This is a genomic window from Streptomyces sp. NPDC085944, from assembly GCF_040686295.1.
GTDB lineage: Bacteria > Actinomycetota > Actinomycetes > Streptomycetales > Streptomycetaceae > Streptomyces > Streptomyces salinarius.
The window spans coordinates 199,154-256,703 of record NZ_JBFBJX010000004.1; the positions used below are offsets into that span (position 1 = coordinate 199,154).

47 protein-coding genes and 3 pseudogenes (1 of these 50 only partly in view) are annotated in these 57,550 nt (G+C 72.0%); 29 read left to right on the forward strand and 21 right to left on the reverse strand.

The features are described from left to right. Positions 1-397: 397 nt before the first annotated feature. Together AB0P07_RS09550 and AB0P07_RS09555 are read left to right on the forward strand one after the other, a co-directional pair. A pseudogene (locus AB0P07_RS09550) lies at positions 398-1,945 on the forward strand (glycoside hydrolase family 3 C-terminal domain-containing protein); the annotation flags it as partial. A gap of 66 nt (positions 1,946-2,011) precedes the next feature. Beyond that, positions 2,012-3,052: a LacI family DNA-binding transcriptional regulator gene (locus AB0P07_RS09555; protein WP_365547480.1), complete on the forward strand. Its 1,041-nt coding sequence runs from the start codon at positions 2,012-2,014 to the stop codon at positions 3,050-3,052. Between the two features lie 16 nt (positions 3,053-3,068). Here the strand turns inward: AB0P07_RS09555 and AB0P07_RS09560 are convergent, their stop codons facing one another. Continuing rightward, positions 3,069-3,734: a TetR/AcrR family transcriptional regulator gene (locus tag AB0P07_RS09560; RefSeq protein WP_365547483.1), complete on the reverse strand. Its 666-nt coding sequence runs from the start codon at positions 3,732-3,734 to the stop codon at positions 3,069-3,071. 253 nt (positions 3,735-3,987) lie between these two features. Continuing rightward, positions 3,988-5,304, reverse strand: coding sequence for an ROK family protein (locus AB0P07_RS09565; protein ID WP_365547486.1), 1,317 nt, complete (start codon positions 5,302-5,304; stop codon positions 3,988-3,990). 178 nt (positions 5,305-5,482) lie between these two features. Between AB0P07_RS09565 and AB0P07_RS09570 the strand changes: the two genes are divergently transcribed. Genes AB0P07_RS09570 through AB0P07_RS09585 form a run of 4 tightly spaced genes read left to right on the forward strand, consistent with a single transcriptional unit; the run spans position 5,483 to position 10,124 of the window. Next, positions 5,483-6,799 (forward strand): sugar ABC transporter substrate-binding protein, encoded by a 1,317-nt coding sequence (locus AB0P07_RS09570; RefSeq protein WP_365547489.1) that lies wholly within the window; start codon positions 5,483-5,485, stop codon positions 6,797-6,799. A gap of 49 nt (positions 6,800-6,848) precedes the next feature. Then, a complete protein-coding gene (locus AB0P07_RS09575) occupies positions 6,849-7,874 on the forward strand; it encodes a sugar ABC transporter permease (protein ID WP_365547492.1) in 1,026 nt (341 codons plus the stop codon). Between the two features lie 7 nt (positions 7,875-7,881). Further along, complete coding sequence (locus AB0P07_RS09580; RefSeq protein WP_365548122.1) at positions 7,882-8,721, forward strand: carbohydrate ABC transporter permease; 840 nt, start codon at positions 7,882-7,884, stop codon at positions 8,719-8,721. A 44-nt stretch (positions 8,722-8,765) separates the two neighbouring features. Beyond that, on the forward strand, positions 8,766-10,124 hold the full coding sequence (locus AB0P07_RS09585) for a GH1 family beta-glucosidase (RefSeq protein WP_365547495.1): 1,359 nt from the start codon (positions 8,766-8,768) through the stop codon (positions 10,122-10,124). Between the two features lie 129 nt (positions 10,125-10,253). Here AB0P07_RS09585 and AB0P07_RS09590 read toward each other — a convergent pair whose 3' ends face one another. After that, positions 10,254-11,072: an SAM-dependent methyltransferase gene (locus tag AB0P07_RS09590; RefSeq protein WP_365547498.1), complete on the reverse strand. Its 819-nt coding sequence runs from the start codon at positions 11,070-11,072 to the stop codon at positions 10,254-10,256. 225 nt (positions 11,073-11,297) lie between these two features. On the opposite strand from AB0P07_RS09590, the gene AB0P07_RS09595 reads away from it, so the two are divergent. The 3 genes from AB0P07_RS09595 to AB0P07_RS09605 all read left to right on the forward strand — a co-directional run bounded on the left by AB0P07_RS09595 (position 11,298) and on the right by AB0P07_RS09605 (position 14,850). Beyond that, positions 11,298-12,083: an SAM-dependent methyltransferase gene (locus AB0P07_RS09595; RefSeq protein WP_365547501.1), complete on the forward strand. Its 786-nt coding sequence runs from the start codon at positions 11,298-11,300 to the stop codon at positions 12,081-12,083. A 235-nt stretch (positions 12,084-12,318) separates the two neighbouring features. Continuing rightward, the gene (locus AB0P07_RS09600) at positions 12,319-13,347 is read left to right on the forward strand and encodes an alpha/beta hydrolase family protein (protein ID WP_365547504.1); all 1,029 of its coding nucleotides are present in this window, start codon (positions 12,319-12,321) and stop codon (positions 13,345-13,347) included. Positions 13,348-13,476: 129 nt separating this feature from the next. Next, positions 13,477-14,850, forward strand: a complete 1,374-nt coding sequence (locus AB0P07_RS09605) for a M64 family metallopeptidase (protein WP_365547507.1) — start codon at positions 13,477-13,479, stop codon at positions 14,848-14,850. 18 nt (positions 14,851-14,868) lie between these two features. Here the strand turns inward: AB0P07_RS09605 and AB0P07_RS09610 are convergent, their stop codons facing one another. Beyond that, positions 14,869-15,429 (reverse strand): pyridoxamine 5'-phosphate oxidase family protein, encoded by a 561-nt coding sequence (locus tag AB0P07_RS09610; RefSeq protein ID WP_365547510.1) that lies wholly within the window; start codon positions 15,427-15,429, stop codon positions 14,869-14,871. A gap of 24 nt (positions 15,430-15,453) precedes the next feature. Next, positions 15,454-16,383: an alpha/beta hydrolase gene (locus tag AB0P07_RS09615; protein ID WP_365547512.1), complete on the reverse strand. Its 930-nt coding sequence runs from the start codon at positions 16,381-16,383 to the stop codon at positions 15,454-15,456. A gap of 124 nt (positions 16,384-16,507) precedes the next feature. Here AB0P07_RS09615 and AB0P07_RS09620 point away from each other — a divergent pair, with 124 nt between their 5' ends. From AB0P07_RS09620 to AB0P07_RS09630, 3 genes are all read left to right on the forward strand, one after another. Further along, on the forward strand, positions 16,508-16,915 hold the full coding sequence (locus tag AB0P07_RS09620; RefSeq protein ID WP_365547515.1) for a helix-turn-helix domain-containing protein: 408 nt from the start codon (positions 16,508-16,510) through the stop codon (positions 16,913-16,915). Positions 16,916-17,167: 252 nt separating this feature from the next. Next, a complete protein-coding gene (locus tag AB0P07_RS09625; RefSeq protein ID WP_365547518.1) occupies positions 17,168-18,277 on the forward strand; it encodes a hypothetical protein in 1,110 nt (369 codons plus the stop codon). Next, positions 18,262-19,491 (forward strand): hypothetical protein, encoded by a 1,230-nt coding sequence (locus tag AB0P07_RS09630; RefSeq protein WP_365547521.1) that lies wholly within the window; start codon positions 18,262-18,264, stop codon positions 19,489-19,491. The genes AB0P07_RS09625 and AB0P07_RS09630 overlap by 16 nt, the downstream gene beginning before the upstream one ends. Before the next feature lie 13 nt (positions 19,492-19,504). On the opposite strand, the pseudogene AB0P07_RS09635 reads toward AB0P07_RS09630, so the two are convergent. The 3 genes and pseudogenes from AB0P07_RS09635 to AB0P07_RS09645 all read right to left on the reverse strand — a co-directional run. Beyond that, a pseudogene (locus AB0P07_RS09635) lies at positions 19,505-19,911 on the reverse strand (pyridine nucleotide-disulfide oxidoreductase); the annotation flags it as partial. A 560-nt stretch (positions 19,912-20,471) separates the two neighbouring features. Further along, complete coding sequence (locus AB0P07_RS09640; protein WP_365547523.1) at positions 20,472-21,134, reverse strand: hypothetical protein; 663 nt, start codon at positions 21,132-21,134, stop codon at positions 20,472-20,474. Between the two features lie 52 nt (positions 21,135-21,186). Next, positions 21,187-22,017, reverse strand: coding sequence for an SDR family oxidoreductase (locus AB0P07_RS09645; protein ID WP_365547526.1), 831 nt, complete (start codon positions 22,015-22,017; stop codon positions 21,187-21,189). Between the two features lie 131 nt (positions 22,018-22,148). Here AB0P07_RS09645 and AB0P07_RS09650 point away from each other — a divergent pair, with 131 nt between their 5' ends. From AB0P07_RS09650 to AB0P07_RS09670, 5 genes are all read left to right on the forward strand, one after another. After that, entirely contained in the window at positions 22,149-22,580 is a 432-nt protein-coding gene (locus tag AB0P07_RS09650; RefSeq protein WP_365547529.1) for a MarR family winged helix-turn-helix transcriptional regulator, read from the forward strand. A gap of 238 nt (positions 22,581-22,818) precedes the next feature. Next, positions 22,819-24,093 (forward strand): PQQ-binding-like beta-propeller repeat protein, encoded by a 1,275-nt coding sequence (locus tag AB0P07_RS09655; protein WP_365547532.1) that lies wholly within the window; start codon positions 22,819-22,821, stop codon positions 24,091-24,093. A gap of 556 nt (positions 24,094-24,649) precedes the next feature. Further along, positions 24,650-26,347, forward strand: a complete 1,698-nt coding sequence (locus AB0P07_RS09660; RefSeq protein WP_365548125.1) for a hypothetical protein — start codon at positions 24,650-24,652, stop codon at positions 26,345-26,347. Positions 26,348-26,396: 49 nt separating this feature from the next. After that, the gene (locus AB0P07_RS09665; RefSeq protein WP_365547534.1) at positions 26,397-27,119 is read left to right on the forward strand and encodes a hypothetical protein; all 723 of its coding nucleotides are present in this window, start codon (positions 26,397-26,399) and stop codon (positions 27,117-27,119) included. Beyond that, positions 27,116-29,203 carry an Hsp70 family protein gene (locus AB0P07_RS09670; protein WP_365547537.1) on the forward strand — a complete coding sequence of 696 codons (2,088 nt, stop codon included), beginning with the start codon at positions 27,116-27,118 and terminating at the stop codon, positions 29,201-29,203. Before AB0P07_RS09665 ends, AB0P07_RS09670 begins: the two co-directional genes overlap by 4 nt. A gap of 34 nt (positions 29,204-29,237) precedes the next feature. Here the strand turns inward: AB0P07_RS09670 and AB0P07_RS09675 are convergent, their stop codons facing one another. Next, complete coding sequence (locus AB0P07_RS09675; RefSeq protein ID WP_365547540.1) at positions 29,238-29,459, reverse strand: hypothetical protein; 222 nt, start codon at positions 29,457-29,459, stop codon at positions 29,238-29,240. Next, positions 29,456-29,794 (reverse strand): hypothetical protein, encoded by a 339-nt coding sequence (locus AB0P07_RS09680; RefSeq protein WP_365547543.1) that lies wholly within the window; start codon positions 29,792-29,794, stop codon positions 29,456-29,458. Before AB0P07_RS09680 ends, AB0P07_RS09675 begins: the two co-directional genes overlap by 4 nt. Positions 29,795-30,048: 254 nt before the next feature. On the opposite strand from AB0P07_RS09680, the gene AB0P07_RS09685 reads away from it, so the two are divergent. The 4 genes from AB0P07_RS09685 (at position 30,049) to AB0P07_RS09700 (ending at position 35,361) form a co-directional block, all read left to right on the forward strand. After that, complete coding sequence (locus AB0P07_RS09685; RefSeq protein ID WP_365548128.1) at positions 30,049-30,546, forward strand: GNAT family N-acetyltransferase; 498 nt, start codon at positions 30,049-30,051, stop codon at positions 30,544-30,546. 89 nt (positions 30,547-30,635) lie between these two features. After that, on the forward strand, positions 30,636-32,147 hold the full coding sequence (locus AB0P07_RS09690; protein ID WP_365547546.1) for an ABC transporter substrate-binding protein: 1,512 nt from the start codon (positions 30,636-30,638) through the stop codon (positions 32,145-32,147). A gap of 3 nt (positions 32,148-32,150) precedes the next feature. After that, complete coding sequence (locus AB0P07_RS09695) at positions 32,151-33,959, forward strand: ABC transporter permease subunit (RefSeq protein WP_365547549.1); 1,809 nt, start codon at positions 32,151-32,153, stop codon at positions 33,957-33,959. Between the two features lies 1 nt (position 33,960). Beyond that, positions 33,961-35,361 (forward strand): MFS transporter, encoded by a 1,401-nt coding sequence (locus AB0P07_RS09700; RefSeq protein ID WP_365547551.1) that lies wholly within the window; start codon positions 33,961-33,963, stop codon positions 35,359-35,361. Positions 35,362-35,489: 128 nt separating this feature from the next. Here the strand turns inward: AB0P07_RS09700 and AB0P07_RS09705 are convergent, their stop codons facing one another. Next, complete coding sequence (locus tag AB0P07_RS09705) at positions 35,490-36,266, reverse strand: CDP-alcohol phosphatidyltransferase family protein (RefSeq protein ID WP_365547554.1); 777 nt, start codon at positions 36,264-36,266, stop codon at positions 35,490-35,492. 109 nt (positions 36,267-36,375) lie between these two features. Between AB0P07_RS09705 and AB0P07_RS09710 the strand changes: the two genes are divergently transcribed. The 5 genes and pseudogenes from AB0P07_RS09710 to AB0P07_RS09730 all read left to right on the forward strand — a co-directional run. Then, positions 36,376-37,386: a zinc-binding alcohol dehydrogenase gene (locus AB0P07_RS09710; RefSeq protein WP_365547556.1), complete on the forward strand. Its 1,011-nt coding sequence runs from the start codon at positions 36,376-36,378 to the stop codon at positions 37,384-37,386. 115 nt (positions 37,387-37,501) lie between these two features. After that, entirely contained in the window at positions 37,502-37,900 is a 399-nt protein-coding gene (locus tag AB0P07_RS09715; RefSeq protein WP_365547559.1) for a 6-carboxytetrahydropterin synthase, read from the forward strand. Positions 37,901-37,920: 20 nt separating this feature from the next. Beyond that, on the forward strand, positions 37,921-39,105 hold the full coding sequence (locus tag AB0P07_RS09720) for a glycosyltransferase family 4 protein (RefSeq protein WP_365548130.1): 1,185 nt from the start codon (positions 37,921-37,923) through the stop codon (positions 39,103-39,105). 272 nt (positions 39,106-39,377) lie between these two features. Further along, positions 39,378-40,382, forward strand: coding sequence for a class I SAM-dependent methyltransferase (locus AB0P07_RS09725; RefSeq protein WP_365547562.1), 1,005 nt, complete (start codon positions 39,378-39,380; stop codon positions 40,380-40,382). 35 nt (positions 40,383-40,417) lie between these two features. Then, positions 40,418-41,299, forward strand: a pseudogene (locus AB0P07_RS09730) (lysylphosphatidylglycerol synthase transmembrane domain-containing protein); the annotation flags it as partial. Between the two features lie 215 nt (positions 41,300-41,514). On the opposite strand, the gene AB0P07_RS09735 reads toward AB0P07_RS09730, so the two are convergent. After that, entirely contained in the window at positions 41,515-42,273 is a 759-nt protein-coding gene (locus tag AB0P07_RS09735) for a creatininase family protein (protein WP_365548133.1), read from the reverse strand. 82 nt (positions 42,274-42,355) lie between these two features. Here AB0P07_RS09735 and ribA point away from each other — a divergent pair, with 82 nt between their 5' ends. Beyond that, positions 42,356-43,018: a GTP cyclohydrolase II gene (ribA, locus tag AB0P07_RS09740; RefSeq protein WP_102929520.1), complete on the forward strand. Its 663-nt coding sequence runs from the start codon at positions 42,356-42,358 to the stop codon at positions 43,016-43,018. A 19-nt stretch (positions 43,019-43,037) separates the two neighbouring features. Here ribA and AB0P07_RS09745 read toward each other — a convergent pair whose 3' ends face one another. The 8 genes from AB0P07_RS09745 to tkt form a co-directional block, all read right to left on the reverse strand. Continuing rightward, on the reverse strand, positions 43,038-44,270 hold the full coding sequence (locus AB0P07_RS09745) for a serine hydrolase domain-containing protein (protein ID WP_365548136.1): 1,233 nt from the start codon (positions 44,268-44,270) through the stop codon (positions 43,038-43,040). Between the two features lie 108 nt (positions 44,271-44,378). Further along, complete coding sequence (locus tag AB0P07_RS09750; protein WP_365547565.1) at positions 44,379-45,857, reverse strand: membrane-associated oxidoreductase; 1,479 nt, start codon at positions 45,855-45,857, stop codon at positions 44,379-44,381. Positions 45,858-45,913: 56 nt separating this feature from the next. Continuing rightward, complete coding sequence (gnd, locus tag AB0P07_RS09755; RefSeq protein ID WP_061441303.1) at positions 45,914-46,795, reverse strand: phosphogluconate dehydrogenase (NAD(+)-dependent, decarboxylating); 882 nt, start codon at positions 46,793-46,795, stop codon at positions 45,914-45,916. Between the two features lies 1 nt (position 46,796). Beyond that, the gene (pgi, locus tag AB0P07_RS09760; protein WP_365547568.1) at positions 46,797-48,449 is read right to left on the reverse strand and encodes a glucose-6-phosphate isomerase; all 1,653 of its coding nucleotides are present in this window, start codon (positions 48,447-48,449) and stop codon (positions 46,797-46,799) included. Next, positions 48,442-49,377 carry a glucose-6-phosphate dehydrogenase assembly protein OpcA gene (gene opcA / locus AB0P07_RS09765; RefSeq protein ID WP_365547571.1) on the reverse strand — a complete coding sequence of 312 codons (936 nt, stop codon included), beginning with the start codon at positions 49,375-49,377 and terminating at the stop codon, positions 48,442-48,444. Before opcA ends, pgi begins: the two co-directional genes overlap by 8 nt. Beyond that, positions 49,374-51,152: a glucose-6-phosphate dehydrogenase gene (gene zwf / locus AB0P07_RS09770; RefSeq protein ID WP_365547574.1), complete on the reverse strand. Its 1,779-nt coding sequence runs from the start codon at positions 51,150-51,152 to the stop codon at positions 49,374-49,376. Before zwf ends, opcA begins: the two co-directional genes overlap by 4 nt. After that, positions 51,149-52,294, reverse strand: coding sequence for a transaldolase (gene tal, locus AB0P07_RS09775; RefSeq protein ID WP_365547576.1), 1,146 nt, complete (start codon positions 52,292-52,294; stop codon positions 51,149-51,151). The genes zwf and tal overlap by 4 nt, the downstream gene beginning before the upstream one ends. 41 nt (positions 52,295-52,335) lie before the next feature. Continuing rightward, a complete protein-coding gene (gene tkt / locus AB0P07_RS09780) occupies positions 52,336-54,420 on the reverse strand; it encodes a transketolase (RefSeq protein WP_365547579.1) in 2,085 nt (694 codons plus the stop codon). A 157-nt stretch (positions 54,421-54,577) separates the two neighbouring features. On the opposite strand from tkt, the gene AB0P07_RS09785 reads away from it, so the two are divergent. Further along, positions 54,578-55,507, forward strand: coding sequence for an AraC family transcriptional regulator (locus AB0P07_RS09785; RefSeq protein ID WP_365547582.1), 930 nt, complete (start codon positions 54,578-54,580; stop codon positions 55,505-55,507). Between the two features lie 78 nt (positions 55,508-55,585). Here AB0P07_RS09785 and AB0P07_RS09790 read toward each other — a convergent pair whose 3' ends face one another. Continuing rightward, complete coding sequence (locus tag AB0P07_RS09790; RefSeq protein WP_365547585.1) at positions 55,586-56,986, reverse strand: glycoside hydrolase family 16 protein; 1,401 nt, start codon at positions 56,984-56,986, stop codon at positions 55,586-55,588. A 329-nt stretch (positions 56,987-57,315) separates the two neighbouring features. On the opposite strand from AB0P07_RS09790, the gene AB0P07_RS09795 reads away from it, so the two are divergent. Next, on the forward strand, positions 57,316-57,550 hold the 5' portion of the coding sequence (locus AB0P07_RS09795; protein ID WP_365547588.1) for a 6-phospho-beta-glucosidase. It continues 1,103 nt past the right edge of the window; the window shows 235 of its 1,338 coding nt (coding positions 1-235); the start codon lies at positions 57,316-57,318; the stop codon falls past the right edge of the window.

Below are 57,550 nucleotides of genomic sequence, written 5' to 3' on the forward strand. Positions count from 1 at the left end.
CGACGATCCGCGTGGTGCAGAGCACCTGCCGGACCGCGTGCCCTCGTCCGGCCGTGGCTCCTCCCGGCCGGTGCCGACGGGGGAGTCGCGTGGTGGGGAGCGCTCGGCGGCGGTGCCTGCGTCGTCAGCAGCCCGTGAAACGTGCCTGCCGGTGTCGGTGGACGATCCGCGTGGTGCAGAGCACCTGCCGGACCGCGTGCCCTCGTCCGGCCGTGGCTCCTCCCGGCCGGTGCCGACGGGGGAGTCGCGTGGTGGGCAGCGCTCGGCGGTCCAAGCCTCGTCAGCCGCCCCTGGTACGCCCCGACGGCCGGTGCCGACGGACACCGCGCGCGGCACGGAGCGCCCTTCGACGCCCGCGCCGTCGCCCACCCGTGACGACCGGACCGGTGCCCGCGTCCGGACCCTGGCCCGCCGGGCCGTCGCCGCCGGGGCCGTTCTGCTGGCCAACAGGGACGTGCTCCCCCTCGACCCCGAGCGTCTCGCAACGGTCGCCGTGATCGGCGCGCACGCCGCGCGGACCCGTACCCAGGGCGGCGGCAGCGCGGGTGTCTTCCCGGGGGAAGAGGTGTCCGTCCTCGACGGCATCCGGGCCGAACTCCGCGACCGGGCAGCCCGCGTCGTCCACGTTCCCGGGCCCCGGCCGGACGGCCCCGCGCCTCCACTGGCCCCGGACGACTGCGCCGACCCGCGCTCCGGCCTGCCCGGCGTCCTGCTGCGGATGCTCGACGCGGACGGTCGCGAGCTGTACGCCGAGCGGCGGCTGGGCGGGCGGCTGCTCGAACCGGGCCTGGTGCCGGGCGCGCACACCGTCGAGATCGGTGCCCGGCTGCGTCCCCGCACCGCCGGCCGCTGGACCCTGGGCGTGGCCGGCTTCGGCCGGATGAGCCTGACCCTGGACGGGCACACCCTCCTGGCGGGCGACTTCCCGCCCCGCACCGACGACCCGGCGGTGGTGCACGTCAACCCGCCCGCCCAATACGCCACCGCGGACCTCGCGGTGGGCCGGGACGCCCTGCTGGTGGCCCGCCGCGAACTGGCGCCCGGCACCGGCCGGGCGAGCGTCCTCGTCGCGGCCCCGCCGGCTCCGGACGTCGCCGCGGCGCTCTCCGAGGCCGCCCGCGCGGCCGCCGGGGCGGACGCGGCGATCGTGGTCGTCGGCACCACCGAGCACGGGGAGTCGGAGGGCCACGACCGCACGGACCTGGCGCTCGGCGCCACCCAGGACGCGCTGGTCCGCACCGTCACGGCCGCCAACCCGCGCACCGTCGCCGTCGTCAACAGCGGCGGCCCGGTGGAACTGCCCTGGCGGGAGCAGGCGGGCGCGGTCCTGCTGGCCTGGTTCCCCGGCCAGGAGGGCGGCGCCGGACTCGCCGACGTGATCTTCGGGCGCGCCGAGCCCGGCGGACGGCTGCCCACCACCTGGCCGGCCGCCCTCGCCGACGCCCCGGTCCCCCGCACCCGCCCGGACGGCGCAGGCCGCCTCGACTACGACGAGGGCCTGCACGTCGGCCACCGCGGCTGGCTGCGCCACCACCGCACGCCCGCCTACTGGTTCGGCCACGGACTCGGCTACACCACCTGGTCCTACGACGAGCTGACCGTCCCCACCGCGGCCCGGGCGAGCGATGACCTCACCGTGCGCGTAGGGGTGCGCAACACCGGTGTGCGGGAGGGCCGGGAGGTCGTGCAGGTGTACCTCGCGCGGCCCGGGTCGGCGCTCGACCGTCCCGTACGGTGGCTCGCCGGGTACGCGGCGGTGCGGGCGCGCCCGGGGGAGACGGCGACGGTGACGGTGCGGGTCCCGGCGCGGGCGCTGCGCCACTGGTCGGTGGCGGAGCACGCCTGGCGCACGGAGACGGGGACCTGGCGGGTGCTGGCCGGGAGATCGGCGGGGGACGTGCCGCTGGCCGCGGACGTGGAGGTCGTACCCGTTCCCGGCGAGTGAGGCGGGGGAACGCACACGGGGAGAGCGCTCTACCACGCGTCGGACCCCGCCGGTTAGGGTGCGGGCATGAGCAGACAGGCCCCGACCCTCGAGGACGTGGCCCGGGAGGCCGGCGTCTCCCGGGCCACCGTCTCCCGGGTGGTCAACGGCGTCCGCAACGTCGACCCGGCCATCCAGGACCTGGTCCGCCGGGCCATCGAACGCACCGGGTACGCGCCCAACCAGGCCGCCAGGCAACTGGTCACCCGGCGCACCACTACCGTCGCCCTCGTCGTCTCGGGCGCGGGCGACGCCTCGGACACGGAACAGAACGCGTTCGCCACACGGGTGTTCGCCGACCCGTTCTTCGGCCGTGTCGTCGGCGGCGTGGTCGGTCACCTCCGGCCGCGCGGGATGCACCCGGTGCTGATGTTCGCCGAGACCCCCGAGGCCCGGCAGGAGGTCGTGGCCTACCTCAGGCAGGGCGGCGCGGACGGTGCCCTGGTGGTGTCCACCCACCCCGACGACCCGCTGCCCGCGCTGCTCGCCGGTGCCGGACTGCCGGCGGTGCTGTTTGCCCGTCCGGGCCGCCCGGTGCCGCTCAGCTACGTCGACCTCGCCCACCGCGACGGCGGCCGGCTCGCCGCCGAGCACCTGCTGGAACGGGGTTGCCGCCGGATAGCCACCGTCACGGGGCCGCTGGCGGTCGCGGCCAGCCAGGAGCGCCTGGCCGGGTTCCGGGACACCCTGGCCCGGCACGGGCACCCCTACGTGCCGGTGGCCGAGGGCGGTTTCACGGTGGACAGCGGCATGGCCGCGACGGCCGCCCTGCTCGCCGAACACCCCCACACCGACGGTGTGTTCACCGCCAACGACCTGATGGCCCAGGGCGCCGTCCAGGTGCTGCGCGACCACGGGCGCCGGGTGCCGCAGGACGTCGCGGTCGTCGGCTTCGACGACTCCAGCGTGGCCGTCACCTGCCGGCCCCGGCTGACCACGGTCCGCCAGCCGGTCGAGGAGATGGCGGCCACGATGACCCGCCTCCTCGACGACCACATCAGGGGCGCGCGCACCGAACCGACGTCGGTGATCTTCGACCCGGAACTGGTCGTTCGGGACTCGGCGTAACGGTCCGGGGCTTGCCTCAGGGCCGCGGTCGGGGGATCGCGGCCTCGATGTGGACCAGGTGGGCCGCGAGGATCTCCTCGAAGGCGGCGCGGCGGTCCGCACCCAGGGGACGGATCTCACGGGCGAAGTGGGCCAGGGTGGGGAAGCGGTCCGGATCGGCGCCCAGCACCGCGACCCGGAACTGCTCCATGCCCTGCTCGTGCTCCTCGGCGCCGACGGCACCGAACCCGCCCTCGGCGGTGATCAGTGAGGCGATCAGGACGACGAGCCGGTGGTAGCACGCCGGGATCTCCTCGTCGGGCAGGCCCGAGGCGCGCAGGGCCCGCAGCACCTCCTCCATCACCAGCCGGGAACCGGCACCGCCCGAGCCGTGACGCCCCCAGACGGCGGCGAGCTGCGGCTGCTGCCCGAAGGCGGCGCGCAGCCGCAGGGCCAGGGCGGTGAGGCGCTGCTTCCAGTCGCCCTCGGGCCGGTAGCCGTCCATGGCGGACACCAGGATCCGGTCGGCGACCGCGCGCAGCAGCTCGGTCTTGTTGCGGAAGTGCCGGTAGAGGCTGGAGGAGTCGGTCCCCAGTGCCGCCGCGAGCCGGCGCACGCTGAACGTCTCGGCGTCGCCCGACGTCAGCAGTTCCGCCGCCGCGTCAAGGATCTGCTCGGTCGACCAACGCCTTCGGCCCGCCATCTCGTCGTTCTCCCTCTCGCTCCCGGCCGCCCCGCCCCGCTCCGCCGGCCTGTTCCGCTCAGGGCTTGCTCGGCCCGGCCCGCCCGGCCCCCATCCTCGCACCTGTCGCCGCACGCTCCGCGCACGCGCCGTCATGCTCGCTCCCGATGCCCGATGCCCGATGCCCGATGCCCGATGCCCGATGCCCGATGCCCGATGCCCGATGTCTGACGCCCGATGTCTGACGCCTGATGCCCATTCCACCTCCCCCGGGTCACCCTCCAGCCCGTTGCCCCGCCAGCCGTCCCCCGAGCGCCGCCCGCCAGGCCGGCACCGGCGCGGGCGAGTCGACCGGCACCCGCCGGCCGCCGCGGGCGAAGAAGGCCGCCAGGGGCAGGATCGCGGCGCCCACCGTCACCGCGTCGGGGCCGAGCCGGCCCAGCGCGATGCCCACCCGTCCGGCGGGGTGGCGCAGGGCGTGGGCCAGGGTGTGGTCCCGCACGGACTCCAGGAAGGCCGGGCCGAGCTGGAGCCCGGCCCAGCCGCCCACCAGGATCCGCTCGGGCTGGAAGAGGTTGACGAGGTCGGCCAGCCCCGCACCCAGGTACTCGGCGGTCTCCGCGAGGACCCGCGCCGCCACCGGATCGGCCTCGCCCCCGTCGCCGGGCCGGGCGGCGGACAGCAGGGCGGTGAGCGCCGCCTCTTCGTCGGCGCCGGGCGGCGGCTCACCGCCCGCCTCCCGCCATCGCGCCAGCAGCGCCTCCGCACCGGCGTACGCCTCCAGGCATCCCCGTGCCCCGCACCGGCACCGGCGCCCCCGCACCTGCACGGTCAGGTGGCCCCATTCCACCGCGCGTCCCTGCTCCACCTCGTCGGTGACGACGCACGCGCCGACGCCGGAGCCGAAGAGTACGACCACGGCGTTGCGGGCGCCGCGTCCGCCGCCGAACCACATCTCGGCCTGCCCCAGCGTTCTGGCACCGTTCTCGATGAACAGCGGCATGTGCGCGGGCAGCCGGCCCGAGCCGCGCAGCAGGGCCTCCAGCGGTACCGCGTCCCAACCGACGGTCTGCCCGTGCACCACGGTGCCCGCGGCGGTGCGCTCGACGATGCCGGGCACTCCGATGCCGACGCCCAGCAGCTCACCGGGGTCCCGTGCGCTGCCGTCGGCGCCGAGCACCTCCGCGACGCCGTCGAGGATGTGCCCGGCGACCAACTCGACGTCGTACGAACGCGATCCGTGCCCGGGAAGCACGCGCTCGGTCCGGGCCAGTTCGGCCATCGACAGGTCGAACAGCTCGACCCGTACGCGGGTCTCGCCGACGTCCACGCCGACGAGGCGCCCCCGGCCGGCCGCGACGCGGACGAGGGTGCGCGGACGGCCGCCGTCCGTGCCTAGACTGCCCGCCTCCTCCACCAGCCCGTCGGCCATCAGCTCGGCGACCACGTTGCTGACGGACCCCGAACTCAGGCCCGCCGCCGAGCCCAGTGCGAGCCGGCTCATCGGCCCGTCGAAATACAACCGTTGCAGAACGGCGCTGCGGCTCTCCCGTCGCAGGTCACGGACCGTGCGCTTGCCCTGCATGGCCATCGGGCCCCTTCCTTTCCCGCCCCCGCGCGCCCCTCGAACGTGCGCGAGACCTTGACGAGTCGTTCTCTCGGAGATTAACTCACGCCCTAAATTAAGCCATGAGGGGCTTCGGGAAGGAAACAACCGAGGCCGCCGTCGGGGAACGTCCCGACCGACTCCCGGAAGGAACCCAGGAGCCATGCGCAGCATCCGAGCCGCGGCCGTAGGCGCCGTCACCCTGTCTCTCGCACTCGCCGCCACGGCCTGCGGAGGAGGCTCCTCCTCGGGCGGCGGATCCAACGACTCGCCGAAGGAACTCACCTACTGGGCCTCCAACCAGGGCGCCAGCGTCGAGGTGGACAAGAAGGTCCTCCAGCCCGAACTCGACAAGTTCGAGAAGGAGACCGGCATCAAGGTGAAGCTGGAGGTCGTGCCCTGGTCCGACCTGCTGAACCGGATCCTGACCGCCACCACCTCGGGACAGGGCCCCGACGTCCTGAACATCGGCAACACCTGGAGCGCCTCCCTCCAGGCAACCGGCGCCCTGCTGCCCTGGGACGCGAAGAACTTCGAGAAGATCGGCGGCAAGGACCGCTTCGTCGACTCGGCGCTGGGCTCGACCGGCGTCGAGGGGCAGGACCCGGCCGCCGTCCCGCTGTACTCGATGGCCTACGCGCTCTACTACAACAAGCAGATGTTCGCCGACGCCGGCATCACCAAGCCCCCGGCCACCTGGGACGAGCTGGTGGAGGTGGGCAAGAAGATCTCCAAGGACGGCAAGTGGGGCCTGGGCGCCGAGGGATCCAACCTGTCCAACAACATCCACCAGGTCTTCGTCCTCGCCAAGCAGCACGGCGCCGACTTCTTCACCGCCGACGGCAAGCCCGACTTCACCTCCGACGCCGCCGTCGCCGCCGTCAAGCAGTACGTCGACCTGATGGCGAAGGACAAGGTCGTCGCGCCCGGCAACGCCGAGTACGCGCAGAACCAGTCCCTCAGCGACTTCGCCAAGGGCAAGACCGCGATGGTGCTCTGGCAGACCGCCTCCGCCACCTTCAAGACCATGGGCATGAAGGACGAAGAGTGGGGCGTCGCCCCCGCCCCCGTCCCGTCCGGCACCCCCGGCGCGGGCAAGGCCACCAACTCCATGGTCGCCGGCATCAACATGGCCGTCTTCAAGAACAGCGACAACCTCGACGGCGCCACGAAGTTCGTGGAGTTCATGACCAGCGACGCCGAGCAGAAGCTCCTCAACAAGGCCTACGGCTCGATCCCGCCGGTCAAGGCCGCGCAGTCCGACCCGGCGTTCAACACCCAGGCCACCGCCGTCCTGCGCGAGACCCTCGCCACCAGCGCCGCGGCCCTGCCCCAGGTGCCCGACGAGTCGCAGTTCGAGACCGCGGTCGGCACCGCCGTCAAGGAACTGTTCGCCGACGCCGCGAACGGCCGCGAGGTGACCGCCGAGTCCGTCAGGGAGAAGCTCGCCAAGGCACAGCAGCAGATGCCGAACAAGTGAGCATCCCGACCCGGAACCCAGCCCCACCGACACGGACACGGACCTCGCCATGACCACCACGACCGCCTCGGCGCAGCCCGGCGAGCGGACGGTCGGCAAGAGCTCCCCCGGGACGGCGCGCGGACGCCGCCGTCCCGGGCGGATCCGCCGCATCGGCCTGCCCTACCTGCTGCTCCTGCCGGCCCTGCTCCTCGAACTCCTCGTCCACCTGGTGCCGATGGTCATCGGCATCGTGATGAGCTTCAAGGAACTCACCCAGTTCTACATCCGCGACTGGACCACCGCACCGTGGACCGGCCTCGACAACTTCACCATGTCGGTGGACTTCGACGCCCCCGTCGGCGAGGCGCTGCTCCACTCCTTCCTCGTCACCTGCGCCTTCACGATCCTCTCCGTCGGCCTGTGCTGGCTGATCGGCACCGCCGCCGCGATCTGCATGCAGGACGCCTTCCGCGGCCGGGGCCTGCTCCGCGCGATCTTCCTGGTGCCGTACGCCCTGCCGGTCTACGCGGCCGTCATCACCTGGGCGTTCATGTTCCAGCACGACAACGGCCTGGTGAACCACGTCCTGCACGACCAGCTCGGCCTCACCGACAAGCCCTCCTTCTGGCTGATCGGCGACAACAGCTTCGTCGCGCTGCTCGTCGTCTCGGTGTGGAAGGGCTGGCCGTTCGCCTTCCTCATCGTCATGGCGGGCCTGCAGAACATCCCCAGGGAGCTGTACGAGGCGGCCGCCCTCGACGGCGCCGGCGTCCGGCAGCAGATCCGCCGCATCACCCTGCCGTCGCTGCGCCCCGTCAACCAGGTCCTCGTCCTGGTGCTGTTCCTGTGGACGTTCAACGACTTCAACACGCCGTTCGTCCTGTTCGGCAAGGCGGCGCCGGAGGCCGCGGACCTCATCTCCATCCACATCTACCAGTCGTCGTTCGTCACCTGGAACTTCGGCACCGGCTCCGCCATGTCGGTCCTGCTGCTGCTCTTCCTGCTGCTGGTGACGGGCGTGTACCTGTTCCTGACCTCCAGGACCGCGCGGGCTCCCCGCAACACCCAGGAGAGGAAGACGGCCGATGCCTAGGTCCCCGATGGCGGCGCCGCGCTCCTTCACCTGGACCCGCCGCGTCTTCCTCACCCTGCTGACCGGCTTCGTCCTGCTGCCGGTGTACGTCATGGTCTCCAGCTCGCTCAAGCCGCTCGAGGACGTCTCCAGTCAGTTCCACTGGCTGCCGGGCAACCTGACCGTCCGTCCGTACGTGGACATCTGGTCGACGGTCCCGCTGGCGAAGTACTTCATGAACTCGCTGATCGTGGCCGGCGCGGCGACCGTCTGCTCCGTGGTCATCGCCGTGTTCGCCGCCTACGCCGTCAGCCGCTACGAGTTCCGCGGCAAGCGCGTCTTCTCGGTGACCGTCCTGTCCACGCAGATGTTCCCGGGCATCCTCTTCCTGCTGCCCCTGTTCCTCATCTACGTGAACATCGGCAACGCCACCGGCATCGCCCTGTTCGGCTCCCGCGGCGGTCTCATCCTCACCTACCTGACCTTCTCCCTGCCGTTCTCGATCTGGATGCTGATCGGGTACTTCGACTCGGTCCCCCGCGACCTGGACGAGGCGGCCCTCGTGGACGGCTGCGGGCCGCTGCGCGCCCTGTTCAAGGTCGTGGTGCCCGCCGCGATCCCGGGCATCGTCGCGGTCGCCGTCTACGCCTTCATGACCGCCTGGGGCGAAGTCCTGTTCGCCTCCGTCATGACCAACGACGCCACCCGCACCCTCGCCGTCGGGCTCCAGGGCTACTCCACGCAGAACGACGTGTACTGGAACCAGATCATGGCCGCCTCACTGGTCGTGAGCGTGCCCGTGGTCGCGGGCTTCCTGCTCCTCCAGCGCTACCTGGTGGCGGGCCTGACGGCCGGAGCCGTCAAGTGACCGGCACGCCCCAGCACTCCCACCCCCGACCCGAAAGGACCTTCGTGACCATCGACTTCGCCGCACTCCCGGACGACTTCCTGTGGGGCACGGCCACATCGGCGTACCAGATCGAGGGAGCCGTGGCGGAGGACGGACGTGCGCCGTCGATCTGGGACACCTTCTCGCACACCCCCGGGAAGATCGACAACAACGACCACGGCGACGTCGCCTGCGACCACTACCACCGCACGCACGAGGACATCGAGCTGATGCGGCGCCTCGGCACCAACGCCTACCGCCTCTCCGTCGCCTGGCCGCGCGTCGTGCCCGGCGGCGACGGCCCGGTCAACGCCAAGGGCCTGGCCTTCTACGACCGGCTCGTCGACGACCTGCTGGCCGCCGGCATCACCCCGTCCGTCACCCTCTACCACTGGGACCTGCCCCAGGCGCTCCAGGACCGCGGCGGCTGGCCGGAGCGCGCCACCGCCGAGCACTTCGCGTCGTACGCCTCCGTGGTCGCCGAACGCCTCGGTGACCGCGTGAGCCACTGGGCCACCCTCAACGAGCCGCTGTGCTCAGCCTGGATCGGCCACCTGGAGGGCAAGATGGCCCCCGGCTGGACCGACCTGACCGCGGCGGTCCGCGCCTCCTACCACCTGCTCCTCGGTCACGGACTGGCAATGCGGGCCATCCGCGCGGCGGCCCCGGACGCCCAGGTGGGCATCGTCAACAACCTCTCCACCATCCACGCCGCCACCGACCGCGACGAGGACCTGGCCGCCGCCCGCCGCATGGACGGCCACACCAACCGCTGGTGGCTGGACCCCGTCCACGGCCGCGGTTTCCCCGAGGACATGCGCGAGCTCTACGGCGTCGGACTTCCCGAACAACCCGGCGACATGGAGCTCATCGGTGCCCCCCTCGACTGGCTGGGCCTGAACTACTACTTCCCCCAGACCGTCGCCGACGACCCCACCGGGCCCGCCCCGCACGTGCGCACCGTCCGCCGTGTCGGCGTCCCGCGCACCGGCATGGACTGGGAGATCGACGCCGGAGGCATCGAGGACCTGTTGCTGCGCCTGACCGAGGAGTACGGGGCACGCAAGCTGTACGTCACCGAGAACGGCTCCGCCTTCCCGGACGTGATCCGCCCCGACGGCACGATCGACGACCCCGAGCGCCAGGAGTACCTGACGGCCCATCTCGCGGCCTGCGCCTCCGCGGCCCGCAGGGGAGCCCCGCTGGCCGGCTACTTCGCCTGGTCGCTGCTGGACAACTTCGAGTGGGCGTACGGCTACGACAAGCGCTTCGGCCTGGTCCACGTCGACTACGCCACCCAGGTCCGCACCATCAAGGGCAGCGGACACCACTACGCGAACCTCATCGGGCGGGCGCGGGGGAGGGAGCGCGAGGCCGCCTGAGAACCGGCCACGGACCCCGTGGTGGGTGCGGATGCGGGAGTCCGCGCCCACCACGGGTGCGGGTGGAGCAGAAGGGGTAGCCGGCCCCCACCGGGCGGGGCGGGGCGAGGCCCGGGCCGCCGCCGTGTGTCAGGCCCCCTTCCGTGCCACTCCGCCGTAGATGCCGATCGGCGGGGCGTCGGGGCGCCGTGCCTCCTCGGGACGCCAGTCGGTGACACGGACCAGCCCCGGCTCCACCATCGCGAAGTCCCCGAAGAAGTCGAGGACCTGCGGGTGCGAACGCAGGTTGAGGGACGCGGTGGCCTTGTTGTAGACGGCCGCCGCGTCCTCACGCCGGTCCTCGTGGACGTCACCCGTCGCGTGCGACAGAACGAGGTAGGAACCGGCGGGCAGCGCGTCGCGCAGTGTGGCGACGATGCCCGCCGGATCCTGCGTGTCGGCCACGAAGTGCACGACGGCGACCAGCAGCAGCGCCACCGGCCGGTCGAAGTCGATGACCTCACGCACCTCGGGGTGGTCCAGGATCGCGCGGGGATCGCGCAGGTCGGCCAGGACCACGGCGGTGTCCGGGTCGTCCGACAGAGCCCTTGAGTGAGTGGCGACGATGGGGTCGTTGTCGACGTACGCGACCCGGGTCCCGGGCGCGACGGACCGCGCGATCTGATGCACGTTGGGTTCGGTGGGCAGGCCGGTGCCCACGTCGAGTATCTGGCGGACGCCGCCCTCGGCCACCACGTGCCGCACCGCCCGGTGCATGAAGTGCCGGTTGGCGAGCACTCCCTCACGCACCTCGGGCGCCGCCTTCATGAACTGCTCGGCGGCCCGCTGGTCGACCTCGTAGTTGTCCTTCCCGCCGAGGAAGTAGTCGTACATCCGCGCGGGATGGGGTCGGCTCGTGTCGATCCGGTCGGGGTGGGCGGCGCTCTCGCCACTGCTCAGGGAGGTCATGCGGTCTGACTCCGTCCTCAACTCGTGGGCCACCCAAGGCGCCGGAGTGACGAGCACCTGGGCGAGCGCCGGTCGGAACATCATCTTGGCACGAGAGCACGCGCCGGTGAGCGCGGCGCAGTGCCTCCGCCCGCGTGGGCCGCGGACGGCGCAGACCGCCGCCTGGGGACGGTCCCGCTACGCTGACGACCCCGCGATGCCGTTCCGCGTACGGAGGAGTCTCCTGTGACCGCCGGTACACCCAGACCCCACATCGACACCAGCAAGCCCCACCCGGCCCGTGTCTACGACTGGCTGCTGGGCGGAAAGGACAACTACCCAGTCGACCAGCGGGTCGGCGAGACGCTCCCCGCCGAGGCACGCGGCAACGCGGCCCGGAACCGGGCGTTCATGCACCGCGCGGCGGCCTGGCTGGCGAAGAACGGCGTCGACCAGTTCCTGGACATAGGCACCGGCATCCCCACCGAACCCAACCTGCACCAGATCGTGCAGGCGATCAGGCCGGACGCCCGGATCGTCTACGTGGACAACGACCCGATCGTCCTCCGGCACGCCGAGGCGCTGCTGACCAGCACCCCGGAGGGACTCACGGACTTCCTCCACGCGGACGTACGACAGCCCGGGGCCGTCCTCGCACGCGCCCGTGAGGTACTGGACTTCGACCGTCCGATCGCCCTCTCCCTGATCGCACTTCTGCACTTCCTGCCCGACGAAGAGGACCCGTACCGTGTCGTGAGCACCCTCGTGGACACCCTTCCCTCCGGCAGCTACCTGCTCCTCTCGCACGGCACCGCGGACCAGCACCCGGAGCTGCGGCAGGAGACCGAGTCCGCCTACAAGAAGGGGGCCATCCCGCTGCGGATGCGCACCCGGAGCGAGGTCGAGCCCTTCTTCTCCGGCCTCGAACTGGTCGAGCCAGGCCTGGTGTTCGCGACCGAGTGGTACCAGGAGGAACCGGCACCGGTGCGGGAACGCAGCGGCTTCTACGTGGGCGTGGCGCGCATCCCCTGACCCGGGGCCGCGGGCGAACCCGGCGAACCACCCCTCCCCGGGGCCGCCTTGACGTCGACGGGAACCGGCCGATACTTGTGCGCAGCATGGGTCGGTCGGTGTCCGTGGTCGGCGTGAGACGGGACGACAGATGAAGCAGAGGAAGCGGCGGCTGCGCGCCGCCACGACCGCCCGTCGGACGCACCACGCACCACGCACCACGCACGATGCACAGCAACCCACCCAGGGAGCCGCCGTGTTCGCGAACGTGCCCGCCGTCCTCACCCCGCTGCGAGCCGGACTCCTCCTGGTCCTCGCCGTCCTGCTGGCCGTCCTGACGCCGGCCGCCCCAGGGGCCCTGGCCGCCGGGAAGCCGGAGACCGGGGCCAACCGCCCCGGCGCCGAGGTCGTCGCCGTCACCCGGGTCGCCGACCGGCAGGTCGACCTGTCGGTGCGGTCGCCGGCCCTGGGCGGCCGCACGGTCGAAGTCCGGCTCCTCACCCCCGACGGCTGGAACCCGTACGACCGACGCCACCGGCAGCACTGGCCCACCCTCTGGCTCCTGCACGGCTGCTGCGGCGACTACACGTCGTGGACGAGCATGACGGACGTGGCGGAGACCGACAGCCTGCGCGACGTCCTGGTCGTGATGCCCGAGGCGGGCTGGAACGGCTGGTACAGCGACTGGTGGAACCACGGCCGGGGCGGCGACCCGGCATGGGAGACGTTCCACACGAAGGAACTGCGCCACCTCCTGGAACGCGACTGGGGCGCGAGCGGCAACCGCGTGGTCGCCGGCCTGTCCATGGGCGGCCAGGGCGCCCTGCTGTACGCCGCCCGGCATCCCGGAATGTTCAAGGCGACGGCGGCGTACTCCGGTTCCGCCCACCCCCTCCTGAACGACGAGTCGGTCGACCGCATCATGGGCTTCTTCGCCGGCCAGGACACCGACCCGCTCCGCGTCTGGGGCGACCCGGTCGCCCAACGCGGCGTCTGGCGGGCCCACGACCCCTTCCACCTCGCCAAGCGCCTGCGGTCGATCCCCGTCTACCTGTCCTGCGGCGACGGCACCACCGGCCCCCTGGACCCACCGGGTGCCACGAGCGCCCTGGAGGCCGACTTCAACCGCCAGAACCAGGCGCTCGCGGCCGAGCTGAAGCGCGTGGGCGCGCGGCACGTGACGACCCACTTCTACGGCCCGGGGACCCACGGCTGGGCCTACTGGGAGCGCGAGCTGCACGCGTCCCTGCCGATGCTGCTGGGAGCGCTTGGGGTCGGCGACTGACGGCACGACGTCCAGCAACACCCGTGTCCCGCCCGCCCCTTGCCAGAGGCGCTGACCGGCCCCTAACTTAAGCAAGCACTTAACTGCGCTTAATTGCGCAGTTACTTCAATCGGGTTGGGGAGAGCTTCGTGCACACAGGCCTGCGCAGGTCGGCGGCGGCAACCGTCCTCGCCCTCTCCGTCTCCCTGACCGCGGTCGACGTCGCGGGCGCCGCCGACGCGCCGACGGCCGCTGGCGCACCGGCGGCCGGCACCGGCCCGTACGTCGACGTCGAGTACTTCCCGGAGCCGGCCGGCGGGGGAGCGCGCACCAGCGTCCTGGCCGACAGCCCCCACACGCAGCCCGACGGGCCGACGGCGACCGACCCGCAAAAGCGCACCGCCGCCGCGTCCGAGGACGGCGAGGTCGTCCCGCTCGCCGAGACCGGCCCGACCGCCGACCGCCTCGACGTCACGATCGTCGGTGACGGCTACACCGCCGCCGAGCAGGACGACTTCCTCGAGGACGCGCGTGCGAAGTGGGACGACGTCACCGACATCGACCCGTACAAGAGCTACGAGGGCCTCTTCAACGTCTGGGCCGTGAAGGCCGTTTCGGAGGACTCCCGAGTCACCGGCGACCCGACCCGGGACGTCGTCAGGAACACCGCGCTCGGCTCGTACTTCTGGTGCGGCGACACGGAGCGCCTGATCTGCGTCGACCTCGACAGGACGAAGGCCTACGCGGACAGGGCTCCGGCGACCGACCTGGTGATCGTGATCTCCAACTCCGCCAAGTACGGCGGTGCCGGCTACTCCGGACTCGCGGCGGACTACGGCTACGACGGCGTCTCCACGCTCTCCTCCGACAACGACCGGTCCACCCTGATAGCCGCCCACGAGATGGCCCACTCCATAGGCCTCCTGGCGGACGAGTACCAGTACGAGGGCTACGGCGACTACCCCTACCCCGAGCCCGCCCACCCCAACGCCTCGACCCTGACGGCGGACGAGATGGCGCGGCAGCGCACCAAGTGGGCGTCGTGGCTCGGCGAGACCGACCCGAGCGGCGGCGTCGTCGGCACCTTCGAGGGCGCCGACTACTACGAGTACGGGGTCTACCGTCCCACGGAGAACTCCATCATGCGCTCGCTGAACACCGATCGGTTCAACCTCCCCGGCCGGGAGGCGATGATCGCCGGCTTCTACCGCTCGGCCAACGCCCTCACCCCGCTGCGGAACACGGCGACCAGGGCCACCCGCTTCACCCGCCTCTCCGTCGAACTCGCCGACCTGGGCGCGGCCAAGGGCCTCTCCCGCCCGCAGCTGCGCTGGTACGTCGACGGACGCGAGGCCAGGCACGCCCGAGGCAGGACCTCCGTCCTCCCGGCCGCCCTGGGCGTCCCGGCCGACCGGCGCACCCACAAGGTGACCGCCACGGTGGTCGACACGACGACCGCAGTCCGCAGCCACGCCGTCCGGGACCTCACGTCCAACTCGGCGACCTGGACGATCGGTCGCTGACACACGGCGCCCGGTGGCTCAGAACGCCCATCGCGTATGGCTGTAGACCCCGTCGTCCCGGCCGAACCCGTACGCGGTGACCGGGGCCACCGCGAACAGCACCGCGTCGCCGCGCCGCATGGCGTCCCCGATGCCGTGGAAGGTGCCGTCGGCCGACGTGATGTGCGCCCCGTACTTCGCCTCGTACGCCGCGATCACCTCCTCCAGCACCGCCCGGTCACCGACCGGCTCCGCCTCGCCCTCGACGACGAGGTCGAACCCCTCGGTCAGCGAGTTCCCGCCCGTGATCAGCGCGCAGTGCGCGTCGTGCGCCAGGTTCCGGGCCTTCTGCTCACCCGGTCCGGTGGAGAAATACAGCACACCGTCGTGCCACGCCGCGATCACCGGCGTGACGTGCGGCCCGCCGCCGGGCCGCACCGTGGTCACCCAGAAGATCTCGGCGGCCTCCAGACGCCGCCGGGCCTCGGCCCACTCGGTGGCGGTGACGTCCGCGGCGCCGGGACGGGGATGGAGTGCGGAGCTGTAGCGGGCGTCGAGCTCGGTCGTGGGCTGTTCGGCGGCAGGTTGTTGCACGGACATGGCGGACTCCTTGCGCTCGTGTCCCTAACGACTGCCGGCCGGCCCGGAAATCATCGGTGCTCCCGATGGACTACCACCGACGGCGAGGAACGGTTCGAGCAGGCGGAGCAGCTCTTCGGGGCGATGCAGCGGGATGATGTGCCCGCAGTCCTCGATCACGTGGCCGACCAGGTGATCGGCGACCGGCCGCAGCTGCCGTTCGAGGGCCCGGCCCACCGGACGGGCGCCGACAGCCATGGTGGGGACGGTCAGCCGCCCGCCGACGACGGCCTGCGCGATCTGCTCGCCGCTCGTGGGCAGCGCGCGGTAGTACGAGAAGGCGCAGCGCAGGGCCTCGGTCCCGGTGTACGCCCGCACGAAGGCGTCCCGGACGGCGGGATCGACGCCCTCGCCGAGGGAACCGGCGTCCAGGAACCAGTCGACGTACCGGGCCTCGTGCCCGGTCAGCACCGTCTCCGCGAGACCGGGCACCGCGTGGAAGCCGAACCACCAGGGCGCCCCGCGCGCGAGAAACTCCTCGGCCCCCGGCAGCCCGCCCAGCAGTGACTCCATGACGACGAGCCGCCTGACGAGGTCGGGCCGGCGCATGGCGAGAAGGAACGCGGGCGGGGTTCCGGCATCGATGCCGACGACGTCCGCCGAGCGGACTCCGAGGGCTTCCAGCAGCGCTTCGGCATCGCACGCGAGGGTGCCGGCGTCGTACCCGTCCGCCGCACGCGTACTCGCCCCCGCGCCTCGCATGTCCGGTGCGACGACCCGGTGGTGTTCGGCGAGGGGGCCCATGACGCGGGTCCACAGCTGCCACGTGTGCGGGAAGCCGTGCAGCAGCAGCACGGCGGGTCCCTCGCCCTGGAGGGCCACGTCGAGTGCGACGCCGTTGACCGCGACGCGCCGGAGTTCGACGCCCGGAGGACGGGGATCGGAGGAGTGGGACGTGGTGACGGGCGTGAGCACGAGAATCCCCTGGGGTCGGCCGAAGCAGTTGCCAAGAAGCGGTTACCAATGGTGACAACAGAACGATAGGAAACTAGGCTGGGCGATCCAAGACCGCACTTCTGCCACAGGTGGTGAGCTCCGGGTGACCTCCTCGACGCCACGTCCTGCGCACCTCCCTCGCGGCGACCTGTTCGACCCGCAGTGCCCCACCCGCCGCCTCCTCGACCGGATCGGCACCAAGTGGACGTCCATGGCCGTCAAAGTGCTGGCGGAGGCCTCCCCGGAGGAGGTGCGGTTCGCGGAACTGCAGCGCAGGATGACCGGCATCTCGCAGAAGATGCTGTCGGCGACCCTTCAGGGCCTCACCCGCGACGGCCTGGTCGGCCGCAGAGTGGAGCCGACGGTCCCGCCGCGCGTGTACTACCGGCTCACCCCGCTCGGCCTGACCCTGGAAGAGCCGCTGGCCGCACTCCGTGAGTGGGCCGAGGCACACATGGCCGAGGTGGACCGGGCCCGTCGGCGAAGCGAGAAGGAAGGCGCCGCCGACTGAGGCTCCCTGCGCCGACATCACCATTGCCATCGCCGTGTTGGGCGGGTAGTGGTGTGAGGAAGCGAGGTGCGTGGCGCCGGGGCCCCGACTGTGACCGGGGGGGCACCAGGGGTGACGCCGGTACGGCAGACTGCTGTACGTGATGGCTGAACCGGTACGTGACAAGGGATCAGGCGGGCTTCGAGGGGCCCGGTCGACGCGCAAGTCATCGGCAGCCGGAGCCGGGACGCGACGTATTGCGGGGGGACGGGCATGACGACGACCGCTTCACCGGACGGCACTCCGGAGCCGCGCTCCGACGACGACGGCGCCCCCGCCGAGCCCACGGGGCAGCACCCCGACGCGGACGGGGACACGCCACCACCGCCCGCCGACCCCGGGCCGTCCGCACCGCAGCCGCCCGCCGGCGGGGGAGGCCGCCCCGACGAGAGCTTCGAGGCCCTCGTCTCCGACGTGCTCGGGGTGGACCCCGAGGCCTCCCGGCGCAAGAAGCTCCGCTGGCTGTTCGTGAAGGCGGCCGTCGGTCTCCTGGGCGTCCTTGGCGCGGTGCTGGTGGCATACCTCATGATCAAGCCGAGCACGATCAGGGAGAACGACACCAACACCGGTATCGACGCGGCCAAGACCCCGTTCACGGTGTCGGTGCGGCCGGAGGAGGGCGAGCCCCCCACGTGGGCGATGGTCCTCGACCGTGAGCTGACCGCCGACGAGGCGCGGAAACTGACGACCGGCGACCCTGGTTCCGCCTTCTCCTACCTGAGGGAGCTGGGCGGCCGCCCGCTCGTGTACGCGTCCGTGATGGAACACGCCCCCGAACGGTACGAGCGGAACACCAGGGACGGCGGTCTGGAACTCACCGACGCGTTCAAGATGACCGTGCTGAGCACCCGCTCCTCCGCCGTGGTCATCGACGGCTGGAAGACCACCGGCATCACGTGCCACAAGAGCACCACGCAGACCGTCGTCGCCATGCCGCCCCAGGGCGGAGCCACCTATCAGGGCATCCGGCTCCACCTTCCGCCGCGCGCCGAGGAGCCCGTGCTCACCGACGACGCCGAGGGGCAGGGCGAGTCCTACTTCGGCACCCACTACATCGAGGTCGGAGGCGGCCAGCCCTCGGGCGGCCTCAGGGTCGAGGCGATCGCACCACGGGGACAGGCGTGCGAGTGGGGCATCAAGGTCCACTACAACGACTCCTACCAGAAGGGCGAGTGGCTCCAGCTGAAGGATGCCAAGGGCAAGCCGCTGCGCATCCGCACGGAGTCCGTCCCGGCGGACCTCCAGCAGAAGTGGGTCTTCGCTTCCGTCGCCTGGACGCCGTGTCACGAGAATCCCGAGGGGTCGCTGTGCGATCTGGTCTGACCCTCAAGGCCGTGACCTCCCTCGCCCTGGCCGCACTGTGCGTCCAGGGGTGCAGTGCGCAGCCCCCCGAGGAGAATCCGGCCTCCACGTCCTCGGCGTCCGCGGCGCCCTTCCTGGGCAACCGGGACTACGTCCTCCCGGACAGTCCTTTCACCCGCGACGACACGGTCGTCACGGCCACGTGCGGCATGGGCGCGCGCTACGCCGCGGTCACCGTCCGGGCCTGGGACCCCGAGACGTGGCAACCGCGCGCGGAACGGACGTTCCCCATCCCCGGCGACGCCGCGTTCACGAACTACGCGGGAGTGAAGACGGTCAACAGCCCCCTCGTGGACCTCTGCGGTATGAATCCGGACAACCCGTCACCCTACGAGGTCGCCACCCTGGAATACATGGCTCCCCGGGTCCGCGCACTCTTCGACCTGGCTTTCACGCGCATGGCCGTGGTCCTGCGCGATCCCGACAACAAGGCGGATTCCCAAGTCGGTTACGTGGTGAGCGGCGCCGGCCTCGACGACGTCGTGCGGTTGGGGGGAGCGGCAGGTGCGGACGAACAGAACGCGGTGATGTCGCCGGACGGGACCAGCGTGTGGTTCACGTACACGGCAGAGGGCGGCGGGCAGCGGATCGGTTTCCGGTCCACCGAGGGCTCCCACGACCTGTCCGACGAGGGCCCGGCCGCCGGGCACGGCCTGCCCCTGACCGTCATGGGCAAGCCCCCACGCGCCGTCCAGGCGGACACGGTCCACCTCGCCCCTGGCGGCCGACGGCTCACCGCCAAGGCACCGAAGGTCTTCGGGAACGTCTTCGACACCTGGAACTCCTCAGGAGCGCTCACCTCTCGTTCGGCGCACCGGGCGACCCTGCTCAGCGAGTGTGTGGGTGTCGTCGGCTGGACCGGCGACGACCGGGTGCTGTGCCGCACCTCGACCGGTACCTTCCGGATCATGGACGCCCGTACCGGCCGGGCCTCGGGCGCCCCGGTCAGTGTGGTCGGCCCGCAGGACGGGACCGTCGCGGAGGGCATGCTGGTGTCGCCGGACGGGGAGCGGTTCCTCGCCGCCGTCCACGAGCCCAACGCCCGGCGGAGCGACGACGACTACTCGTACCGGAGGCCCGACTTCAGGGTGGTGCCGACCACCGGCAGTGGGGCGACGACCAGCGTGGTCAACGACCTCCTCGACACGTACACGATGTTCCTGAGCTGGTCGTAGTGGAAGTACGGCACTACGGCACATCGGTCTTTCGCTCCGCATCGGCGAAGGGCGGCCCTTGCAGGTGGGGCCTCCTGGGCCGATGAGCATGTCGGGCGGGAACAGCCGGGTCGCGGGTCGCTCCAGGCTCATGACATCCAGCAGGGCAGCCATGGCGCGCGGATTGCGTGCGTCGGCCTCCACGGCCTTGTCGACGAAGCGCGCGAGGAGACGTTCGACGCCGTTGGGCCGGGTGTCGGTGGCTCCCGGATACACGGCGTCCTGGCCGACGGCCAAGTCCCAGGCGGCGGCCACCGGTCGTGCGGCGGCGCGCTGAAGACGCCGTGCAAGGCCCGGTTGTCCCAGCCCCGTCGCGCCGAGGGTGTCGCGGACGGCGAGGGCGCACGGGGCGGCGACGGTCAGACCGTGGCCGTAGACGGGCGCGGTTGAGCGCGTCGGCGGCCGACGCGGTGAAGAACGTCTCTCCCTCCTCGACCCCGAAGTACTCGACGAGCCCGTGCAGAAGCTCGACGCTGGGGACCTTCCTGCCGTCGCAGGCCTGCCGGGCCCAGTATCCGGAGACGCCGAGCCGCTCGGAGATGTCCGAGGCCAGGTCGGACATGCGTGTGCCGGTCGCGGCCATCTCGGCTTCGGCGAGCGCGGCGATCCGCATCCGGACCCGGTCGTTGACGGAGCCGTCCGGTGGCACACCGCCCTGGAGCAGGGCGCGGACGGTGGACACCGGCAGTGCCGCCCGGACGGCGAGCTCCGCCGCGTCCAGCGGCTTCGAACGGCCTTCCTTCTCCTGGAGGACCCTGTCGAGACGACGCAGGGTTTCGGGGTGGGGAGAGTATGCAACCACCGTTGCACTCCCGGTCCGGGGGCCGACGACCGGTGTCGCTGACGGGACCCGGACCCTATGTGATGAACACGCATAGGGGCAGAGGTCGTTGAGCCCGGATCATCGATGCCTGCCCGCGGGCCTAGGGGACCAGCGGGACCTACAGGGGCTGCACGCTGATGGACCACGGCCCGTCCGAGCGGGCGTAGATGAGGCACGGTCCGGTCAACGGTGCCTCGCCCCGCCAGGGGCCGACGTGGTTGGCCAGCTCGTCTAGGAAACCGTTCCCGTCCGGTTCGTAGGTGTCGACGAGGAAGTAGCCGCCGTCCTCGGCCCGCGGGTCTCCCTCGTGGCAGAGCGAAGCGATCCCCGGGCCGCCCTCGTAGCGCAGTACGTTCGAGGCGGGGCACCGTGCGGCTCCGTCCAAGGCCGACGCACTCGACACCGCGGTCGCTTCGATCGCCCACGGCCCGTCCGCCTGGACTCTGAGTGCCCGCACCGTCCTGTCGTCGGCGTTGACCAGCGCCCGACAGGCGAAAGGCCCGTCCGTGTAGACGAGTTGGCTCAGAGAACGCAGACCGGCGTCCAGGGCGTCCACGACGAAGTGGCCTCGTCCCTGATGGGTGATGTCCAGGATGACCGGCTCCGCAGGCGTCGTCATCCGTGCGACCTGGTCACTGTCGCCGCCGATTCGTTGCAGCACCGGGCCGCCCGCGGCGAGCGGTGGAGGTGCCTGTCCGGGCACGCTCGTACTCTTGACGACACCGGAGAGTGGCACCACACCGGCGGGCCGCTCCTCCCGATCTCGCTGGAACCACTTCATGGCCCGCCCCCCCGTTCACGCTGCTTCGCCGCGCAGTATGCCACCCGGGACATCACTGCCCCGGCGTGGCGGCGGGATCGCGATCGCTGACGTCGCGGAACCCCAGTCGGCGGTTGAGGGCGCCCGTGACCCGCGTGACCGCGGTGCGAGGCAGCACCCTCGACGCCCAGACCCCGACGCGCTGGGACGCACGCCCGGGGAAGGAGACGGCCCGGCCCCGGGCGAAGTCGTCGAGCGTCCTGGCTGCCACGTCGGCGGGAGCATCCGTGAACTTGGGGTTCATGGACGCGGTCGTCCGGTCGAAGAACCCCGTGGCGGTGGCTCCCGGGTGGGCCGCCATCACGCGTACGCCGGTGCCGCGTACCTCCTCGGCCACCGCCTCGGTGAACGACAGCACGAACGCCTTGGTGGCGGCGTAGCTCGCCTGGTACGGCATGGGCTGGAAGGCGGCGGTGGAGGCGATGTTGACGATGCCGCCGCGGCCGCGTTCGACCATGCGGGCGCCCAGGAGGTGGACCAGTCCGACCAAGGCGGTGACGTTCACGTCGACGGACTGGAGGTTGGGCGCGAGGGGCCGGCCGAGAAACGGACCCACGGCCCCCATCCCGGCGTTGTTGACCAGGAGATCCACGTCCAGGCCGAGTCCGTCGACGGCGTCGAGGACCCGCTGCGGCGACCGCCGGTCGGACAGGTCCGCGGCGATCACGTCGACGCGGACGGCATGCGCGGCCCGGATCTCCTCGGCGAGGGCGTGCAGCGCGTCGGCCGAGCGGGCGACGAGAACCAAGTGCGCCCCCCGGGAAGCGAGTTCGCGTGCATAGGCCTCGCCCAGCCCCTTGGACGCGCCGGTGACCAGGGCGGTGGTGTTCGTGTACTCGTGCATGGGGGAGCGCTTTCTGTGTGGCTGGATGAGGGCATGGAACGGCCCAAGGAGAGATGGTTCGAGTCTCGAAGCAAGTGACGCCAACATACATACACTTCGAGGCTCGAAGTAAGTGGGCGTACGATGAGTCCATGACGCGAAGCACCCTCGAGTCGGTGGTGGCGGCGAACCACGAGCTCTTTATGCGGACCGGCGACCGGATCGAGGCCGTTCTGGCGGAGCACGGCCTGACCCCCGCGACCGCTCAGGCCCTCTGGGCCATCGACCCGGACCAGACGCCGCCCTCGATGAAGACACTGGCCGGCCGCCTGTACTGCAACGCGCCCAACCTCAGCTTCGTCATGAACCAGCTCACCGACCGCGGCCTGGTGGAACGCTCTGCCGACCCCGCCGACCGCCGCTCACGCGTGGTGGCCCTGACCGACGACGGGCGCCGCGTGCGGGCGGCTGTCATCGAGGCGACGCTGGCACTGACGCCCTTCGCGCGGCTGGGGGACGAGGAGCTGCGCAAGCTGGTGGACCTCCTGGGAAAGGCCCTTGACCCGGCTGCGGAGGGGGCCTGAGATCAGGCGGGGCGGCCGCCCGCGGCACCGTCTGAGGTGCGTGAGGTGCGTGAGGTGGGTCCGCGAGTAGTTGTCTCGATTGCTTCACGGTGCTGTCGCGGTTGGGATCTGGCGATGTGTACCGCACGGGAGCCCGGCTAACGTCCTGGTCGCAGAGGCACACGCCTGTATGTCCGGTACGGCGTGGGCTCCTGTTCGGGTTCCGGCACTGACGCATCACACCACGGGGGTACGGCACATGGTCAGACGAGACAGCGGGTCGGACGACAGAACACCTGGAGCCTTCGGTGCTCCTTCCCGGCGGCGTGTACTGCGCTTGGCCGGCGGCGGTCTCTCGCTGGCGGCGCTGGCCGTCGGCACGGTCGGCTGCGACGAGGACTCCGTGGACGTAGAGGACCCGGGAAGCACCGGCGGTGACGAGCCGAAGGGCGGCGGCAAGGGCTCCGGCGACGGTGGTGACGTCGGCGAGAAGGGGCAGGCTCCGAAACCGCTGTGGACGAAGCCGACCTCGGCCGAGACCTACGGGGACAACGACGAGCTGGTGGCCGCGGGCGGCGTCGTGATCGCCAGCGGCAGCCCGCTGGCCGCCCTCGACGCCGCGACCGGCGGGCAGAAGTGGTCCCTGCCGGGTGGTGCCGTCCCCGGCGCACCTCTGCTGCTCGGCAAGGACACCCTGTACCTGGCCAGCAGCGACTACGACGGCTCCGTCATCGGATACGCCCCGGCCTCCGGCAAGGAGACCTGGCGCAGCCGCCTGGGCAAGGAGTACCGGCAGCCGCAACCGATCGCGGTGGACGAGGAGCAGGTGTACGTCGTCGCCGAGATCCTCGAGAGGGACGGCTCGTCCAAGACCAACGTCATCGCCGCCCTCAACAGCACCACGGGCAGGATCGTCTGGAAGGAACAGCGCGACGTCGGCACCGAGCAGAACGGCATCCACGCCGCCGTCCGGGGCCGCCACCTCGTCTACACCGACTTCAAGAAGAACCTCACCGTGCGCGACACCGCGAGCGGCGCGCAGGTGTGGACGCACAAGACGGCCAAGACGAACTACGGCTTCTTCACGGTCCACCAGGACCTGGTCATCGTCCCCCAAGGGAACGTGCTCCAGGCCTTCAACCTGGCCGACGGCAAGGAGAAGTGGTCCCTGGAAGCGTCGGACGGGGCCCTCTTCCGCGAACCGGCCGCACTGGAGGACGTGCTCTACGTCGCCGACAGCGCGAGGACCATGTGGGCCGTGGAGCCGCGCGCCGGCAAACAGCTCTGGAAGTCCGAGGCCCTCGCGGACGCCGGGCTCCAGGTGCCACGGCAGTACGTCAAGGCGGGCGACACCCTCTACGGCGCCACGGACCTGGACAAGCAGGGCGGCATCATCGCCATCGACGCGCGGACCGGCGCCGTGCGCTGGACGTTCAACGACAAGACGGGCGACTACCACGCCTGGCTGGTGGCAACCGACGGCAAACGCGTCTTCGCCCTGCACGGCAAGAAGCTGCACGCGCTGCCGGTGTAGCTACCCGTAGGGCGGACCGCTGGGGTGATCAGGGACACAAGTGCAGATCACCCGTGGCGGGCAATCCGGGCAGCGCGGACACAAAGCGGTCGCGCTGCCCGGCGGTGGTGCCCACCACGCATCACAAAGGCCTGAATCAGGACGGGGCCAGAACTTCGGCGAACAGTGAAGTCCGTCGTGCCTACGCCGACGCGGGAAGTGCAGGGAACACGTAGACGGCGAGTACCTCGTCGGCGAGGACATCAAGGCCGGCACGTACAAGACGGCCGGGCCCGAGGACGAGTTCGGCTGCTACTGGGAGCGGGCCAAGGACGCCAGCGGCGAGTTCGGCTCGATCATCGCCAACAACAATCTGGAAGGCACCGGGCGGGTGACCCTCAACAAGGGCGAGTACTTCAAGACCAACCGGTGCCAGGAGTGGAAGCGGGTCGGCTGAGGCGGGCAGGGCCCGCCCAGGGGGACACACGGCCTGGCGGGCAGGTCACCTGCGCATATGGATTCCGGGGGAGGGGTAGGTGAAGTTTCTGTGCGCGGCTACTCTGTCGGCGTGTACGACATGACGGACCCGGTCGCCGCCCGCCGAGCGGCGATAGCCGCCGAGAAGGAGCGCCTGGCGAGAGCGCGGGAGCGCCGCGGCCGCGAGCCCGCCGGAGCGAACGGCTTCGCCCAACGGAAATGGCGTTGGCTCGGTGTCAACGGCGGTGAGGCCGTCGAGGCCGTGCTGGCGATGCTGCGTGACATCGTCGAGGTGCCCGCACTGACGGATGATCAACGCGACACGTTGACCCGGGCTGTCGCCGGGAGTCCCGACCGCGAGGCGCTGCTTCCTGCGGTCCGTGCGGGACTCGCGACTCTGAAGCCGGAAGAGGTCCTCGGGCACCTGCGTGCTCTGTGGGCCGCCGAGGTGCGCTGGCTCAACGCGCCCGGATCGGAGCGGTGCCGGATCCTGTGCTCGACCGCGCCCGGCCGCGAGCTGGTCGGCACCAGGTCCCGCGCGGTGTCGGGCGGGCCCGCGTTCTCCCTGTTCGCCACCGCCGCCACCCGGGGCGCGATCCCCGTACCGAACGCGGTCCTGGCCCAAGTCCTCCCCTGGGCGCCGCTGTCGGTCCTCGACGATCTCGTGGACCACGGTGGTCTGATGGCCGAGGACGGACCCTGGCAGGCGCGTGACGGCAACGAAGCGCTGTATCTGCGCGCACGCCTGGCTCCCAAGTCGGTCGATCCGCACGAGGCCGAGCGACTCGGATGGCACGGCATGCTGCGCCGACGGGCGTTCCTGGCGGACGAGACCATCGTGCGGCAGGAACCCGAGGACGTCTGGGACCTGTTGTACGTCGTGGTCAGGGACCTTCAGCTGTCGTCCCTGGACGCCTTGGACGCGGCGCTGCCGCGTGCCCAGCAGATCGAGTTGCGCGACCTCAGATCCGGTGCGTTCGTCGGGCAGTGGGACGGCGACACCGTCCGCGACGAAGGACTGTGGAAGCTGATGGCCGCACTGTGGCGGCCGACCGCGCCCGTCGATCCGCGACGCAGCGACTTCTACGCGCTGGTCGCGCTCAACCGGGCGTACGACCTGCTGAGGTCCGGCGATCTGGAAGGGGCCCGCCGCCAGGCCGACTCCTTCGTGAGGGAACGGACGAACGGCCCGTCGCTGCCCACCGGCCTCATGGACGAGGCGTACACGATCGCCGCGTACCTCGCCGCGGTCACCTCGACCGACGTCGAGAACGAGCGGGCCGCGAGGGAACAACTGGGCCTCGCGCAGACATACGCGCAGAAGGCGGCGGCGAACGGCGATCCCGTCGCCGAGCGCAACCTCGCGCACGTGCGTACGTGGAGGAGTACGACGAAGAACAAGCGGGGTGAGATGGCGAACCCCTTCATCGAACTCGGTCTCGACCATGGAGCGCAAGGCTGGGAACGGCACTGCCGAGACCTCTTCCGTCAGTACGAACACGAGGCCGACCAGGCGGCGCAGGCCCGACTCAACCGGGCGGAGGGCCGCATCCAGGATGCCGAGCGGCACGAGGCCGGGTACGACGTCTTCTTCCAGGTGCCCCTCGACCGCGCCCGCTACGAGTTGCCCGACGCGGTGCCCAGAAGACTCGTGCCGCCGCTGGAGCCGATGCCACGCCGTACCGCCCTCACCAGTGGCGCGGACCTCGAGTCCATCCGGGCGCTCGCGGCCGTCGAACTGCTCGACGACTTCCGCAGCACCGCACCCCACCTCGACCGTCACGGTCCCACCCGTTGACGGCCTCTTCCGACAGAACGCACGACGGTGAGCGAGGCGCAACCAGTCCATGGCCGGGAACAGGAAGACCACGGAACGCCGTGGTGAGAAGAGAGTCAAGCTCCCCAAGAACGAGCGTGCTCATCGCCCCTGCCCGCACTGCGGGCAGATACAGCCGGGCAGCAACCACACGGATGCGCCGCACAAACCCAGCGGACTGATGCGCCGCAGGGCGAAGCGGCAACAGTTGTCCGAGCCGTCCGCTGTGGCGGATGTCCAGGCAATGCCCGTGGAGCAGGAGTCGACCGACGCCGAGCGGTCCGCCGCCGTGACCGTCCAGGCAGCGCCCGAAGTGCTGGAGCCCGTCGACGCCAAGACGCTCATCCAGGGAGTGGTCGAACGGATCCCCGCTGCTCTGGCGGCCACGGCCGTCGGCGACGTCGTCCCGGCCACCGGGCTCAACGTTGCCGTGCGGAAAGCCGTCTTGGACGAGTTCCGGACGCGCACCCAGTTCGCCGGGCGGCTCGCGGAGATCGACGCACTGCTGTGGGCCCAGCCGGACCATGGCGGTGAGCTCGTCAACGGCACTCTGGAAGACCATTTGCGACAGTTGCGTCTTCGCAGGGTGACCGAGCCGGAGGAGGAGGGGCAGTTCGTCGTCACGGAAGGCGAGGGCGATCGCTTCGAAGTCCTGCGTCCGGCCTACCTGGACGAACTGACCGGCAAGGTTCTGCTGTCCGGGCACCTGCGGAGGGTTCCCGCGGGTGACAGCTTTGTGGGGGAAGAAGAGTGACGACCGGCATCGACTTCGGCACCACCAACTCGGTTGCCGCCCAGTGGAACGGCGAGTACGTCGAAATCCTTGAACTCGGTGGCCAGGGCCTTGATGCGGACTGGGAACGGCCCGGCTTCGAGAAGCTCTACCCGTCGGTGGTGGGCACCAGTTCCCTCCGCACAGGGGCCTTGTTCGGCTGGGAAGCCAAACTGCGGTCAGAGGAGGCCGTCGAGGCGTGCAAGCGGCTGCTGCGCGACGAACCACTCGTCACGGTCGGCGGTCGGCGATTCGCCGCCACCACGGCAGCCGCCGGCGTGTTCCGTTCGATGGCCACCGCCGCCGAGGAAGAAGCCGCGACGGAGATCGGTGAGGCCGTGATCACCGTGCCGGCGAACGCCACCGGAGCGGCTCGCTTCCGTACTCGCGAAGCGGCGCGGGCGGCGGGCATCGCCGTCAAGACACTGCTCAACGAGCCCACGGCCGCCGCCATCGCCTACGCGCACACCATGGAGGAGGACGGAGAGTTCCTCGTCTTCGACTGGGGCGGCGGAACCATGGACGCCACCCTGCTGCTGCACGACGACGGCTTCTTCGACGAGAAGGCCAGCCGTGGCGTCAACATGCTCGGCGGCCTGGAGATCGACGCGCGACTGCGCCGCATGGTGCTCGACCGGGCACCCGCGCGCAGGACCTGGTCCGAGTCCGAACAGCGGCAGTTCGCCCTCGACATCGAGCGCAACAAGATCCTCCTGTCGACCCAGGAGTCCGTGCGCATCACGACTCCGGACGGCATCGCCGTGGAGATCGGCCAGGACGAGTTCTCCGCCGCGATCCAGGACCTCATCAGCCGGGCTCTGGACCCGGTCGAGGAGTGCCTCGACCAGGCGCGTATCGACCCGAGCGAGCTCAAGGCCGTGCTGATGATCGGCGGAAGCAGCCAGATCCCCGCCGTGCGCGACGCCGTGGCGGAAGCGTTGGACTGCGAACTCGTCGGCGCGGACCTCTGCCATCCGATGACGGCGGTCGCCGAGGGCGCTGCGATCTGCGCGGCCGCCATGGACGGAGAGCTGAAGAGCATCATCCGCGTCGTCAACACGCACGCTCTGGGCACCATCACCAAGGACCAGCACGGAAAGCGGGAGTTCAGCTCCCTGATCGATCGCAACCAGCGCCTCCCGCAGCAGCGGAAGAAGTCCTACCAGCCGTCCAGGGACGGCGTGTCCAAACTGACCGTCGAGGTGTGGGAAGGCGACCCCGACCGCCCCGTCGACCACCCCGACAACGTCAAACTCACCGAACTCGTCCTCACCTACCCGCCGCAGCACTCGCGGGCGGCCGAGGACGGCGCGTTCGACCTGGAGTACACCTACAGCAAGGAGGGTCTGCTGACGGTGAAGGCCACGCTCCAGAAGACGGGGTACCCCGTGCTCGACGGAGAAGTGCGGGTCTTCGGCGACAGCGCCGTCCCGCCGGAGATCAAGAACGAGTTGCAGAAGCTCTTCTCGCTCCGCACGACAGGACGGGAGGCGCCCAGGCCGACGCATCCGCAGCCGTTGGTGACACACAGGGCCGAGGGGCGGACCGGCAGTGCATCGGCGCGCAGGCCGACGCCTGCTTCGCTGCCCAAGTCCGTCACGGCCGGCAAGAAACCTGCTGCCCTGGTCGTGGACGGCTCGAACCTCGCGTGGAACGGCCGCCCGCCTCGTTCCGCAGGCGGGCGGCCGAGTTTCCAGGCCTTGCAGGCCGCCATCAAGTCACTTCGGTTCAAGAACCCCGAGCGGGACATCCATGTCGTCGTCGACGCCACCCTCCGACACGATGTCGTGCCGGAGGAACGAGCGCTGGTCGAGGAGGCGATCGCCGCAGGCACCGTGGTGCAGCCCCCGGCGGGCACCGAGGGCCGCGGCGACGCCTTGGTGATCAGCATTGCGGACGAGATCGCCGGAGTGATCGTCTCCAACGACAATTTCGCACCTTTCCAGAAGGCCAATCCTTGGCTCCTGGATGACGGCCGGGTGCTGGGCGCCACACACTCCCAGGGACTCTGGGTCTTCAACAAGCGCAGGCCCAATGCTGCCGTCCCGGCAGGACGTCGCCGCTGACACCGGTCTCTCCGGTGGTCGGAGGTGCGAACCTTCAGCCCGTCCGTAGGACTCTGTAGCGGACGGGCCAGTCCTCCACCTTCACCAGCAGACCTTCGCTCGCGAGGTCCCGCAGGATCCTGCGGGTGTGCTTCGGATCGGGATCGTGCCCTGTGTCGCGCAGGGCACGGAGTCCGCGCTCGGTGTCCCAGAGCCCGCCGAACGTACGTACCGCCTTCTCGAGGTCGGCGCGCTGGCTGGTGGAGTCTTCCCTCACCGTGTCGCTCCTCCGGTCTGCTCGGCGGTGGGGGCGGTCGAGTGCGCCTTCTTCGTGTGGTTGGCGATGCTCGCCGGTGCGCCGACGTAGTCACAGGATCCGCACTTCCGCCACGCTCCCTCGGACACGGCTCGTGCGCTCACCGAGTGGCCGGGGCCGTACCCGTGGCCGTGCAGCAACTGAGCCACGGACGAGCCGTATTCGACCGCGAGGAGGGCCGCCTCGGCCACTTTGTCGTGGCCCGGTGCGAAGAAGGAACCGGGGCCGGTCTTTTTGGCGCAGCCGCACCAGCAGGTGCCGGTGGGAGTGAGGTGGGGAAGGGGTTTCGTCGTCATGGCGTCACCGTAGATCAGTGAACAAGATGTGCCCGGTCCCTTGCCCTTTTTTAATCTCGGCTCCGGTGCGTTGCTTCCGGAACCGGGCCAAGAGGGAGGACACCGCCGCAAGTACGACCACAGCGGGCGCGTTGTCCCACAGCCCGCCCCTAGCTGACCAGCACCGAGTCGCTACTGCATATGATGCGCAAGTGCGCACCGACTACACCATCCGAACCGCCACCCCCGCCGACGTGGCCCCCGCCCGGGCCGTCATGCTCGACACCGTCTACCGGGACTTCCGCACCGGTTACGTCCCCCGCTGGCACGGTGATGTCATCGACCCGGCCGGGGCCTATCTGGCCCCCGCCCGGCACACCCTCCTCGTTGCCGTGGACGCGGGCGGTGAGGTCGTCGCCACCGGGGCTCTCGACTCGCGGGGGCCCGCGCACCCCCCGAACCCCGCGCATGTCGCCGAGCGGTACCCCTCCGGTGTGACCGCGCAGTTGCGGCGGGTGTATGTGCGGCCCGAGCATCGGCGGCGGGGGCTCGCGCGTCGGCTTGTCGACGAGTTGCTGGCGTTCGCTGCCGCCGACGGGGGATACCGGGCCGTGTATCTGCACACCGACCCCGCCGTCGAAGGGGCCGAGCCGTTCTGGCGGTCGTTGGCCAAGGTCGTGCACGACGAGCGGGAGGACGCGGGGGGCGGGCAGGGCATCGTGCACTTCGATGTTCCCCTGGTCGTCTCCCGTGTGGCCGTCTCGCGTGATTGAGTAGGCATGAAAATCATTTCCATGTAGGGTCTCGGTGTGCTGCCGCACACCCGTCTGCCCGCCCGTCTGAAACGATCGATCCGAGGACCATGCGCTCCCACCGCCGCCCCCGGCTGCTCGCCCCCCTCCTGCTCGCCCCGCTCATGGCCGGCTGCTTCGCCTCCGGTGGTGGCGACGACTCCGCGTCCGGTGACGGTGGCGACGGCGACGGTGCCCGGCTCCGCGTCGCCCTCGCCTTCCCGCCCACCGAGAACCTGTCACCGTACGGCGCCGACGCCACCCTGCTCAGCCGGCTCGGGGTCACCGAAGGACTCACCGCGCTGGACGCCAACGGCTCCGCCGCGCCCGCGCTCGCCGAGTCCTGGCGGCGGGACGGGGACAAGGTCTGGGAGTTCACCCTCCGCGACGCCACCTTCCAGGACGGGGGCGAAGTGACCCCCGCCGCCGTGGCCGAGTCCCTCACGCACGCCACCGACGCCAAGCCCGCGCCCGCCGCCCTCGCCGGTGTCACCCTCCATGCCGAGGCGAGCGGTGACCGGGTCGTACGCGTCACCACGGACGAGCCCGACCCCGTGCTGCCGCTCCGGCTCTCCAGCCCCAGCCTCGCGATCCTGTCCAAGGACGCCTACGCGAAGGGCAGTCGGGTCGACCCCGTCGGCCACGCCACCGGCCCCTTCGAGCTGACCGAGGTCAACGGCGCCACCTCCGCCTCCCTCGACCGGTTCGACGACTACTGGGGCGGCCGCGCCCAGGCCTCCGGCATCGACGCCCGCTTCATCGCCGACGGCACCGCACGCGCCAACGCCCTGCGGACCGGCGAACTCGACATCGCCGAGGCCGTTCCCGTCGCCCAGGCCGCTTCGCTCGACGAGAAGAACCGGCGCGACACCGCCACCACCCGCACCACCAGCCTGCTCCTCAACGCCTCGTCGGGGACCTTCGAAGACGCCGGGCTGCGGGCCGCCGCCCGCGCCGCCCTCGACACCTCCGTGTTCGCCGAGGACGTCTACGAGGGATACGCCGATCCCGGTGCCGGGATCTACGGGCCCGCCGTCACCTGGGCGGAAGGGAAGCGGACCGCGCCCGTCGGACGTGCGGAGGTCAAGAAGCCCGGCAGCGGTGACACCATCACCCTCGCCACCTACGACAACCGGCCCGAGCTGCCTGAGGTCGCCCAGGTCGTCAAGCAGCAGCTGGAGAAGGCCGGGTTCACCGTCAAGCTCACCGTGCGGGAGTACTCGCGACTCGAAGGGGACGCGCTGGACGGGAAGTTCGACGCCTTCGTGCTCGCCAGGAACACCCTCCTCGACACCGGTGACCCCGTCGCCGTGCTCGCCGGCGACTACACCTGCGACGGCGGCTTCAACATCGCCCAGCTCTGCGACCAGGGCGTCGACCGCGCCGTCGCCGACGCCGAGAAGATCGCCGACACCGCGAAGCGGCAGGACGCCGCCATGGCCGCCGAGGCGCGCATCCTCGGCAGCGACGCCGTCGTGCCGCTCGTGCACCAGCGGATCATCACCGGTGTCGCCGACTCCGTGCAGGGCGTCGTCCTCGACCCGTACGAGCGCACCCTCGTCGGCACCGGCACCCGGCGCTGAACCATGTGGCAGCGGGTGGCAGGCGCGGGGTGGCGGACCCTCCTCGCCGTCGGGCTGGTGTGCGGGATCGGGCTGCTGCCCTGGCTCACGCACACCGACCCCGCGTACACCGTCCTCAAGGCGCGGTCCGCCGAGCGTGAGCCCACGCCCGAGGTGCTCGCCGACATCCGGCAGCAGCTCGGGATCGACGGCGGGCCCCTGCACGTACTCACCGGCTGGCTGGGCGGGCTCGTGCGCGGGGACGCCGGGCAGTCGTGGATCTCCGGCGCGGACGTCCTTCCCGAGGTGACGCGGGCGCTCGGCGCCTCGTTGCTGCTCATGGGCGTCGCGCTGCTCGTCGCCGTTCTCACGGCCGGGGTCATCTGCCTTCGCACCCTGCGGCTCGGGGCCCGGCGGCGGCTCGGCGGGCGGCGCGGTGGCGGGAGCGGGTCCGCCGTACTCGCCTCGCTGCCCGAGTTCCTCGTCGCCTCCGTGCTCGCCACCGTCGTCGGCGTGCAGCTGGGGTGGTTGCCCGCGCTGGGGTGGTACGGGCCCCAGTGGACCGTGCTGCCCGCGCTCGCCCTGGGGCTCCCCGCGGGGGCCGTGCTGGGGCGGCTGCTCGACGATCTGCTGCCCGGCGCCTTCGGCGAACCGTGGGCGCTGGCCGCCGCGGCCCGGGGGCTGACCGGGAGGTCCATCGCCCGTCAGGCCGTACGGCGGTGCGTGCCCGCGCTGCTGCCCAACCTCGGGCTGTTCGTCGTCGGGCTGACCGGCGGAGCCGTCGCCGTCGAGCAGGTCTTCGACATCCCGGGGCTCGGGCGGACCACCCTCCAGGCCGCCCTCGCCCAGGACCTGCCCGTGCTCCAGGCCGGCACCCTCGCCCTCGTCCTCCTCGCCGCGCTCGCGACCGGCGCCACCCGTGTCGCCGCCCGGCTGCTGACCGGGCCCGCGCTGCGGGACGGCGCCCTGTCCTCGCTGCACCGGCCCGCCCCGCCCGCCGGACGGCTGTTGCCGCTCACCTACGGTGCCCTGCTGGTCGCCGTCGTGGCGTTCGGGCTGGTCCGCGATCCGCTCGCCCTCGACACCGGGCAGCGACTGCGGGCGCCCTCCCCCGAGCATCCCTTCGGTACCGACGCCCTCGGACGCGACCTGCTCGCCCGCGTCGGCCACGGGGCGCTGGACACGCTGCTCCTCGCCGCCGCCATCAGCGCGGCCGCCCTGCTCGTGGGCGTGCTGCTCGGGCTCGTGCCCCGCGTCTCCGCGCCGCTCGTCGACACCGTCAACGCCGTACCGCCCGTGCTCGTCGCCCTCCTCGTCACCGCCGTCGCCGGCAGCGGTGCGGCCACGCCCGTGCTCGCCGTGGGAGCCGTCGCCTGGGCGCCGCTCGCCGTGCACACCTCCTCTCTGCTGCGGCAAGAGCGCGCCACCCTGCACATCACCGCCAGCAAGGGGCTGGGCGCGGGGCCGGCTCATCTGCTGCGGCACGAGTTGCTGCCCGCCGTGGTGCCGCCGGTCCTGCGGCACGCCCTGCTGCGGCTGCCCGGTGTCGCCCTCGCGCTCGCCTCACTCGGCTTCCTCGGCCTCGGCGCCCAGCCGCCGTCCCCCGAGTGGGGGCTGCTCCTCGCCGAGAACCAGCCGTACGCCGAGCGCGCCCCCTGGGCCGTCCTCGCCCCCGCCGCCGTACTCGCCCTGCTCGGCGCGCTGGCCGTCAGCGCGGCGGGCGGGCTGCGCCGACCGGTCCGCCGGGGCCCCTCACCCGCCGTCGACGGGGGCCCCGGTGCCGAGCGGCGGTCCGCGACGGCGACGGAGAGGGAGCCGGTCGGAGTCCGATGACATGACCTCCGCGTCCGCCGCGTCCGCCGCGTCCTCCGGGTCCGCCGCGTCCTCTTCGTCTCCCTCGTCCCCCTCCTCGCCCTCCACCGAGCGGTCCGTGCCGGTGTCCCGACGCCGTCGCACCGCACGGCTCACCACGCTCTCCACCCTCTCCCCACTGCTGCGGCTGCTCGTCCTCACCCAACTCGCCTTCAACATCGGCTTCTTCGCCGTCCTGCCCTTCCTGTCCGAGCACCTGGGGCAGTCCGTCGGCATGGCGGGGTGGCTGGTCGGGTTCGTGCTCGGGCTGCGGACCTTCAGCCAGCAGGGGCTCTTCGTGGTCGGCGGTGCGCTCGCCGACCGGTACGGCATCCGACCCGTCGTGCTGGCCGGGTGCTTCCTGCGGATCGCCGGGTTCGGGTGGCTCGGTTTCGCCGAGCGGACCTGGGCCGTCGTCGGTGCCGTGCTGCTGATCGGGTTCGCCGCCGCCCTCTTCTCGCCCGCCGTCGAGTCCGAGGTGGCCCGGCAGGCGGTCGTCTGGGAGGAGGCGGGGAGTGGCGACCGGACCCGGGTGCTCGCGCTGTTCACCGTCGCAGGGCAGGCCGGTGCCTTCGTCGGGCCGTTGTTGGGTGCGCTGCTGCTCGCCGTCGACTTCCGTGCCGCCTGCCTCGCCGGCGCCGGTGTCTTCGTGCTGGTCCTCGCCGGGCACGCCCGGCTGCTGCCGCAGCGCATCCCCGGGCGGGTCCAGGTCCGGGTCAAGGGCGGAGCGCGGCTGGTGCTGCGCAACCAGCGGTTCCTCGCGCTGTGTTGTGCCTACGGTGCCTACCTGCTCGCCTACAACCAGCTCTACCTCGCCCTGCCCGCCGAGGTGGAGCGGGCGGCCGGTTCGCAGGCGCCGCTGGCCTGGCTGTTCGCCCTGTCGTCACTGCTGGTGGTGACCGCGCAGTTGCCGGTGACCCGGTGGGCGGGGGAGCGGCTGGCGCCGCGCCGGTCGATGGTGGCCGGGCTGGTGCTGATCGCCGTCGGGTTCGCCGTCGTCGGCCTTGCCCGGCCCGCGGGGTGGACGGGGACGGGTGGGCTGGCGCCCGCCGCCGGGTTCGTCGTTCTGCTCACCCTCGGGCAGATGCTCGTCGCGCCCGTCGCCCGCGCCTGGGTCCCGGACCTCGCGGAGGAGGGGCGGCTCGGGCTGTACACGGGGGCGCTGTCCTCGGTCTCCGGGATCGTCGTGCTGGCCGGCAGCTCCGCGACCGGGCTGCTGCTGGACGCCGGGTTGCCGGTCGCCGTGCCGTGGCTGGTGCTGGCGGCCGTACCGCTGGTGGCGGTGGGGGTGCTGCCCCGGCGGCCGCAGCCGGTTCCACCGGATTCCTCGACGCCGGCCGCCCCCTCCCCGCCCGTGCCGCCGTCCTCGTCGAGCTCTTCCTAGCCTCGTGGCGTCGTCGGCGTCTCCGTCGGGCTGTTGCCGACCTTCACGGGCAATACATCCGGGGCGTCCACCGGACCGGCCGCTCACCGGGCTCACAGGGCGCACCGGGCTCACAGGGCGCAACAGGCTCACCGGGCGACGAGTTCCGGCACCGTCTCGGCCGGGGCGGCAGGCACCCGGGACCGCCGCCACAGCCACCGCACGTCCCGTCCGAACGACCACACCAGCAGGCCCAGCGCCACGGCCACCACTCCGGCGTTCGCGAGGCGCGGCAGCAGGTCCGCGCCCGCCAGGAGCAGCAGTACGCCCTGCAACGCGGCCACCGTCTTGCGGGCCGTGCTCGGCGGCAGCGGAGCGGTCAGCCACGGCCACACCCTGGCCGCCGCCACGAACACGTACCGCATGCCGCCGATCAGCAGCACCCACGGGCCCAGGTCCATGGCGACGTACACACTGAGCACCAGGATCAGGAACGCGTCGACCTCCATGTCGAAGCGCGCACCGAGCGGTGTGGACGTGCCGGTGCGACGGGCGACCCTGCCGTCCACGCCGTCCAGGATCAGGGCCACGGCCGTCAGGCCGACGAGCAGGGAGACCGGCGGCGCACTGCGGAAGGAGTCCGCGACCAGGGCGGTGACCCCGCCGACGAGAGCGGCCCGGCCGAGGGTGACCCGGTTGGCCGGACCGAACGACGGCAGGCGGGAGCGGTGCAGGGCCCGGGAGAGCACGGCCCAGCTCGCGAACGCGAACGCCAGGCCGGTCAGCCAGCCCGCCGTGCCCATGCCGATCGCGGTGCCGAGCAGCACCAGCAGCAGGAGCATCGCGCCCGCGCCCACCGCGGTCTCCTGCTGAACGGGCCTCGCGTCGTAGACGTCGTACGGGTCGTACGTGTTGTTCAGGGCCACCGAACACCCTCCGGCCGTGTGACAGAGTCGATCAACGCCGCTACCTTGTGCGCGGCTTGTGCATCCCTCGGTACGTGAGTGGCTTCCCGATCGTTCAGGAGGACTTTCCATGACCCGCACGGCACGTTCGTTCTGGCTCGAAGCGCCCGGCCGGGGTGCCGTCCGCGAGGTGGCGCTGCCGGTACCGGGCCCGGACGACGTGCTCGTGCGCACGCTCTTCAGCGGCGTGAGCCGGGGCACCGAGACCCTCGTCTTCGGCGGCCGGGTGCCCGAGAACCAGTACGCGGCGATGCGCGCGCCGTTCCAGGAGGGCGACTTCCCCGGACCGGTGAAGTACGGCTACCTCAACGTCGGTGTGGTGGAGGAGGGTCCGGAGCGTCTTGCCGGGCGCACCGTGTTCTGTCTCCACCCGCACCAGACCCGGTACGTCGTCCCGGCCGCCGCCGTCACCCCGGTGCCGCCCTCCGTCCCCGCCGGGCGGGCCGTGCTCGCCGGCACCGTCGAGACCGCCGTCAACGCGCTGTGGGACGCGGCGCCGCTGGTCGGCGACCGGATCACCGTGGTCGGCGGCGGCATGGTCGGCTGCTCGGTGGCCGCGCTGCTGGCCCGCTTCCCGGGTGTCCGGGTCGAGTTGGTCGACGCCGATCCCGGCCGGGCGGAGGTCGCCGCCGCGCTCGGTGTCGGCTTCGCGTCCCCCGCCGACGCCCTCGGCGACCGCGATCTCGTCGTGCACGCCAGCGCGACGGAGGCCGGGCTCGCACGGTCGCTGGAGCTGCTGCGGACCGAGGGCACCGTCGTCGAACTCAGCTGGTACGGCGACCGGCGCGTCGCCCTGCCCCTCGGCGAGGCCTTCCACTCCCGCCGCCTGACCCTGCGCGGCAGCCAGGTCGGCACCGTCTCCCCGGCCCGCGCCGCCACCCGCACCTACGCCGACCGGCTGGCCCTCGCCCTCGACCTGCTCGCCGACCCGGCGCTGGACACGCTCGTCACCGGCGAGTCCGCGTTCGCCGAACTGCCCGAGCTGATGCCCCGGTTGGCCTCCGGCGAGATCTCCGCACTGTGCCACCGGATCCGGTACGACGGGGAGGACACCGGGGCGGAGACCCGCGGCGGCGCCTGACCTTGAGAAAAGACGTACGGCCCACTGAACAGGGGAAGGCACTCGGCCGTAATAGACGGCACCCCGCGCCGCGACAGGCGGGGGACCAGACGTGCCACACCTGGAGGGTCGTCCGTTGTTCAGCATCACCGTCCGCGATCACATCATGATCGCCCACAGCTTCCGCGGCGACGTCTTCGGGCCCGCGCAGCGCCTGCACGGAGCGACGTTCCTGGTGGACGCCACCTTCCGGCGCGAGCAGCTGGACGAGGACAACATCGTCGTCGACATCGGACTGGCCACCCAGGAGCTGGGCGCCGTCGTCAGCGAGCTGAACTACCGCAACCTCGACAACGAACCGGACTTCGCCGGCGTCAACACCTCGACCGAGTTCCTCGCCAAGGTCATCGCCGACCGGCTGGCCGAGCGCGTGCACAAGGGCGCGCTCGGCGAGGGCGCCGAGGGCCTGGCCGGCCTCACCGTCACCCTGCACGAGTCGCACGTCGCCTGGGCGAGTTACGAGTGTGCGCTGTGACCGACACGTCCACCGAACCGGTGGTTCCCACGACGACGGCGCGCTCCCGTCTCGCCCACGTGCCCGCACAGACGCCGGCCGCCCCGAGGAACGGCGGAATCGTCCCCATGTCCCTGCGCTCCGTGCACTTCGTCATGCCCGGCGGCGTCGACGACCCGGCCGCCCCCAGCGGCGGCAACGCCTACGACCGCCGCGTGCGGCTGGACCTGCCCGGCTTCGGCTGGCGGGTGCGCGGGCTCCCCGTCGACGGGGCCTGGCCCCGGCCGGACGACGCCGCCCGCGCCGAACTCGCCCGGCTTCTGCGCCGGTTGCCGGACGGTGCCGTCGTCCTCCTCGACGGACTGGTCGCCTGCGGGGTGCCCGAGGTCGTCGTCCCGGAGGCGGAGCGGCTGCGCATGGCCGTCCTGGTCCATCTCCCGCTCGGCGACGAGACCGGCCTCGACCCCGCCGTCGCCGCCGACCTCGACGCGCGCGAGCGTGCGGTGCTGCGTGCCGTACCGGCGGTCGTCGCCACCAGCGACTGGGCCGTGCGCCGGCTCGTCGCCCACCATGGGCTCGACCCGGCCCGCGTCCACGTCGCCGCGCCCGGCGCCGACATCTCGCCCCTCGCGCCAGGCACCGACGGCGTCTCCCGGCTGGTGTGCGTCGCCGCCGTCACCCCGCGCAAGGGCCAGCACCGGCTCGTGGAGGCGCTGGCGGCGGTCGCCGACCTGCCGTGGAGCTGCGTGTGCGTCGGCGGGCTCGGGCACGACCCGGAGTACGTCGGGCGGCTGCGGTCGCTGATCGCGCGGCACGGTCTGGAGGAACGGCTGGTGCTCGCCGGACCGAGGTCGGGCACGGAGCTCGACGCCACCTACGCCACCGCCGACCTCATGGTCCTCACCTCGTACGCCGAGACGTACGGCATGGCGGTGACCGAGGCACTCGCGCGCGGCATCCCCGTACTGGCCACGGACGTCGGCGGCCTCCCGGAGGCGGTGGGGCGGGCGCCCGACGGCGGGGTGCCCGGCATCCTCGTTCCGCCGGAGGATCCCGTCGCGCTCGCCGCCGAACTGCGCGGCTGGTTCGGCGAGGCGGACGTACGGCGCCGGCTCAAGGCGGCGGCGAGAGGCCGCCGAGCGGCGCTGAACGGCTGGGCGGCCACCGCGCGGAGCCTTGCCGCCGTACTGCACCGACTGCCAAACGAACCGAGGGAGGCGGCATGAGGAAGACGACGGCACCGGCCGCGGGAGCCGTTCCGGCCCAGCCCGGGCCTCAGGAGGCCGCCGAGTCCACGAACGGGGTGATCCCCGGCGCCGGACCGACCGGCGACGGGCAGACGCCACGACCGACGCCACGCCCGCCGACGCCACGACCGGCGGAGCCGTTCGCGGGGCGACCGCGGGATCGGCGCGCGGACCCACCCGCCGGGCCCGCCCCGTCCGCCGGTCGGCCGGACGCCGGGTCCGCCGCCCGGCCCGGCGAGCACGCCGACCCGGTGGACACGCGCGACGGGGACGGGACCGACCGGCGGACCGAAGGTCCCGACGGTCCCGACGGCTCCGACAGCCCTGACGGCCCCGGTCGGGCCACGGCCGAGCGAGCTACGCTCCGCCTCCGCGAACCCGCCCCGGCCGAACCCACGCCCGCCGACCCCGGGCGCCCCGGCGATCCGCCGCGCTATGCGCCCGCGTGGCTGCGGCTCCGTGAGCCCGCGGATGCCGCCGCGCGGGCGCGTGATCTGCTCGATCCGCTCCGCATCCGCCTGGCCAACCTGCCGAGCCGGGCGGACGGGCTGGTCGTGCACGACCTGGGCTGCGGCACCGGTTCCATGGGACGTTGGCTCGCCCCGCTCCTCGACGGCGCCCAGCACTGGGTGCTCCACGACCGCGACCCCTACCTCCTGCACTTCGCCGCCGTCGGCGCCCCGCGTTCGGCGGCGGACGGGAGCCGTGTCACCGTCGAGACCCGGCGCGGTGATCTCGCCCGGCTCACGCCGGACGCGTTGGCCGGCGCCGGACTGGTCACGGCGTCCGCGCTGCTCGACGTGCTCACCGCCGAGGAGGTGGGCACCCTCGCCGCCGCCTGCGCCGCCGCCGGCTGCCCGGCCCTGCTGACGCTCTCCGTCGCCGGACGGGTCGAACTCGCCCCCACCCACCCCCTGGACGCCGAGATCACCGAGGCGTTCAACGACCACCAGCGGCGCACCGGCCTGCTCGGTCCCGACGCGGCGTCCTCGGCGGTGGAGGTCTTCACCGCGCACGGGGCCACCGTACGGGCGCACCCCAGCCCCTGGCGGCTGGGACCGGACGAGGCCGCGCTCGCCGAGCAGTGGCTGCGGGGCTGGGTCGCAGCGGCCGTGGAACAGCGGCCCGAACTGCGCGAGCCGGCCGAACGGTACCTGGAGGAGCGCCTCGCCGCCTGTGCAGCGGGGGAGTTGTGCGTCGTCGTCCACCACACCGACCTGCTGGCGCTGTGCCGGCCGACGGGCGGGGCCCCGTGAGCGCACCGACGACGGTGGCGGCGGAAGCCGAACCCGTGCCGACGGCCCCGCGCCGGAACACCACGACGACCGGCGGCAACGGCGACACACCTCCCCGGCGCTGCGTCCTGCGCACCCACCTGGGGACTCTCGTCGGCCTCGCCGTCCTCGGCGTACTCCTGTGGCGGACCGGGGCCGGTCCCCTGCTGGGCGGGTTGCGCGGGATCGACGCGCCCACGCTCCTGGCGGCGCTCGGCATCGGGCTCGTCACCACCGTGTGCAGCGCCTGGCGTTGGGCCCTGGTGGCCCGCGGTCTGCGCATCCGGCTGCCGCTCCTCCCGGCCGTCGCCGACTACTACCGCGCGCTGTTCCTCAACGCGGCCCTCCCCGGCGGCGTCCTCGGTGACGTGCACCGCGCGGTGCGGCACGGGCGCAGCACCGGAGACCTGCGGCGCGGAGTGCGGTCCGTTGTCCTCGAACGCGTCGCCGGGCAGGTCGCGTTGACCCTCCTAGCGGTCGTGGTGCTGCTCACCATGCCGTCCCCGGTGCGGGCCGGCGCCCGGCACGCGGCGCCGCTCGTGGGGGTGGCACTGGCCGGGGCACTCGCCGTCGTCCTCGCCCTGCGCATGAACCGGGCGCCCGCACCCACCAGCAGGAGGAGGGCCCCGCGGGCGATGCTCGCCGAGGCGCGTGAAGCGCTGCTGTCCCGGCGGAACCTGCCGCTGGTCGCGGTGTCGTCGGCCGTCGTCCTGGCCGGCTACCTCGCGATGTTCCTGCTCGCCGCGCGGGCGGCCGGCAGCGCCGCCCCCGCCTCCGTACTGACACCACTGGCCGTGCTCGCGCTGCTCGCCATGACGCTGCCGCTGAACGTCGGCGGCTGGGGCCCTCGGGAGGGCGTCACCGCCTGGGCGTTCGGCGCGGCCGGGCTCGGCGCGGGCACCGGGCTGGGTGTGGCCGCCGTGTACGGGGTGCTCAGCCTGGTGGCGAGCCTGCCCGGCGCCGTCGTGCTCGTCGTGCGCCGGTACGGCGGGACGCGTACGGGGTCGGCAGCCGCAGCCGCAGCCGCAGCCGCGGGCCCGGCGGACGGGACAACCGCGGGCCCGAGGGCCGGGTCCACCTGCCCGGCGGACGGTGTCCCCGACCCCGGCAGGTCCTACCCGCGCTCGCCCCCCTGCCGGGGCACGTCCGCCGCCGTCAGGACCGAGAAATACGCCCCGAAGGAATCCGCCAGACTCGCCAGCAGTTCCTTCCCCTTTTCCGCCGAACCCAGTGACGGGCGCCCGATGACACCGGAATCGGTATAGGCGGACATGCCGAGGGAGAGCAGATGACGCCGGTCGTCCGCGACGAAATCGGCGGCCTCGTAACCGGGCCGGACCAATTCGGGATGTGTGTGCAGAAGAACGGAGGTCTCGATTTCTCCCGCGTGCATGTCGGTGAGCAGCGAGGTGGTCACCCCCGCCCGTTCCCGCGCATCCTCCCAGTCCTCCGCGGCCGGGAACAGCGCCATCCGTTCGCCGCGTGCGGTGGCCTCCTGGACGACGTTGCCCAGGACGTAGTTGCCGCCGTGTCCGTTCACCACCACCAGGGCGTCGACACCCGAGCGGCGCAGCGAGTCGGCCGTGTCGCGCACCACGGCGTGCAGGGTCGTCGAGGAGATGCTGACCGTGCCCGGCCAGTCCGCGTGCTCGTGCGAGCAGCCGATCGTCACCGGCGGGAGCGGGTGCACCGGATACGCGGCGGCGATCTCGCGGACGATGGCGCAGGCGACGAGCGTGTCCGTCGCCAGCGGGAGGTACGGCCCGTGCTGCTCGTAACTCCCCACCGGCAGCACCGCCACCCGACGCGGCGCTCGGGCGCACCGCCCGCGCACGTCCTCGGTCGTGTCCGCCGGCACCAGTGAGACATCCATTCCCGCACGGCCTTTCGTCTCGGTCGACAAAAACTGTTGAGCCATTAGAGCATCTGTTGATCTGTTGAGGAACGCGAGAATCATGACGGAAAAAATTGGTGTACTCGGCAAGAAGACGTCGCAGCGGACGGACGTGGAACGGGTGGTCGTGACGCCGTTGCCCACCGTGTACGGGGAATTTCGCGCGTACGGCTATTTCGACCACGAGCGCGGTGACGAGCAAGTGGCCCTCGTCCACGGCGAGCCGGGCACCGACGGTGTGCTCACCCGGCTGCACTCCGAGTGCCTCACGGGCGACGCCTTCGGCTCCCAGCACTGCGAGTGCGGCGCCCAACTCGCCGCCGCGCTGCGGGAGGTGGCCGCCGCGGGAAGCGGGGTGGTCGTCTATCTGCGCGGGCACGAGGGGCGCGGCATCGGACTGCTCGCCAAGCTGCGCGCGATGGCGTTGCAGGCGGAGGGCCTGGACACCGTGGAGGCGAACCTCGCCCTCGGCCTGCCGGTGGACGCCCGCGACTACGGTGTGGCCGCCCGCATCCTGGGCGACCTGGGAGTGCGTTCCGTGCGCCTGATGTCCAACAACCCGCGCAAGCGGGAGGCGTTGGTACGGCACGGCATCGAGGTCAGCGAGCAGGTGCCGCTGCTGATACCGCCGTGCGAGAGCAACATCACCTACCTGCGGACCAAGCGGGAACGGCTCGACCACCACCTGCCCCACCTCGACGCGGTGGCGCACCTGTCGTCCTGAGCAGGAGAGGGCGGGGCGGTCAGTCCGTCACGGCGGCGGCCACCAGCCGCTTGAGGTCCGGGTAGACCGTGTGCGAGGACTTCGGCCGCACCTGGGTCAGGAACTGCACCGTCAGGTCACGGCCCGGGTCGACCCAGAAGGTGGTCGTCGCCACCCCGCTCCAGCCGTACGTGCCGAGCCCGGAGGGCGCCTGGGTGCGGTCCGGGTCGATCACCACGGAGACGCCGAGGCCGAAGCCGACCCCGTCGTTGCCGGGCCGGTCGTGCGCCGGGCGGCTGCCGAAGGCGCGCAGGTCGGCGTCGCCGGGCAGGTGGTTGCGGGTCATCAGGTCCACCGTCGCGGGGGAGAGCAGGCGGACGCCGTCGAGTTCGCCCCGGCGCCGCAGCAGCTCCGCGAAGCGGTGCACGTCGTATGCCGAGGAGACCAGGCCGCCGCTGCCCGACAGGAACCGTGGCCGACCGCCCCGCAGCGGCAGGCCGGGGACCGGCTCGATACCGCCGTCGTCCGTCTCGCCGTACAGCTCGGCCAGCCGGCCGGCCTGTTCGTCGGTGACGTGGAAGCCGGTGTCCGTCATGCCGAGCGGGCCGAAGATCCGCTCGGCGCAGAACGCGTCGAGCGGCTGCCCGGAGACCACCTCCACCAGGCGTCCGAGGACATTGCTGGCCACCGAGTAGTTCCACTGCGTGCCCGGCTCGAACTGGAGCGGCAGGGAGGCGTACAGATCGACGGTCTCCGCGAGGCCCGCGCCCGGCCGCACCGACGACTCCACACCGGCCGCCCGGTACAGCGCGTCGACGGGGTGGGAGTGGTAGAAGCCGAACGTCAGCCCGGCCGTGTGGGTCATCAGGTGCCGGACGCGCACCGGACCGGCGGCCGGCCGGGTGACGACGTCCGCCCCGCCCCCCTCGACGTACACGCGCGGCTCGGCGAAGGCCGGCAGATACCGGTCGACGGGGTCGTCCAGCGAGAGCCGGCCCTCCTCCACCAGGGTCAGCACGGCCACCGCGGTGACCGGCTTGGTCATGGAGTAGATCCGCCACAGCGTGTCGGCCGTCACCGGGAGCCCGGCCGCGACGTCCCGCAGCCCGTGCACGGTCAGATGGGCGACACGGCCGCCGCGCGCGACGGCGACCAGGAACCCGGGCAGTCGTCCCTCGTCGACCTGCCGGGCGAAGTGCCGGTCGAGCCGGTCCAGTGCCTCGGGGTCCAGCTCGGCCGCACCCGCGTCGACCTCCTGCCGCAGGGGTGGCATCGCCATCGCTCTCCTTGATCGTTCTTCGGGGTGGGTCTGGCATACCCCGCACTCGCGCACCCGGAACCCGAGACGCTTCGGCTCGCGGCCGGCGCTCGGGTGCCGGCTTCACTGGCGGCTGACGGTGCGGGTCACACCGGCGGCGACGGTGGTGGCCAGGATCCAGCCCATGAGGATCAGGACGTACGACAGGGTCTGGTACCCGCCCTCGGGCGCGAAGGCGCTCTCCTGGCCGAAGGAGATCACCGGCAGCAGCAGGTCCAGCGTGTAGAACACCGGGTTGAAGTCCGGGGCCTCGGCCGGCTTGAGCGGCGGTGGATGGTGCAGGCCGTACGCGACCGAGCCGACCGCGAGCAGCGACAGCAGCCAGCCGCCCGCGCGCAGCGGACGGAAGCCGTAGCCGACGGCGACGTCCTGCAGATGCCCCCACAGGCGGCCGTACCAGGGCAGGGTGCGCCGCCGCCGGCGCTGCTTGGCCAGTTGCACCAGCCGCGCCGCGTCGTCGTCGCCGATCCGCCGGTAGGAGGCGGTCAACTGCTCATAGGCATACGGCACGAAGCCGTCACCGTCGCGCTCCAGCATGGGCAGCCGCCGCTCGGCGGGTTCGTGCGGGGCGAGGGCGGTGTAGGTGAGGTCGCCGAGATACACCTCGGACGGCAGTTTCCCGGTGTCGAGGGTGAGCAGGTCGATCTGGGAGCGCCGCAGGTTGAGGGCGCCCTCGATCCGGTCGCCGCGCCGCAGCCACAGCTCGCCGATGACGCAGCTGCTGGCGCGCAGCGCGGTGCCGCCCGTCGACGACAGGCTCGCGTGCAGCAGGTCGAGGGTCCCCGGGACGCGGGCGCCGCGGAAGTCGACCCGGCCGCGGACGCGCAGGCACGCGGCGCCGACGCCGGAGCCGACGACGAGGTTCTGCGCATCCAGGGCGGTGCCGCCGGCGGCGTCGAGTCGGGCGTCCCGGAGGTTCACCGTGCCCGTGACGGAGGCGCCGGTGAGCCGCACCGGCCCGCGGGTGCTGAGTCCCGGCGCCCACAGGTCGGCGCCCAGTACGGCCTGGTTGAGCTGGAGCACCGGGCCCTCGGTGTCCGGTGCCTCGATGCGGGTGCCCTCCAGGTACAGGCTGCCCGTGATCTCCGCCCCCGCGAGCCGCACCATGCCGTCGAACCGGGCCCGGGTCAGCCGCAGTACGCCCTCCACCCGCACGGCGTGCGAGATCAGCCCGGGCAGCACGGACTCGCTCAGGTTCAGCTCACGCAGCCGGGCCCCGTAGAACCGGGGTGCTTCGTCGAAGTGGCAGTGCCGCAGGCGCACGGGGTGGTCGACCGTCGCGTACTGAAGATCCAGCCGCCCGGTGACGCGCGCCCCGGCGAGACTGAGCGCGGCGACCCGGCCCTCCTCCCGCGGCCCGTCCAGGAGCAGGGAGCGCAGCACGCTCGCGCGCACGGTCCGTTCGGGCCCCCAGGTGCCGCCGCCGGCGGGGTCGTCGGAGTCCGCCGCGGTGGGGCAGCCGGCGCGGAAGTCCACGTCGGTGCCCGAGGCGAACGCCCGCCGAAGACGCGACTCGGCCGGTGTCAGGTCGTTGATCTCCATCAGGGAGGGACTCTGACCCGCACCGGCCGATCACGTCAACGCGTCCTCGGCGCCGCCTACTTCTTGGCCGACTCCACGGCATGCCCGCCGAACTGGTTGCGCAGCGCGGCGATCATCTTCATCTGCGGCGAGTCGTCCTGCCGGGACGCGAACCGGGCGAAGAGGGAGGCCGTGATCGCGGGCAGCGGCACCGCGTTGTCGATCGCCGCCTCCACCGTCCAGCGGCCCTCGCCGGAGTCCTCGGCGTACCCGCGCAGCTTCTCCAGGTGGTGGTCCTCGTCCAGGGCGTTGACCGCCAGGTCGAGCAGCCAGGAGCGGATGACCGTGCCCTCCTGCCAGGAGCGGAAGACCTCGCGGACGTTGTCCACGGAGTCGACCTTCTCCAGCAGCTCCCAGCCCTCGGCGTAGGCCTGCATCATGGCGTACTCGATGCCGTTGTGGACCATCTTGGAGAAGTGCCCGGCGCCGACCTTGCCCGCGTGGACGTAGCCGTAGGGGCCGTCGGGCTTGAGGGCGTCGAAGATCGGCTTGAGGTCGTCGACGGTCTCCTTGTCGCCGCCGACCATCAGGGCATAGCCGTTCTTCAGTCCCCACACGCCGCCCGAGACGCCCGCGTCGACGAAGTTGATGCCGCGCTTGCCCAGCTCCTCGGCGTGCTTCTCGTCGTCCGTCCAGCGGGAGTTGCCGCCGTCGATGACGGTGTCCCCGGGCTTGAGCAGCGTGGCCAGCTGGTCGATGACGTGCTGGGTGGCGCCACCGGCCGGGACCATCACCCAGACCGCGCGCGGCCGCTCCAGCCGGTCGACGAGCTCGACCAGGCTGTCCACGTCGGCCCGTTCGGGATTGGTGTCGTATCCGACGACGGTGTGGCCGGCGTTGCGCAGACGCTCGCGCATGTTGCCGCCCATCTTGCCGAGACCAACGAGACCGATCTCCATGTCAGTGCACTTCCTTCAGTTCACGGTAGGCGGCGACCAGTGCCTTGGTGGAGGCGTCCAGGCCGGGGACTTCGGTGCCCTGGGTGAGGGCGGGTTCGACGCGCTTGGCGAGGACCTTGCCGAGTTCGACGCCCCACTGGTCGAAGGAGTCGATGTTCCAGATCGCGCCCTGGACGAACACCTTGTGCTCGTAGAGGGCGATGAGCTGGCCCAGGACGGACGGGGTCAGTTCGGCTGCCAGGATCGTCGTGGTGGGATGGTTGCCGCGGAAGGTCTTGTGCGGGACCAGTTCCTGCGGCACTCCCTCGGCACGGACCTCGTCGGGGGTCTTGCCGAAGGCGAGGGCCTGGGTCTGGGCGAAGAAGTTGGCCATCAGCAGGTCGTGCTGGGCCTTCAGTTCCTCGCTCAGCTCGGCCACCGGGCGGGCGAAGCCGATGAAGTCCGCCGGGATCAGCTTCGTGCCCTGGTGGATCAGCTGGTAGTAGGCGTGCTGCCCGTTGGTGCCGGGCGTGCCCCACACCACCGGCCCGGTCTGCCACTGCACCGGGTTGCCGTCCCGGTCCACCGACTTGCCGTTGGACTCCATGTCCAGCTGCTGGAGATAGGCGGTGAACTTCGACAGGTAGTGCGAGTACGGCAGCACCGCGTGCGACTGCGCGTCCAGGAAGTCGCCGTACCAGACCCCCAGCAGGCCCAGGACCAGGGGTGCGTTGGCCTGGGGCTCGGCGTTGCGGAAGTGCTCGTCGACGATGCGGAACCCGTCCAGCATCTCCCGGAAGCGGTCCGGGCCGACGGCGATCATCAGGGACAGGCCGATGGCCGAGTCGAAGGAGTACCGGCCGCCGACCCAGTCCCAGAACTCGAACATGTTGGCCGGGTCGATGCCGAAGTCCGCGACCTTGTCGGCGTTCGTCGACAGCGCCACGAAGTGCTTCGCGACCGCCTTCTCCTCGCCCCCGAGGCCGGCCAGCAGCCAGGAGCGCGCCGAGGTCGCGTTGGTGATCGTCTCGATGGTGGTGAAGGTCTTGGAGGCGATGACGAACAGCGTCTCGGCCGGGTCCAGGTCCCGGACCGCCTCGTGCAGGTCGGCGCCGTCCACGTTGGACACGAAGCGCAGGGTGAGCGAGCGGTCGGTGAAGGCCCGCAGTGCCTCGTAGGCCATCGCGGGACCCAGGTCGGAGCCGCCGATGCCGATGTTGACGACGTTCCTGATGCGCTTGCCGGTGTGGCCGGTCCACTCGCCGGAGCGGACCCGGTCGGCGAAGCCGGCCATCCTGTCCAGCACGGCGTGCACCTTCGGCACGACGTTCTCGCCGTCCACCTCGATCACCGCGTCCCGCGGGGCACGCAGCGCGGTGTGCAGCACGGCCCGGTCCTCGGTGATGTTGATGCGCTCACCGCGGAACATCGCGTCGCGCAGCCCGAACACGTCGGTCGCGGCGGCCAGTTCCCGGAGCAGGGCCAGCGTCTGGTCGGTGACCAGATGCTTCGAGTAGTCGATGCGCAGGTCTCCCACGCGCACGACGTACCGCTCGGCCCGCCCGGGGTCCCGGTCGAACAGCTCGCGCAGGTCCGGGTGGGGCAGCGCGCCCTTGGCGTGGTCCGCGAGCGCGGTCCACTGGGGGCGCTGGTTGAGCTTGGGGGTGTCAGACATGAACGGGGGTCTCCTTGCCGGCCTCGCCGCGCAGGGCGACGGCGTACATCTCGTCGGCGTCGAGGCGCCTGAGCTCCTCGGCGATCAGTTCGGAGGTGGGGCGCACCTTCAGGGCGACGGAGCGCGAGGGCTGCCCGGGGAGGGTCATCGTGGCGAGCGGGCCCTCCGGGCGGTCGACGACGATCTCGCCGTTCGCCGTGCCCAGGCGGACGGCCGTGACGACCGGTCCGTCGGTGATCACGCGGTCCACGCGGACGCCCAGGCGGGCCTCCAGCCAGCGGGCCAGCAGCTCGGCGGCCGGGTTGTCCGCCTCGGCCTCCACGACCGCGGAGGTCACCGGCACCCGGGCCTGGTCCAGGGCCGCGGCCAGCATCGAGCGCCACAGCGTCAGCCGGGTCCAGGCGAGGTCGGTGTCGCCTGGCGCGTAGGCGCGCACCCGGCGCTCCAGGACCTCCATCGGCCGCTCGACCGTGTACAGGTCGGTGATCCGGCGCTGGGCCAGCGCGCCCAGCGGGTCCTTAGCGGGGTTGTCCGGCGCCTGGACCGGCCACCACACGACCACCGGCGCGTCCGGCAGCAGCAGCGGCAGCACCACCGAGTCGGCGTGCTCGGACACCTCGCCGTACATGCGCAGGACGACGGTCTCGCCGGTGCCGGCCTCGGAGCCGACCCGGACCTCGGCGTCGAGGTGCGAGCGGGTGCGGTCGCGCAGGTTGCGGGGGTGGCGTTTGATGACGACCAGCGTGCGCGAGGGATGCTCGTGCGAGGCCTCCTCGGCGGCCTTGATCGCGTCGTAGGCGTTCTCCTCGTCCGTGACGATGACCAGCGTGAGCACCATGCCCACGGCCGGGGTGCCGATGGCCCGGCGGCCCTGCACCAACGCCTTGTTGATCTTGCTTGCCGTGGTGTCGGTCAGGTCGATCCTCATGGCCTGCGCCAGCTCCGTCCGTCTCGTGCGAGCATCTCGTCCGCTTCCCGGGGTCCCCAGCCGCCCGACGCGTACTGCGCGGGCTTGTCGTGCGAGGCCCAGTACTCCTCGATCGGGTCGAGGATCCGCCAGGACTCTTCCACCTCCTGGTGGCGCGGGAACAGGTTCGCGTCACCCAGGAGGACGTCCAGGATCAGCCGTTCGTACGCCTCCGGGCTGGACTCCGTGAACGACTCGCCGTAGGCGAAGTCCATCGACACGTCCCGGATCTCCATCGACGTGCCCGGCACCTTGGAACCGAACCGCACCGTCATGCCCTCGTCCGGCTGGACCCGGATGACGATCGCGTTCTCGCCCAGCTCCTCCGTGGCGGTGGAGTCGAAGGGGGAGTGCGGGGCGCGCTGGAAGACGACCGCGATCTCCGTGACCCGGCGGCCCAGGCGCTTGCCGGTGCGCAGGTAGAAGGGGACGCCCGCCCAGCGGCGGTTGTCGATGCCCAGCTTGATCGCCGCGTAGGTGTCGGTGGTGGAGGCCGGATCGATGCCCTCCTCCTCCAGATAGCCGGGCACCTGCGCGCCGCCCTGCCAGCCGCCCGCGTACTGCCCGCGCACCGTGTGCTCGCCCAGGTCGTCGGGCAGCCGCACGGCGCGCAGCACCTTCAGCTTCTCGGTGAGCAGCGACCGCGCGTCGAAGGCGGCGGGCTCCTCCATGGCGGTCAGCGCGAGCAGCTGGAGGAGGTGGTTCTGGATGACGTCGCGGGCGGCGCCGATGCCGTCGTAGTAGCCGGCCCGGCCGCCGATGCCGATGTCCTCGGCCATGGTGATCTGCACGTGGTCCACGTAGGACCGGTTCCAGATCGGCTCGTACATCTGGTTGGCGAAGCGCAGCGCCAGGATGTTCTGGACGGTCTCCTTGCCCAGGTAGTGGTCGATGCGGAAGACCTGCTCCGGGTCGAACACCTCGTGGACGAGCGCGTTCAGGTCGCGGGCGCTGTCCAGGTCGTGGCCGAACGGCTTCTCGATCACCGCGCGGCGCCAGGAGCCGTCCGGCGCGTCGGTCAGCCCGTGCTTCTTGAGCTGCTGGACGACCTTCGGGAAGAACTTCGGCGGCACGGAGAGGTAGAAGGCGTAGTTGCCGCTGGTGCCGCGGGAGGCGTCCAGCTCGTCGACGGCCTTGCGCAGCTGTTCGAACGCGTTGTCGTCGTCGAAGTCGCCGGGGATGAACCGCATGCCCTCGGAGAGCTGCTGCCAGACCTCCTCGCGGAACGGCGTGCGCGCGTGCTCCTTGACGGCGTCGTGCACCACCTGGGCGAAGTCCTGGTCCTCCCAGTCCCGGCGGGCGAAGCCGACCAGCGAGAAGCCCGGCGGCAGCAGGCCGCGGTTGGCCAGGTCGTACACGGCCGGCATCAGCTTGCGCCGGGACAGGTCGCCCGTGACGCCGAAGATGACCAGTCCGGAGGGGCCGGCGATACGGGGCAGACGGCGGTCCTGGGGATCACGCAGCGGGTTGCTCCAGTCGAGCGGTGCCACCGGCTCCACGCCCTCCCTGGCCGCGCCCTTGCCCTTCGCCTCCTTGGCGGCGCGGTCCGTCGCGGACTTCTTCGCGCCCCGGGGAGCCTTCGCCCGCCCGGACGCCTTCGCCGTCCCGGCGGCGCGGGCCTCGTCGGCCTCCTCGGCGTGCGGCGGGCCCGCCGCCTCCTGGGCCGTCCGGGTCTCCTTGGCTTCCTTCGTCGCCTTGGTCTCCTGGGGCGCCCCAGCGGGAAGCTCCTCGCTCATTCCCCGTCAACTCCCTTGCTGTCGAGGGACTTCGTCACGGCGGCGAGCAGGTCGTCCCAGGCCGCCTCGAACTTCGCCACGCCCTCTCGCTCCAACTGCTCCACCACCTCGTCGTACGGCACGCCGAGCCGCTCCACCGCCGCGAGGTCGGCCCGGGCCTGGGCGTACCCGCCGGTGACCGTGTCGCCCCGGACCTCGCCGTGATCGGCGGCGGCGTCCAGGGTGGCCTCCGGCATCGTGTTCACGGTGCCGGGAGCGACCAGCTCCTCCACGTACAGGGTGTCCCGGAATGCCGGGTCCTTCACCCCGGTCGACGCCCACAGCGGACGCTGGGGGTTGGCGCGGGCGCCGGCGAGGGCGGTGAAGCGGTCGCCCGCGAAGACGTTCTCGTACGCCTCGTAGGCCAGTCGCGCGTTCGCCAGCGCCGCCTTCCCGCGCAGGCCGAGCGCCTCTTCGGTGCCCAGCAGCGACAGGCGCTTGTCGAGCTCGCTGTCGACGCGGGACACGAAGAAGGACGCTACCGAGTGGATGCCGGCCAGGTCGATCCCGGCCGCCTGCGCCTTCTCCAGACCGGCGAGGTAGGCGTCCATGACCTCGCGGTAGCGCTCCAGGGAGAAGATCAGCGTGACGTTGACGCTGATGCCGGCACCTATGACCTCGGTGATCGCCGGGAGGCCGGCCTTCGTCGCCGGGATCTTGATCATCACGTTCGGGCGGTCGACCAGCCAGGCCAGCTGACGCGCCTCGGCGACGGTGGCCCGCGTGTCGTGGGCGAGTCGCGGGTCGACCTCGATGGAGACCCGGCCGTCCCGGCCGCCGGTGGCGTCGTAGACCTCGCGCAGCACGTCGGCGGCGGCGCGGACGTCGGCGGTGGTCATCATGCGGACCGCCTCGTCCACGGTGACGCCCCGGGTGGCGAGGTCGGCGAGCTGCTCCTCGTAGCCCTCGCCGGAGCCGATGGCGGCCTGGAAGATCGACGGGTTGGTGGTGACGCCGACGACGTTCCTCGTCCGGATCAGCTCGGCGAGGTTGCCGGACTCGATCCGCCGCCGCGACAGGTCGTCCAGCCAGACGGACACCCCCTGGTCGGCCAGGCGCTGCAGTGCTCCCGCGGAGGCGGTTGCTTCGGTCACAGTGATCATCTTCTCTTTCTGCGATCGGATCGGGAGGGGATCCGGTGTGATCAGCCGCGGGCGGCGGCCAGGGATTCCCGGGCGGCGGCGGCCACGTGATCGGCGGTGAAACCGAACTCGGTGAACAGGGTCGCGGCGTCGGCGGAGGCGCCGAAGTGCTCCAAGGAGACGATGCGGCCCGCGTCCCCGACGTACTTGTGCCAGGTCAGGCCGATCCCGGCCTCCACGGCCACCCGGGCCCGCACGGACGGCGGCAGCACGCTCTCGCGGTAGGCGCGGGGCTGCTCCTCGAACCACTCCACGGACGGCATCGACACCACCCGGGTGGCGGTGCCCTCGGCCTCCAGCGCCTCCCGCGCGGCCATCGCCAGCTGCACCTCGGAGCCGGTGGCGATCAGGACGACGTCCGGGGCGCCGACGGAGGCGTCGGCGAGGACGTAGCCGCCGCGCGCCGCGTCCGGGTTCGGCGCGTAGGTCGGCACGCCCTGGCGGGTGAGGGCGAGGCCGTGCGGCGCCGGGTGGGTGGAGTGGCGCCGGAGGATCTCCGCCCACACGGTCGCGGTCTCGTTGGCGTCGGCCGGGCGGACGACGTTGAGGCCGGGGATGGCACGCAGGGCGGCCAGGTGCTCGACCGGCTGGTGGGTCGGGCCGTCCTCGCCGAGGCCGATGGAGTCGTGCGTCCACACGTACGTCACCGGCAGCTGCATCAGCGCGGACATGCGGACCGCGTTGCGCATGTAGTCGGAGAAGACCAGGAAGGTGCCGCCGTAGATCCGCGTGTTGCCGTGCAGGGCGATGCCGTTCATCTCGGCGGCCATGGAGAACTCGCGGATGCCGAAGTGGACGGTGCGGCCGTACGGGTCGGCCTCGGGGAGCGGGTTGCCGGCCGGGAGGAAGGACGACGTCTTGTCGATGGTGGTGTTGTTCGAGCCGGCCAGGTCCGCGGAGCCGCCCCACAGTTCGGGCAGCACCGGGCCGAGCGCCTGGAGGACCTTGCCGGACGCGGCCCGGGTCGCGACCGCCTTGCCGGTCTCGAACACCGGCAGGGTGTCCTCCCAGCCCTCGGGCAGCCGGCCGGCGACCACGCGGTCGAAGAGCGCGGCGCGCTCGGGGGCGGCGTAGCGCCAGGCGGCGATCCGCTTGTCCCAGGCGGCGTGCGCCTCGGCGCCCCGGTCCAGCGCCCGTCGGGTGTGCGCGAGGACGTCGTCGGCGACCTCGAAGGACCGCTCCGGGTCGAAGCCGAGGACGCGCTTGGTCGCGGCGACCTCCTGCGCGCCGAGTGCGGAGCCGTGGGAGGCCTCGGTGTTCCGGGCGTTCGGGGCGGGCCAGGCGATGATCGTGCGCATGGCGACGATGGACGGGCGCCCGGTCTCGGCCTTCGCCGCCGTCAGCGCCGCGTGCAGCGCGTGCACGTCCACGTCGCCGCTGTCGGCGGGCTCGACGCGCTGCACGTGCCAGCCGTAGGCCTCGTACCGCTTCAGGACGTCCTCGGAGAACGCGGTCGCGGTGTCGCCCTCGATGGAGATGTGGTTGTCGTCGTAGAGGAAGACGAGGTTGCCGAGCCTCTGGTGACCGGCCAGTGACGACGCCTCCGCGGAGACGCCCTCCTGGAGGTCGCCGTCGCTGACGATCGCCCAGATCGTGTGGTCGAAGGGCGACTCGCCCTCCGGCGCCTCGGGGTCGAACAGGCCGCGCTCGTAGCGGGCGGCCATCGCCATGCCCACCGCGTTGGCCACCCCCTGGCCCAGCGGACCGGTCGTGGTCTCCACGCCGGCCGTGTGCCCGTACTCGGGGTGGCCCGGCGTCTTCGAGCCGTGCGTGCGGAAGGCCTTGAGGTCGTCCAGCTCCACCTCGTACCCGGCGAGGAAGAGCTGGGTGTAGAGGGTCAGCGAGGTGTGGCCGGGGGAGAGGACGAAGCGGTCACGGCCGGTCCACTCGGGATCGGCGGGGTCGTGCCGCATCATCTTCTGAAAGATCGTGTACGCGGCCGGGGCGAGCGCCATCGCCGTGCCCGGGTGGCCGTTGCCCACCTTCTGCACGGCGTCGGCCGCGAGGACCCGGGCGGTGTCGACGGCACGCCGGTCGAGTTCGGTCCATTCGAAACGGTCCGCGCCGTCCGTTGTCTGCGTGCTCATCTTCAAGAAATCCTCTGTCGGAGCGAAGTGGCTGGTCTGACGCGTTCAAACTTAAAAGTCTGACTTTTGAGAGTGAAGGTCGTGGTGTGTCAGCCTGTGGTGAAACTGGGACACGCCCCGGGTGCGGGGCGTACGGGTGGGACGGCACGAGAAGGACATGGCGGACGAAAACATCCAAGACGGTGGCGACGGTCGAGGGGCCGACCGCGGTGACGGGATCAGAACGTTCCCCTTCCCGGTCGATCTCAGCCTCCTCGGTGTCGGCATGCAGGTCGGGCCCATGGGGGACGGTCGCACCTGGCACGCGCACGCCCCGCTGCACCGCGTCCACCGCATCGACTTCCACATCGTCATGCTCTTCACGGGCGGCCCGGTCCGTCACATGATCGACTTCGCCGAGTACGAGGCGTCGGCCGGCGATCTGCTGTGGATCCGTCCCGGCCAGGTCCACCGCTTCGCGCCGGAGAGCGAGTACCGCGGAACGGTGCTCACCATGCAGCCCGGCTTCCTGCCCCGCGCCACCGTCGAGGCCACCGGCCTCTACCGCTACGACCTGCCGCCCCTGCTCCACCCCGACGAGGCACGCCTCGCCGGACTGACGGCGGCACTCGACCAGTTGCGGCGCGAATACGAGGACGCGACCACGCTCCCGCTGAGCCTGCACACCGCCGTGCTGCGCCACACGCTTTCCGCGTTCCTGCTGCGCCTCGCGCACCTCGCGGCCAGCTCGGCGAGTGCCGCGCGGCAGGGGCGGGCGGACCCGCCCGGGGACAGCACCTTCACCCTCTTCCGGGACGCCGTCGAGCGGGGCTTCGCCACCAACCACAGCGTCAGCGCCTACGCCGACGCGCTCGGTTACTCCCGCCGCACCCTCGTGCGCGCGGTACGCGCCGCCACCGGCGAGACGCCCAAGGGGTTCATCGACAAGCGCGTCGTCCTGGAGGCCAAGCGGCTCCTCGCCCACACCGAGATGCCGATCGGCCGGGTCGGCGCGGCGGTCGGCTTCCCGGACGCGGCGAACTTCTCCAAGTTCTTCCAGCAGCACACGGAGCAGACCCCGGCGGCCTTCCGGGCGGAGCTGCGCTGAGGAACGCCGCACGGTACGACGAAGGGGCCCCACGGTGGGTGGAGCCCCTTCGCCTCTCCTGCGGGGGTCGGTGGCCGCTCAGTGGCCGAAGGCGAACCAGTTCACGTTCACGAAGTCGGCGGGCTGGCCGCTGGTGAACGTGAGGTACACGTCATGGGTGCCCGTCACCGAGGCGATGTTCGCCGGGATCGTGCGCCAGGACTGCCAGCCGCCCGTGTTGCCCACCGCGAAGCTGCCGATCGGCGTGCTGCTGCGGCTGTCCAGGCGCACCTCGACCAGACCGCTGACCCCGGCGCCCGCACCGCTCGCCACCCGGGCCTTGAACTGGGTCGCCGCGCTCGAACCGAACTTCACGCCCTTGTACTGCGCCCAGTCGCCGTTCGCGAGGGCGCCGAGGTTGCTCCCGCCGCCCGAGTCGGAGGTGCCCTCGGTCATGGTGCCGGACTGGGCGTCGTACGACTCGGCCTCGATGGCGCTGTACGCGTCGCGGTCACCACTGGTCGGCGGCGGCGTGGTACCGCTCCCACCGGCCGACAGCACCTGGACGTAGTCCACGAGCATCGAGTGGCCGGGCTGGGTGCCGCCGTCCGGGCCGCCGCCGAAGGCGTCCGGGAAGCCGCCGCCCATCGCCACGTTCAGGATGATGAAGTAGCCGTGGTCGGTGGCGTTCGCCCACGTCGTCGCGTCGACCTGGTTCTCGCGGACGGTGTGGAAGTTGTTGCCGTCGACGTAGAAGCGGATCTCGTCGACGCTCGTCGAGCGGTCCCACTCCATCCGGTAGGTGTGGAAGCCCGCCTGGCAGGTGGCGCCGGGACACGGGGTGTTGCCGCCGATGCCGCTGGTCTCGTTGCAGGGGCCGCCGGGAGAGGTGCCGCAGTGCAGGGTGGACCAGACCGTGTTGAGGCCCTGGGTGTTCTCCATGATGTCGATCTCGCCGACGCCGGGCCAGTTCCAGTAGTTGCCCCGGTAGGGCGAGCCGAGCATCCAGAACGCCGGCCAGTAGCCCTTGGCCGCCGCCCCGGTGACGTTCGGGACCTGGATGCGGGCCTCCACACGCAGCTTGCCGCCTGCCGGGGGCTCGAAGTCGGCGCGCTTGGTCTCGATGCGGCCCGAGGTCCAGTTGCCGGCGCCGTCGCGCCGGGGAGTGATGCGCAGGTTGCCGTTGCCGTCCAGCGAGACGTTGCTCGGGGAGGAGGTCATCGTCTCGATCTCGCCGGTGCCCCAGTTGGCGGGCCCGCCGGGATACGACGTGCCGGTGTCGTACTGCCAGTTCGCGGTGTTCACGCCGGAGCCCGCCGCGCCGTCGAAGTCGTCGGCGAAGACCTGCGTCCAGCCGGACGGGGGCGGAGGCACGGCCGCGCCCGCCGACGGACCCGTCACGGCCGTCGCCGCCGCGGCGAGACCGAGCGTGCCGACGACGGCCACCAGCGCCCGGCGCAGCGGCCGGCGTCTGGGCGGGTTGCCGGATGTCTGACTCATGTGGGGGTCGCCTCTCGATGCGGGAGTGGGAAGCGGTGCGCCCCGAGTGCGCTCCGAGGGGGAGGAGGTCCTGATGCTGAGAGCGCTCTCAGAGTGCGGCCAATGTGCTCCCGGTCGCCGCCGCCGTCAAGAGGTGAAGCCGAGAAAGTCCATATCGGGCCGGGGAGTTCAGCCCGTGAACGTCGTGAACGTCACGAAAGTGCCGGGCGTGGGCGCCCGTTCGGCCCTGGACCGAGGGAAGCGCGGGTGCACGCGGGCAGCCACCCGGCCGTGCCATGATCGGCGCCAGGCGGAAAGGCGCGGCTCGGCGACGGAAGGGTACGGACGACGTGAGGCTGACGATGCTGGGCGGCGGCGGGTTCCGGGTGCCGCTCGTGTACGGGGCGCTGCTCGGGGACCGTGCCGAGGGGCGCGTGCGCGACGTCGTGCTGTACGACACGGACGCGGCCCGGCTGACGGCGATGACCCGGGTCCTGGCCGAGCAGGCGGCCGCGGTGCCCGACGCGCCGGCGGTGACCGCCACGACCGACCTCGACGAGGCGCTGCGCGGTGCCGACTTCGTGT

Bases quoted from the DNA above. Each gene is read 5' to 3' on its own strand.
- pgi (WP_365547568.1), bottom strand. From the start codon at position 48,449: ATGTCTGACACCCCCAAGCTCAACCAGCGCCCCCAGTGGACCGCGCTC.
- AB0P07_RS09660 (WP_365548125.1), top strand. From the start codon at position 24,650: ATGACGGACCCGGTCGCCGCCCGCCGAGCGGCGATAGCCGCCGAGAAG.
- tal (WP_365547576.1), bottom strand. From the start codon at position 52,294: ATGATCACTGTGACCGAAGCAACCGCCTCCGCGGGAGCACTGCAGCGC.
- AB0P07_RS09665 (WP_365547534.1), top strand. From the start codon at position 26,397: ATGGCCGGGAACAGGAAGACCACGGAACGCCGTGGTGAGAAGAGAGTC.
- AB0P07_RS09565 (WP_365547486.1), bottom strand. From the start codon at position 5,304: ATGGCCATGCAGGGCAAGCGCACGGTCCGTGACCTGCGACGGGAGAGC.
- AB0P07_RS09735 (WP_365548133.1), bottom strand. From the start codon at position 42,273: ATGGATGTCTCACTGGTGCCGGCGGACACGACCGAGGACGTGCGCGGG.
- ribA (WP_102929520.1), top strand. From the start codon at position 42,356: ATGACGGAAAAAATTGGTGTACTCGGCAAGAAGACGTCGCAGCGGACG.
- gnd (WP_061441303.1), bottom strand. From the start codon at position 46,795: ATGGAGATCGGTCTCGTTGGTCTCGGCAAGATGGGCGGCAACATGCGC.
- AB0P07_RS09575 (WP_365547492.1), top strand. From the start codon at position 6,849: ATGACCACCACGACCGCCTCGGCGCAGCCCGGCGAGCGGACGGTCGGC.
- AB0P07_RS09695 (WP_365547549.1), top strand. From the start codon at position 32,151: ATGTGGCAGCGGGTGGCAGGCGCGGGGTGGCGGACCCTCCTCGCCGTC.
- AB0P07_RS09790 (WP_365547585.1), bottom strand. From the start codon at position 56,986: ATGAGTCAGACATCCGGCAACCCGCCCAGACGCCGGCCGCTGCGCCGG.
- AB0P07_RS09560 (WP_365547483.1), bottom strand. From the start codon at position 3,734: ATGGCGGGCCGAAGGCGTTGGTCGACCGAGCAGATCCTTGACGCGGCG.
- AB0P07_RS09710 (WP_365547556.1), top strand. From the start codon at position 36,376: ATGACCCGCACGGCACGTTCGTTCTGGCTCGAAGCGCCCGGCCGGGGT.
- zwf (WP_365547574.1), bottom strand. From the start codon at position 51,152: ATGAGCGAGGAGCTTCCCGCTGGGGCGCCCCAGGAGACCAAGGCGACG.
- AB0P07_RS09640 (WP_365547523.1), bottom strand. From the start codon at position 21,134: ATGAAGTGGTTCCAGCGAGATCGGGAGGAGCGGCCCGCCGGTGTGGTG.
- AB0P07_RS09555 (WP_365547480.1), top strand. From the start codon at position 2,012: ATGAGCAGACAGGCCCCGACCCTCGAGGACGTGGCCCGGGAGGCCGGC.
- AB0P07_RS09590 (WP_365547498.1), bottom strand. From the start codon at position 11,072: ATGACCTCCCTGAGCAGTGGCGAGAGCGCCGCCCACCCCGACCGGATC.
- AB0P07_RS09750 (WP_365547565.1), bottom strand. From the start codon at position 45,857: ATGGAGATCAACGACCTGACACCGGCCGAGTCGCGTCTTCGGCGGGCG.
- AB0P07_RS09685 (WP_365548128.1), top strand. From the start codon at position 30,049: ATGCTCGACACCGTCTACCGGGACTTCCGCACCGGTTACGTCCCCCGC.
- AB0P07_RS09655 (WP_365547532.1), top strand. From the start codon at position 22,819: ATGGTCAGACGAGACAGCGGGTCGGACGACAGAACACCTGGAGCCTTC.
- AB0P07_RS09570 (WP_365547489.1), top strand. From the start codon at position 5,483: ATGCGCAGCATCCGAGCCGCGGCCGTAGGCGCCGTCACCCTGTCTCTC.
- AB0P07_RS09645 (WP_365547526.1), bottom strand. From the start codon at position 22,017: ATGCACGAGTACACGAACACCACCGCCCTGGTCACCGGCGCGTCCAAG.
- AB0P07_RS09690 (WP_365547546.1), top strand. From the start codon at position 30,636: ATGCGCTCCCACCGCCGCCCCCGGCTGCTCGCCCCCCTCCTGCTCGCC.
- AB0P07_RS09700 (WP_365547551.1), top strand. From the start codon at position 33,961: ATGACCTCCGCGTCCGCCGCGTCCGCCGCGTCCTCCGGGTCCGCCGCG.
- tkt (WP_365547579.1), bottom strand. From the start codon at position 54,420: ATGAGCACGCAGACAACGGACGGCGCGGACCGTTTCGAATGGACCGAA.
- opcA (WP_365547571.1), bottom strand. From the start codon at position 49,377: ATGAGGATCGACCTGACCGACACCACGGCAAGCAAGATCAACAAGGCG.
- AB0P07_RS09680 (WP_365547543.1), bottom strand. From the start codon at position 29,794: ATGACGACGAAACCCCTTCCCCACCTCACTCCCACCGGCACCTGCTGG.
- AB0P07_RS09785 (WP_365547582.1), top strand. From the start codon at position 54,578: ATGGCGGACGAAAACATCCAAGACGGTGGCGACGGTCGAGGGGCCGAC.
- AB0P07_RS09610 (WP_365547510.1), bottom strand. From the start codon at position 15,429: ATGTCCGTGCAACAACCTGCCGCCGAACAGCCCACGACCGAGCTCGAC.
- AB0P07_RS09650 (WP_365547529.1), top strand. From the start codon at position 22,149: ATGACGCGAAGCACCCTCGAGTCGGTGGTGGCGGCGAACCACGAGCTC.
- AB0P07_RS09580 (WP_365548122.1), top strand. From the start codon at position 7,882: ATGGCGGCGCCGCGCTCCTTCACCTGGACCCGCCGCGTCTTCCTCACC.
- AB0P07_RS09625 (WP_365547518.1), top strand. From the start codon at position 17,168: ATGACGACGACCGCTTCACCGGACGGCACTCCGGAGCCGCGCTCCGAC.
- AB0P07_RS09745 (WP_365548136.1), bottom strand. From the start codon at position 44,270: ATGCCACCCCTGCGGCAGGAGGTCGACGCGGGTGCGGCCGAGCTGGAC.